Origin of the sequence: Aquibacillus halophilus (assembly GCF_009649745.1) — a bacterium.
Classification (GTDB): Bacteria; Bacillota; Bacilli; order Bacillales; family Amphibacillaceae; genus Aquibacillus; species Aquibacillus halophilus.
The window spans coordinates 115,343-173,013 of sequence record NZ_WJNG01000003.1 but is presented as its reverse complement, the minus strand read 5'-3'; the positions used below and the strand labels follow the sequence as shown (position 1 = coordinate 173,013).

The 57,671-nt window shown below is 35.6% G+C and carries 51 protein-coding genes, 1 other RNA gene, 3 pseudogenes and 1 riboswitch (2 of these 56 running past the window's edge); of the genes and pseudogenes, 12 read left to right on the top strand and 43 right to left on the bottom strand.

Annotated features, from left to right (window positions below; genetic code table 11):
* Positions 1-392 carry the 3' portion of a hypothetical protein gene (locus GH741_RS05230; RefSeq protein ID WP_153735725.1) on the top strand. It extends 199 nt beyond the left edge of the window, so 392 of the gene's 591 nt are visible here — the last part of the coding sequence; its start codon lies beyond the left edge, outside the window; it ends in the stop codon at positions 390-392.
* A gap of 234 nt (positions 393-626) precedes the next feature.
* On the opposite strand, the gene GH741_RS05225 is transcribed toward GH741_RS05230, so the two are convergent.
* From GH741_RS05225 to GH741_RS05215, 3 genes and pseudogenes are all read right to left on the bottom strand, one after another.
* Entirely contained in the window at positions 627-1,043 is a 417-nt protein-coding gene (locus GH741_RS05225) for a GGDEF domain-containing protein (RefSeq protein WP_153735724.1), read from the bottom strand.
* Between the two features lie 187 nt (positions 1,044-1,230).
* A pseudogene (ltrA, locus tag GH741_RS05220) lies at positions 1,231-2,904 on the bottom strand (group II intron reverse transcriptase/maturase); the annotation flags it as partial.
* A gap of 1,461 nt (positions 2,905-4,365) precedes the next feature.
* Positions 4,366-4,548 carry a DUF3231 family protein gene (locus GH741_RS05215; protein WP_338079255.1) on the bottom strand — a complete coding sequence of 61 codons (183 nt, stop codon included), beginning with the start codon at positions 4,546-4,548 and terminating at the stop codon, positions 4,366-4,368.
* A gap of 361 nt (positions 4,549-4,909) precedes the next feature.
* Here GH741_RS05215 and GH741_RS05210 point away from each other — a divergent pair, with 361 nt between their 5' ends.
* Together GH741_RS05210 and GH741_RS05205 are read left to right on the top strand one after the other, a co-directional pair.
* On the top strand, positions 4,910-6,331 hold the full coding sequence (locus tag GH741_RS05210; protein ID WP_170287566.1) for an ATPase domain-containing protein: 1,422 nt from the start codon (positions 4,910-4,912) through the stop codon (positions 6,329-6,331).
* A 14-nt stretch (positions 6,332-6,345) separates the two neighbouring features.
* Positions 6,346-6,813 (top strand): helix-turn-helix domain-containing protein, encoded by a 468-nt coding sequence (locus GH741_RS05205; RefSeq protein WP_153735720.1) that lies wholly within the window; start codon positions 6,346-6,348, stop codon positions 6,811-6,813.
* A gap of 92 nt (positions 6,814-6,905) precedes the next feature.
* Here the strand turns inward: GH741_RS05205 and GH741_RS05200 are convergent, their stop codons facing one another.
* The 8 genes from GH741_RS05200 to GH741_RS05165 all read right to left on the bottom strand — a co-directional run bounded on the left by GH741_RS05200 (position 6,906) and on the right by GH741_RS05165 (position 15,048).
* Positions 6,906-7,166 carry a UvrD-helicase domain-containing protein gene (locus GH741_RS05200; protein ID WP_153735719.1) on the bottom strand — a complete coding sequence of 87 codons (261 nt, stop codon included), beginning with the start codon at positions 7,164-7,166 and terminating at the stop codon, positions 6,906-6,908.
* A 246-nt stretch (positions 7,167-7,412) separates the two neighbouring features.
* The gene (locus GH741_RS05195) at positions 7,413-8,222 is read right to left on the bottom strand and encodes a GNAT family N-acetyltransferase (protein WP_153735718.1); all 810 of its coding nucleotides are present in this window, start codon (positions 8,220-8,222) and stop codon (positions 7,413-7,415) included.
* A gap of 818 nt (positions 8,223-9,040) precedes the next feature.
* Entirely contained in the window at positions 9,041-9,754 is a 714-nt protein-coding gene (locus GH741_RS05190) for a diguanylate cyclase domain-containing protein (RefSeq protein ID WP_476693033.1), read from the bottom strand.
* Between the two features lie 33 nt (positions 9,755-9,787).
* Positions 9,788-9,994, bottom strand: coding sequence for a hypothetical protein (locus GH741_RS05185; RefSeq protein ID WP_153735717.1), 207 nt, complete (start codon positions 9,992-9,994; stop codon positions 9,788-9,790).
* A gap of 864 nt (positions 9,995-10,858) precedes the next feature.
* Positions 10,859-11,962, bottom strand: coding sequence for a GerAB/ArcD/ProY family transporter (locus tag GH741_RS05180; RefSeq protein WP_153735716.1), 1,104 nt, complete (start codon positions 11,960-11,962; stop codon positions 10,859-10,861).
* Position 11,963: 1 nt separating this feature from the next.
* On the bottom strand, positions 11,964-12,197 hold the full coding sequence (locus GH741_RS05175; protein WP_170287565.1) for a hypothetical protein: 234 nt from the start codon (positions 12,195-12,197) through the stop codon (positions 11,964-11,966).
* 11 nt (positions 12,198-12,208) lie between these two features.
* On the bottom strand, positions 12,209-13,399 hold the full coding sequence (locus GH741_RS05170) for a Ger(x)C family spore germination protein (protein ID WP_153735714.1): 1,191 nt from the start codon (positions 13,397-13,399) through the stop codon (positions 12,209-12,211).
* Positions 13,396-15,048, bottom strand: coding sequence for a spore germination protein (locus tag GH741_RS05165; protein ID WP_153735713.1), 1,653 nt, complete (start codon positions 15,046-15,048; stop codon positions 13,396-13,398). Before GH741_RS05165 ends, GH741_RS05170 begins: the two co-directional genes overlap by 4 nt.
* 1,046 nt (positions 15,049-16,094) lie before the next feature.
* Between GH741_RS05165 and GH741_RS05160 the strand changes: the two genes are divergently transcribed.
* Entirely contained in the window at positions 16,095-17,111 is a 1,017-nt protein-coding gene (locus GH741_RS05160; RefSeq protein ID WP_338079253.1) for a DUF3231 family protein, read from the top strand.
* 192 nt (positions 17,112-17,303) lie between these two features.
* Here GH741_RS05160 and GH741_RS05155 read toward each other — a convergent pair.
* The 8 genes and pseudogenes from GH741_RS05155 to smpB all read right to left on the bottom strand — a co-directional run bounded on the left by GH741_RS05155 (position 17,304) and on the right by smpB (position 23,493).
* Positions 17,304-17,781, bottom strand: a pseudogene (locus tag GH741_RS05155) (N-acetyltransferase family protein).
* Positions 17,782-18,095: 314 nt separating this feature from the next.
* Complete coding sequence (locus tag GH741_RS05150) at positions 18,096-18,815, bottom strand: sensor domain-containing diguanylate cyclase (protein WP_338079252.1); 720 nt, start codon at positions 18,813-18,815, stop codon at positions 18,096-18,098.
* 6 nt (positions 18,816-18,821) lie between these two features.
* A complete protein-coding gene (locus tag GH741_RS05145) occupies positions 18,822-19,001 on the bottom strand; it encodes a hypothetical protein (RefSeq protein ID WP_153735711.1) in 180 nt (59 codons plus the stop codon).
* Positions 19,002-19,331: 330 nt separating this feature from the next.
* The gene (locus GH741_RS05140) at positions 19,332-19,616 is read right to left on the bottom strand and encodes a hypothetical protein (protein ID WP_153735710.1); all 285 of its coding nucleotides are present in this window, start codon (positions 19,614-19,616) and stop codon (positions 19,332-19,334) included.
* A 311-nt stretch (positions 19,617-19,927) separates the two neighbouring features.
* On the bottom strand, positions 19,928-21,370 hold the full coding sequence (locus GH741_RS05135) for an SIR2 family protein (RefSeq protein ID WP_153735709.1): 1,443 nt from the start codon (positions 21,368-21,370) through the stop codon (positions 19,928-19,930).
* Between the two features lie 80 nt (positions 21,371-21,450).
* Positions 21,451-21,897 (bottom strand): TIR domain-containing protein, encoded by a 447-nt coding sequence (locus GH741_RS05130; RefSeq protein WP_153735708.1) that lies wholly within the window; start codon positions 21,895-21,897, stop codon positions 21,451-21,453.
* Positions 21,898-22,537: 640 nt separating this feature from the next.
* Positions 22,538-22,899, bottom strand: a transfer-messenger RNA (tmRNA) gene (gene ssrA, locus GH741_RS05125).
* A gap of 129 nt (positions 22,900-23,028) precedes the next feature.
* A complete protein-coding gene (smpB, locus tag GH741_RS05120) occupies positions 23,029-23,493 on the bottom strand; it encodes an SsrA-binding protein SmpB (RefSeq protein ID WP_153735707.1) in 465 nt (154 codons plus the stop codon).
* A gap of 150 nt (positions 23,494-23,643) precedes the next feature.
* Here smpB and GH741_RS05115 point away from each other — a divergent pair, with 150 nt between their 5' ends.
* Complete coding sequence (locus GH741_RS05115) at positions 23,644-24,504, top strand: GNAT family N-acetyltransferase (RefSeq protein WP_153735706.1); 861 nt, start codon at positions 23,644-23,646, stop codon at positions 24,502-24,504.
* A 33-nt stretch (positions 24,505-24,537) separates the two neighbouring features.
* Here the strand turns inward: GH741_RS05115 and rnr are convergent, their stop codons facing one another.
* From rnr to secG, 3 genes are all read right to left on the bottom strand, one after another.
* Positions 24,538-26,826 (bottom strand): ribonuclease R, encoded by a 2,289-nt coding sequence (rnr, locus tag GH741_RS05110; protein ID WP_153735705.1) that lies wholly within the window; start codon positions 26,824-26,826, stop codon positions 24,538-24,540.
* 97 nt (positions 26,827-26,923) lie between these two features.
* The gene (locus GH741_RS05105) at positions 26,924-27,667 is read right to left on the bottom strand and encodes an alpha/beta hydrolase (RefSeq protein WP_153735704.1); all 744 of its coding nucleotides are present in this window, start codon (positions 27,665-27,667) and stop codon (positions 26,924-26,926) included.
* Between the two features lie 166 nt (positions 27,668-27,833).
* Positions 27,834-28,064: a preprotein translocase subunit SecG gene (secG, locus tag GH741_RS05100; RefSeq protein ID WP_153735703.1), complete on the bottom strand. Its 231-nt coding sequence runs from the start codon at positions 28,062-28,064 to the stop codon at positions 27,834-27,836.
* 191 nt (positions 28,065-28,255) lie between these two features.
* Here secG and GH741_RS05095 point away from each other — a divergent pair, with 191 nt between their 5' ends.
* The 7 genes from GH741_RS05095 to GH741_RS05060 all read left to right on the top strand — a co-directional run bounded on the left by GH741_RS05095 (position 28,256) and on the right by GH741_RS05060 (position 36,315).
* On the top strand, positions 28,256-29,185 hold the full coding sequence (locus tag GH741_RS05095) for an alpha/beta hydrolase (RefSeq protein ID WP_153735702.1): 930 nt from the start codon (positions 28,256-28,258) through the stop codon (positions 29,183-29,185).
* A gap of 1,078 nt (positions 29,186-30,263) precedes the next feature.
* Positions 30,264-31,016 (top strand): DeoR/GlpR family DNA-binding transcription regulator, encoded by a 753-nt coding sequence (locus tag GH741_RS05085; RefSeq protein ID WP_153735700.1) that lies wholly within the window; start codon positions 30,264-30,266, stop codon positions 31,014-31,016.
* Entirely contained in the window at positions 31,013-31,924 is a 912-nt protein-coding gene (pfkB, locus tag GH741_RS05080) for a 1-phosphofructokinase (RefSeq protein ID WP_153735699.1), read from the top strand. The genes GH741_RS05085 and pfkB overlap by 4 nt, the downstream gene beginning before the upstream one ends.
* Before the next feature lie 37 nt (positions 31,925-31,961).
* The gene (locus GH741_RS05075) at positions 31,962-33,854 is read left to right on the top strand and encodes a PTS fructose transporter subunit IIABC (RefSeq protein ID WP_153735698.1); all 1,893 of its coding nucleotides are present in this window, start codon (positions 31,962-31,964) and stop codon (positions 33,852-33,854) included.
* 52 nt (positions 33,855-33,906) lie between these two features.
* Positions 33,907-34,176, top strand: coding sequence for a phosphocarrier protein HPr (locus GH741_RS05070; RefSeq protein WP_153735697.1), 270 nt, complete (start codon positions 33,907-33,909; stop codon positions 34,174-34,176).
* A 3-nt stretch (positions 34,177-34,179) separates the two neighbouring features.
* Positions 34,180-35,898: a phosphoenolpyruvate--protein phosphotransferase gene (gene ptsP, locus GH741_RS05065; protein WP_153735696.1), complete on the top strand. Its 1,719-nt coding sequence runs from the start codon at positions 34,180-34,182 to the stop codon at positions 35,896-35,898.
* Positions 35,899-36,039: 141 nt separating this feature from the next.
* Positions 36,040-36,315, top strand: a complete 276-nt coding sequence (locus GH741_RS05060) for a hypothetical protein (RefSeq protein ID WP_153735695.1) — start codon at positions 36,040-36,042, stop codon at positions 36,313-36,315.
* Positions 36,316-37,008: 693 nt separating this feature from the next.
* Here GH741_RS05060 and eno read toward each other — a convergent pair.
* The 21 genes and pseudogenes from eno to GH741_RS04960 form a co-directional block, all read right to left on the bottom strand.
* The gene (eno, locus tag GH741_RS05055; RefSeq protein ID WP_153735694.1) at positions 37,009-38,295 is read right to left on the bottom strand and encodes a phosphopyruvate hydratase; all 1,287 of its coding nucleotides are present in this window, start codon (positions 38,293-38,295) and stop codon (positions 37,009-37,011) included.
* Positions 38,296-38,322: 27 nt separating this feature from the next.
* Positions 38,323-39,861, bottom strand: a complete 1,539-nt coding sequence (gpmI, locus tag GH741_RS05050; RefSeq protein WP_153735693.1) for a 2,3-bisphosphoglycerate-independent phosphoglycerate mutase — start codon at positions 39,859-39,861, stop codon at positions 38,323-38,325.
* Positions 39,858-40,616 (bottom strand): triose-phosphate isomerase, encoded by a 759-nt coding sequence (tpiA, locus tag GH741_RS05045; RefSeq protein WP_153735692.1) that lies wholly within the window; start codon positions 40,614-40,616, stop codon positions 39,858-39,860. Before tpiA ends, gpmI begins: the two co-directional genes overlap by 4 nt.
* Before the next feature lie 23 nt (positions 40,617-40,639).
* Positions 40,640-41,821, bottom strand: coding sequence for a phosphoglycerate kinase (locus tag GH741_RS05040; protein ID WP_153735691.1), 1,182 nt, complete (start codon positions 41,819-41,821; stop codon positions 40,640-40,642).
* A gap of 171 nt (positions 41,822-41,992) precedes the next feature.
* On the bottom strand, positions 41,993-43,000 hold the full coding sequence (gene gap, locus GH741_RS05035) for a type I glyceraldehyde-3-phosphate dehydrogenase (protein ID WP_153735690.1): 1,008 nt from the start codon (positions 42,998-43,000) through the stop codon (positions 41,993-41,995).
* Positions 43,001-43,034: 34 nt separating this feature from the next.
* Positions 43,035-43,826 carry a sugar-binding transcriptional regulator gene (locus tag GH741_RS05030; protein WP_420809387.1) on the bottom strand — a complete coding sequence of 264 codons (792 nt, stop codon included), beginning with the start codon at positions 43,824-43,826 and terminating at the stop codon, positions 43,035-43,037.
* Positions 43,812-44,009: pseudogene (locus GH741_RS22410) on the bottom strand (hypothetical protein); the annotation flags it as partial. The pseudogene GH741_RS22410 and the gene GH741_RS05030, both read right to left, overlap by 15 nt.
* A 179-nt stretch (positions 44,010-44,188) precedes the next feature.
* Positions 44,189-44,440 (bottom strand): glutaredoxin family protein, encoded by a 252-nt coding sequence (locus GH741_RS05025; RefSeq protein ID WP_338079248.1) that lies wholly within the window; start codon positions 44,438-44,440, stop codon positions 44,189-44,191.
* An 86-nt stretch (positions 44,441-44,526) separates the two neighbouring features.
* Positions 44,527-45,480 (bottom strand): L-lactate dehydrogenase, encoded by a 954-nt coding sequence (locus tag GH741_RS05020; protein WP_153735688.1) that lies wholly within the window; start codon positions 45,478-45,480, stop codon positions 44,527-44,529.
* 173 nt (positions 45,481-45,653) lie between these two features.
* The gene (locus GH741_RS05015; RefSeq protein ID WP_153735687.1) at positions 45,654-46,838 is read right to left on the bottom strand and encodes a CaiB/BaiF CoA transferase family protein; all 1,185 of its coding nucleotides are present in this window, start codon (positions 46,836-46,838) and stop codon (positions 45,654-45,656) included.
* A 35-nt stretch (positions 46,839-46,873) separates the two neighbouring features.
* On the bottom strand, positions 46,874-47,653 hold the full coding sequence (locus GH741_RS05010; protein ID WP_153735686.1) for an enoyl-CoA hydratase/isomerase family protein: 780 nt from the start codon (positions 47,651-47,653) through the stop codon (positions 46,874-46,876).
* A 14-nt stretch (positions 47,654-47,667) separates the two neighbouring features.
* The gene (locus GH741_RS05005) at positions 47,668-48,474 is read right to left on the bottom strand and encodes a MetQ/NlpA family ABC transporter substrate-binding protein (protein ID WP_153735685.1); all 807 of its coding nucleotides are present in this window, start codon (positions 48,472-48,474) and stop codon (positions 47,668-47,670) included.
* A gap of 30 nt (positions 48,475-48,504) precedes the next feature.
* Positions 48,505-49,620, bottom strand: coding sequence for an alpha-hydroxy-acid oxidizing protein (locus tag GH741_RS05000; RefSeq protein WP_153735684.1), 1,116 nt, complete (start codon positions 49,618-49,620; stop codon positions 48,505-48,507).
* Positions 49,621-49,639: 19 nt separating this feature from the next.
* On the bottom strand, positions 49,640-50,314 hold the full coding sequence (locus GH741_RS04995; RefSeq protein WP_153735683.1) for a methionine ABC transporter permease: 675 nt from the start codon (positions 50,312-50,314) through the stop codon (positions 49,640-49,642).
* Positions 50,304-51,338 carry a methionine ABC transporter ATP-binding protein gene (locus GH741_RS04990; RefSeq protein ID WP_153735682.1) on the bottom strand — a complete coding sequence of 345 codons (1,035 nt, stop codon included), beginning with the start codon at positions 51,336-51,338 and terminating at the stop codon, positions 50,304-50,306. The genes GH741_RS04995 and GH741_RS04990 overlap by 11 nt, the downstream gene beginning before the upstream one ends.
* Before the next feature lie 87 nt (positions 51,339-51,425).
* Entirely contained in the window at positions 51,426-52,232 is an 807-nt protein-coding gene (locus GH741_RS04985) for a MetQ/NlpA family ABC transporter substrate-binding protein (protein WP_153735681.1), read from the bottom strand.
* Positions 52,233-52,416: 184 nt separating this feature from the next.
* A riboswitch (SAM riboswitch) is annotated at positions 52,417-52,524 on the bottom strand.
* 18 nt (positions 52,525-52,542) lie between these two features.
* The gene (locus GH741_RS04980; RefSeq protein ID WP_153735680.1) at positions 52,543-53,763 is read right to left on the bottom strand and encodes a homoserine dehydrogenase; all 1,221 of its coding nucleotides are present in this window, start codon (positions 53,761-53,763) and stop codon (positions 52,543-52,545) included.
* 15 nt (positions 53,764-53,778) lie between these two features.
* Complete coding sequence (gene acsA, locus GH741_RS04975; protein ID WP_338079247.1) at positions 53,779-55,464, bottom strand: acetate--CoA ligase; 1,686 nt, start codon at positions 55,462-55,464, stop codon at positions 53,779-53,781.
* 34 nt (positions 55,465-55,498) lie between these two features.
* A complete protein-coding gene (locus GH741_RS04970) occupies positions 55,499-56,242 on the bottom strand; it encodes an ABC transporter ATP-binding protein (protein WP_153735679.1) in 744 nt (247 codons plus the stop codon).
* A gap of 16 nt (positions 56,243-56,258) precedes the next feature.
* Positions 56,259-57,107, bottom strand: coding sequence for an ABC transporter permease (locus GH741_RS04965; protein ID WP_153735678.1), 849 nt, complete (start codon positions 57,105-57,107; stop codon positions 56,259-56,261).
* Positions 57,108-57,131: 24 nt separating this feature from the next.
* Positions 57,132-57,671, bottom strand: partial view of an aliphatic sulfonate ABC transporter substrate-binding protein gene (locus GH741_RS04960; RefSeq protein WP_153735677.1) — the 3' portion only. The gene runs 465 nt beyond the window's last position; only the last 540 of its 1,005 coding nucleotides appear in the window; its start codon lies off the right edge, out of view; its stop codon occupies positions 57,132-57,134.

The following is a 57,671-nucleotide window of genomic DNA, read 5'->3' as shown; positions in this document are numbered from 1 at the left end:
ACCAGAGAATTACAGAGGTTACAGCTTATGGATTATTTTATGCAGTTTCTGCTATTACTCTTGATTCCATTGGGAGTAATGCATTGGCATGGGTATATCCTGTGCGTTTAACACCTTACCTGAACCCACAATTATACCCTTACGATGTAGGTATTGTAATTATTCCGTTTATGTTGATTTATCAACGTTGGGGGGGGGAATTTAAAGATTTTTTTCTCATCTCAGGTCTTCAATCCGCATTCCTGGCATTTTTAGCTGAACGATTTATGGAATTTTTTAATATATATCAGGAGATTACTTGGAAGAACATTTATTCATTCCCTATCTATTGGCTATTAGCAATAATTTGTTGGTTCATAATAACGAGGTTTAAGAAGATAGAGCGAAGATGATTATTATCTTTGCTCTTTTTATTACAAATGTTTCTATTTCTTGTTGCGCGATAAGAGTCTACTACGCTGTACAGAATGATGATTTTCTTATTGTACATTACTGCTTCAATAGTTGAACAAGGAGTGCAATTCCTTATTCAAGGAAAGACCCTATAGTTGAAGAAAATAAATTTCACTTATCTAGAAAGACCTCAGAAAACGTCTGAATACAATACCGAAAAAAGGATAGATGTTTTAGACTCCCCGTTTAAATTCATGGGATTCTTCTTTAAAAACATTCTTTTTTTTATACATACTATGATCAGCAATATTTAATAAACTATCTAATGTTTTCGCGTCATTAGGGTACACAGAAGTTCCAATTGAAACAGAGATATCTATATTTAACTTTTCAGATAATCCCCTTAATTCTTCATTAATTTGCTTAATAATTATATCCTTCCCCTTTTCGTCGGTAAAAGGGGAAATAATAATAAATTCATCACCTGCATAACGAGCAACAATGTCACTTTTACTTGTATTAACTAATAGTAAATTTGAAAGATGTTTAAGAACATTATCTCCCGTCTCGTGTCCATAATTATCATTTACCATTTTAAAATTGTTCACATCAATAAGAAATAATATTAATTTCTCCTTTTTTTTATCCATTAGAAGTTAAGTTTAGGAAAGGTATCGATAACGTATCTCCTATTATATAGTTTTGTTAAGGTATCATTTCCTGAAAGAAATTTTATCATGTCATATTGTTTTCCTAGCAATAAACAAACAGGTAACATGATCAAAGCAAAAAAAGGGAATTTAAAAGGAGGATAATTGTAGTAAAGAATAAAATACGCAGTATAACTAGATTAGAGAATGAATCATCTTTTGAAAGATGATAAGGATTCTTATGGTGGCAATGCCAATCATTTAGACCTAGTTCTATTCCAGAAATGGCACACTTACCATACTGAGCGATAAATTTACTTATTCGATTGTCGTTATATTCAATTGTTCGATTAGGAATAAAACTTTTCATGATGTAAGATAAGACATCTTTACTTATGGCTTTTAGCCCTTTGTGTATCTTTTCTCTACCTTCGGTCGTGTAATTGCACGTATCCTGGGAAAAGCATAAATTCGTTTTATATTTTTGGGCATGGATGGGTACAAAAACCATGTTTTGTATCTTATACAGTTTGCAATTGTATCCTTTATACCTCTTTTGTAATGTCTTAGTCATTTCATGAAATTCTGCGTCTGTTCTAAGAATCTTTAGGCGATTATACATCGTTTTTCGTAGATAAGAGTTTAACTCATTAAGATTTATCGTAATTCTAGTGGCTGCTGAATAGTAATTTTGTATCCCCATAACGATAGTATTAAAATTCCAAACGGTTTGATTACCAGGATGTTTTTGAACAGCTTTGATTGCTTCTTTTATTTTGTTGGAAGCATTTAGCTTTGCTTTCTTAGACATATTTGACTTGGCTACATAGCCAAATCTCGTTTTGCCCTTTCTAACTGCCTTAATGGAAAATCCTAAAAATTCGGAAGAATTTTTCTTTAGGTTTATTACCTTAGACTTTTCTTCACTAGTTTCGAGGTGCAGTCTAGTCATCAGAAAATCTTTAATTGCGCAGTTCATTCTGATTGCTTGTGAACGTGTGCGACAAAGCACCTTGAAGTCGTCCGCATAGCGGACAATATAACATTCTTTTAGTTCAGACTTCTTTAGTGCTTGATATTTAATCCCATTTGTTTTGTATTGGAACTCAGTTGTGAAAGTTTCCCATTGATTACTTATCCACCAATCTAGTTCATTTAAAACGATATTTGAAAGTAGTGGAGATAGAATGCCACCTTGCGGTGTTCCTTTAGTTGGTACACCTTCACCATGAATTTCAGCTTTTAATAGTTTTGAAATAATGGCGATTAATGACCTATCTCTTATACCTAAATACCAAATTTGTTTTAAGAGTTTACTATGATTAACATTATCAAAGAAACCTTTAATATCAACATCAATACAATGGTGAAGCCCAGATTGGTTGATTAAAAATTCAAATCTTGCTTTCGCATGATGGGTACTTCTATTCGGTCTGAATCCATAATTATGCTTATGAAACTTCGCTTCACAAATGGGTTCTAATACTTGCAGAATGCACTGTTGAAAAGTCCTATCCCAAATAGTTGGGATTCCTAGAGGTCGATTCTTACCATTTGCTTTTGGAATCAAAACACGTCTAACTTTTTGTGGTTCATATAATTGAAACATCTCTTGAACCTTTACTATTACATCTTCCACTGACAAGTGACTAATATCTTTAATTGTTAATTTATCTGTGCCTGCCGTTTTACTTCCAGTGTTTCTCTTTATATTTCGATAGGCAAGACGTATATTCTCATTAGAACTCATCAATTCTATTAATCCATAAAACTTTTCACCATTGGTACTACGAGCATAAAGAGTGTCGAAACACTCTTGTAGATTGTAATACTCGTTATGCCTCAGTTTCTTCCGTTTCAATAAGTTGGCTACCCCTTTCGGAGTTAAACCTCTTTTAGTCTCACGAGAACCTTATTAACCGATAAAGATCTGCCTTACATGGTTGAATGATTCTTCATTAGTCTAGTGGCTATCCCTCTGTGTTAATTAGACACTTCATTGGTACCGTGCCACCACTTTCACTGATACAAAAATAAGTTATACCATAACTATTGTCATTATGGTTTTCCTTATTGCCGTTTCATCGGAAGTAAGACCTCCACGTCATCAGCTTACAACGTTGAATTATATTTATTATAAAATGAACTTAGGTGCTTCCTGTAAGCCTGTTAACTTTCATATGCCTTTAACATATCATGGATTTTCATATTAATTAGTTTTACTCACCCACAGTTAACCTCACATTTGGTGATATACACATTTCTATGTATTGCAGTTCTAGACCCGTACATTCAGAAGTTTGTCAGCTTAACCTTTTTCTTTTAGGTTTATTCGCATACTCACCATATTCATTCAACTCAAGCATCATGATTTACACCACCATCGCGGGTAGGCTTTCGTCAGCTAAACTTCACTGGTACGGTAAATTCTTACGCCTTTTCACCGAGCTCTTAACACTATCATCCTTACTGAATTCAGTGCTAATCGACTAAGAGAGAACCCTTCCGAGCGTTACCTCTTCATTTGATTCTTCGATATAATCCTTCAATTCCACAAGGAATTGCCTAGCCTTTACCAGAGAAATGTGACCATCCTCCATTTAAGCTAGGAACATTTCGCACAACTATACTGCTGCGTTAGTGGAACAAGGGTGGCAATTCTTTATTGAAGTAAAGCACCCGTCACTTTAAGTGTAATGATTCACAAGTGATCTTTTGATTGTTTATTTTTCATAGAACCCACATGACATTCCACAGGTTAACTTCCATTAGATTTTTTTGAAATCTTTCTACGGACCGCAGCCGTCGGAGGTTCTTCTAGCCATCAATTACCAATCATAAGATTCATTCCTTCATTTGCATATTTAACTATATCTCCTGTGAGTATAGTTAATTGACCAGGTTTGAAATGCCGATAGTGTTGGCAAGAGGTGTGTGATAAAGCATTAGCTTATTAGAAAATGGTGGAGTAGGAGAATCAAAAATTTCAGCATCCATGATATTTGGAGTAGTTAGATTATCAGTTATAAGGAATTTCCTAGTTGTTTAATTGTCTATCTGATACTTTGACTCCTTCGCGAAAATACTTTCTTAATTTTTCTGATGACGCAACTTGACTAAATCCCAAAATTAGTGATTTACCTAATATATTTGTGTTTATGTTAATTTGTAATTGTATTATCTCTATCCAGTTAAAGGTCTGAACTTACCCGCTATTACTGAGATAAATGATTCCGTCACAACAAAATCAACTTTATTTGGATATGGAATGGTTGGAGAAGTGATAAATGTAGTCCTTTTTCATAGGTGATTACCGAATTATTTAAACACACATCTTAAAATAATCAACAACATCTTGTCTTGATGAGGTGGAAAGCGCGTTGGAATAGATTGTAAGAGAATCTTTAGACATTTCTGTAATATAAAACAACATAAATTTATCACTAAATAAACGTGGTGTCTCTTTCATAATGTCTTGCTCTCCAAACCCGATAGGTATTGGTATTCCTTCTTTGCTTATGTCTGGCCCTTTTTCGAAATGTAGGATTGTATCAACTATCTTTTCAATGACACCTGAAGCAAATGATTCTTAGTACTACCATTACAAATCAAGCTTTATGGTAAGGAATAATTGGTTCTTCAAAAGTTTCTATCCAACAATAGTATTTTCCCAACACTAGTTACTTATAATCAAGTTTTATTGAAACTTCCTTTTGTTACTTATCATCGATATGTTACCCTTTATTTAAACCGAACTAAATTTGAACGAGCCCTGGATCATTATGGACACTAGATTTAGCCAATGCTAATGATTATCCACAATTGTTTGTGTTATAATGGATAATCATGGAAAGAGAGGTATATCGATGAAAGAGCTTATAAAAACTGGGATAAAAGGTTTAGATATGGTTCTTAGTGGCGGTATTCCTAAGGGCAACGGTGTTGTTATAACAGGGGCACCAGGGACAGGTAAAACTACAATAGGAGTTCAATTTTTACACCAAGGCACCATGATAGGTGAGCCTGGTTTATATATAACGTTTGAGGAATTACCGGAACAAATTTATAGTGATATGCTAAATTATGGAATTGATATTGAAAAACTGGAAGGTGAAAACCTCTTAAAAGTTGTTACTCTTTCACCTGAAATTTTACTTAGAGAAATGCTACAGCCATCTGGTTTATTTGAGGAACTGGTTCAATCGATAAACTGCCAAAGGGTTGTAATAGACAGTTTAAGTTTAATTAAGTATCTTGAGCAAGGTGATCAAGAAATGAGGAAATCAATATATTCCTTAAAAAACTCACTTGTAAGAAACCGGTTGACGTCTCTTTTGATTGTAGAACAATCTACTCGTCAAAGCGAAATTCCCTTTGAAAACTTTCTTTTTGATGGTGTGATTCAATTAGATTTTGTCGAAAAATTTGATGATTATAAGGAAAGAACGTTGGAAGTTGTAAAGATGAGAGGAACTAAAGTTTTTGAGGGAACACATACCTATCGATTTATAGACGAGGGAATTTACCTTGTTCCTCCTCACATACCTGTGAATAGGGTTACTTCTTCCTATGATTCATCTGTTACCACTGGCGATAAATTGCTCGATAAATCATTAGATGGTGGAATTCAAAAAGGGCTAATTTATTTATTAGAAGTAGATAGTATTGCTGGGTATAAGCGTATTCTTATGTCCATTGTGAGCGAACTCTTAAAGAAAGATAGAAAGTTTGCCTATCTTTTATCAAATACTATAACAATAGATGAATTACTTAAGCTTTTTAAAAGCTACAATATTGATTTAGAGGAATATATTTTAAATAAAAAGGGCGTTTTTACTGAACAATATAATAGGGTGATAAATCCTAAGATTGCTTCACATGTTTATAACATAGCGAACTTAGACAACGAGAGTTTTAAGGCATTTATATTTGAAGAACTAGTCGCATTTGTAAAAAATGACCTAGATAGTAGAGATGGAGAATGGTTTTGGGTATACAATATAAATTCGATTCTGGAAAAGAGAGGCATAGATTTTGTAAAAGATATTTACGTCGAGTTAGTAGCAGCAGAAAAAGAAATTGGAATTACTTCATTTGTAATTTGTAATGCTGATAAAACAGATAAGGAAACTTTGGCATTGCTTCAACAAAAGTCGGACGTTATTATAAAGACATGGGTGTATAACAGATACCAATACCTACAGGTCACAAAGTCTCAGTCAGGTGTAGTTTCAGCTCCATATATAGTTGAAACTATAAATGAAATACCTTTTTTTCGACTACTATAACAGGAGCCAATTGAATGGACGGATATAAAATTCAACTAGTAGAAACAGAATGTGTACAGTTTTTTTCTAAAAATAAAAATAGCTTTGAAACTCAACATAGTCTTGCTACGCGTTTAGGTAGAACAGAAGAACACATAAAGGAAACTTTGGAGCATCTTGTTAACACTTCTTTCTTAGAGGTACGTATAACCGGAAAACAGAAACTTTTTTACTTAAAAAAAGATGGAGACTATGTTCCTAATAACGTAAGTAGCCGTGATGAGATGGAGTTTCAAACCATAATACATGGGTTAGACAGCCTTACAAAAAGGGAAAAAGAAATTGCCTTTAACATAATTAACGGATTGGATAACCAAACCATCGCAGAAAATTTATCCATAAGCTTTCATACGGTCAAAAACCATATTACCAATATTTATGAGAAGTTAGAAGTTAAGGATCGGATACAATTTACAAAGAAGATCTACGACAAAAGAAGATGAATTTTACTATGTCCTTTACTATATATAAAACAATAAGAAAGTGAAGTGAGGAGAATCAACATTTTCAATTCCTTTAGCATTTAGTTGTTCTTTTATTTATCAACAGCAACGTTGGTATGAGTGATTATACAAATTCCTTTCTCCGAAGCATTAACTTGGCTTTTCATCTGACTTAAAGTCAATGCAATCTTAGCTATTAGAACTGTAGTTTTCCCACTACCTGGACCTGCTACTACATTAGCGCATGCATTTGAATATATTACTTCTCTTTGCTCATCAGAAAAATTACAATCCTTGGGAAGTAATTTACTTTCTAATATTTTTAATTCGTTATGAAGCATATCATCATTCATTTGTTACTCCCCCTAAAGGTGAGCAGTCTTCTCTGATCCATTTTTTTATTCAACATGAGCACCCGCTACTTTAAGTACATTGTTTCACAAAGTTGGTCCAAATAGATGTCGTTTGAATGCACAGTAGTTTTGTACTGTGCAATAGTTATCAGTTGTTATTTTTAAACATAAATTCCCGCTAGTTGAATAAGAACCTAACGTAATTATTCCAATTAAACACTCACTCTATCTTGAGACAATAGAATTTTAAGGTTCAAGCTTAAACGTTTCAACTCTGCTTAATACTTTAAAGCCCATTCTGTGATACACTTTTAATCCTTGTTCTGAGGATTGTAACATCATGTACTTATATCCGTTTTCCTTTGCTTCCATTAAGGGAAATAACGTAATCTCCGTCCCATATCCTTTCCTATTATAGCCTTCAATTGTACCTACATTATAGATTCCAACTACACCAGAATCATAGTAAACGGAAGAAATACATACTGGCTTTTCATCTTCATAACCAATATAATTTACCAATTTCGAGTTTATATCAAAGCCCGTACTAAGCACTGTATTTAAGAAACCATCCCGTGCAGGCTCAGGTACTCCGTAAATTTCTGAAAATAAATCTGCTAATATGATAGCCTCATCTTCATTATCTACTTTTTTTATATTTAATGAAATTGATTTATTTTCTGGTATCTGAGTATGTTCTAATACCATTGCAGGAAATTCACTATCATATTTAAAGCCATATTCCTGCAATATTTCTCTAATATTACTAGGCAAACTATTTGACCAAATTTCCCAATACATTGGTATATTTTTATCATGATACATCTTTTTAATATAATCAAACTTATCTTCTAAATTTTTAGCTGTTGTATTTGTCTTTATTATCCTATTAAGAATAGAGACAGGGATGAAACTGTTTAATCCTTCTATACCATTTTGGTCAAAATAATAAATACCTTTACTACTCTTACTAGTCATAAGGAAAAAGTTTAATAAATTTCTTTGATTAGCTTCTATCATTTCACTGGGGGTTGATTCAACTAAAATATCAGTCATATAAAAGCACCTCCAAAAAAATGGTCATAGATACACACTCATTATATCTAAGTATTCAGAAAATAACAATTAAATAAACAATACTACCCCGTTTACTCTTTAAAGAGAGGCATTTTTACTCTACCAGTTAATTTAATTACATCAGTTCACACACTCACCCAAAAATTAAACTATTGCTCTGCGTTAGTATTGGTCAAATAGGGCGAAACAAGCACCCTAAAAGAGGGATCGGCTTTAACGAATATTATTTAGTTTCCAGTATCGTTGTACTGTGCAATAAACTTTTATTTGTTAATTCTCACTATGATTATATGTTGGTTATTAAAATAACTTAATAAATTAAAAAAACAAATAAATACACCTGGAATTAAAAAGACCATAGGCAAAAAAACGTGTCTAAACAACAATCCAAATATCTTTAATTTCGATGAAATAAAGAGGGGTTTTTGGTGATTTATATTGTGGTGGTATCACTTTACGCATTCATAGTTCCCCTTTTCCGAGGATATTTTGAGTGCAAGTGAATACTCGATTAAAAACAAGAAATATTTAGATTGTGTGAAAGGATTTAAAGAACCTAAAAAGCTTGTAGCATTCGTTGAGTGTCTTTGAATCTAGTAAGTTTACTGCCAACAAGAACAGTATCACTAAAGGAGGTTCTAGTAGACTTAGACACTTTTAGTATGTGCCTGTTCGGTGTGCCATTCGTGATTGTCATAAAAAGAAAACAAAAGATGAAATCAACCATCGAATACTTTTTTCCAACGGTGTAAACCTGTCGTGCACATTGAAAAGAAGAATACTAGGGAGAAATCTATCTACTCTCCCAGTTCATAAAAATAAGAGTAGCGATCTTTCCCATTATTTTTTGAATAGTACATAGCCAGGTCAGCTTCTGCTACTAACTTTTCGATATTCCTGTCTTTATTTTCTCCAATACTAATACCTATACTTACGGATAACCCTAGTTCATCACCATTTATAATAAAAGGTCTTCTAAATTGACTAATAATCAAATCTGAAAGAGTACGAGTATATGCTTCATTAACGTCTTCTTGTAACATTATTATGAATTCATCTCCTGCATAACGGCAGAGTATATCTTTTGCTCTTACACACTCTCTTATCCGTTCTGCAACCTGAAACAAAATAGCGTCCCCTTCCTTGTGTCCATAACTATCATTAACTAACTTAAAACCATCTAAATCTATAAAAATAATGGCAACTTTAGATTCCATTGGTAGAGTATCAATATAATTTTGAAGGAAATACCTATTATTTAATCCTGTTAATGAGTCTTGATGTGCCAGAATATCTAATTCAATCGAATGTGCTAAAAAGACAGCCATTGTTTTTAAGAATTTTGTTTCCTTTTCTGTAAATGTATATGGTTCGGTATCCATAGAACATAAATTTCCAAATATAGTCCCATTACTTAAAACTATCGGTACGCCTAAAAAGCTCTTAATCCCGACGCTTAGTGTTGGCATCATGTTACATGTTATTGGGTGACTACTTGTATCATTTATAATAAGTGGGTCACGCCCACTTTGAAGGATAATATTTCAATAAGCATCTTCGAGAAATAAAGTGTCTCCTGCATCAAATAAAACTGTGTTCCGATTGAATACATGCGTGAGAATAGAATGTTGTTCATCCGTTGTTTGAGTTACACAAAAGGTATTTGTGCCTATATACTCACTAACTAATTCAAGCATACTTTGAGAAGCCTCATTTAATCTTTGATAACTTTGTCCCATTGAAAATTCCATGTAATTTGACCTCCATTAAGTAAGTCTCTAACAATTGAAAGCCGCCTAAAGTGAGTGATGGAATTTACTAATCCACATTCATTTTCTGTAGTGGCTCTGATGCCATGCCATGTACCATTGACCCATAGTTCTGTGTACCTACCTCTTGATAGGCGTTTCTACCTATTCTAATATTATAGCAATATAATCATAAAGAGACAATTTATTTATCTAAAACACTATTTTATTGATCCCTTAATCTCTTTTTTCCTTACCTTATACTACATTCCTTGAAATTTAGTTTTACAGTTCAACCCAATCTCCTCATTCATTTCACTTATTCCTTTTTTTCTAAATTCGAATGCGGAAAACCAATAATACCTTCTCTTTCACCTACCATAATAAAGTTACTACAAATAGATGTCGTTTGAATGCACAGTATCATGGTACTGCGCACCAAAGAACAACTTATTTAACATATCTTCTTTCACTAAAGTTACAATAAGAAAATTGGCTAAAGACTTGTTTTTAACGAATCACCCTGCGTTGCGTTCCATATTATACATAGAAATCATGAGCACGCAGGAGTATTGATGGTAATTTAAAATAAGGAGACCCCGACACTCCTATTCTTCATTGCAAAGTTAAAGTTCTCTAATAAATCTTCCTGCTTTTCTAAGCTATAAAGCACTTAAAACGCAATTCTTAGTATTTTAAGATAGTCAGTATTTAAAAAAGTTGGCTTCTTCGTAAATACATCATGTTCGTAGTGGCTCCATGTCAAATGACAATTGTTCCTAGCTCCTCACTTAATAGGCACCAACAATTTAAGTTGAGCCGGTAAACGAAACTGTTTCTGATTCAATGAGAAGACACTTTTCAACTCTATATACCTCTCTTTTTATGTTTTATCTTTCCAGCAATATAAACAATTAGAGGTAGGAAAAATCCCACAATATATGTTAAAGGAAAGAACACTTCTTTATCAAAACTAGCAACTTGCATTGTGCTCGTGAACATAATGGGTGACATTACAACTAACAACATACCTAAAGGTAATGTAATAGGTCTATAATCTTTTGCTTTTACAAAATCACTTAAGCTAGCTACTAAGACATAGAATACAATTGCTAATTTAAAGTAAATACTTAAAAACCATATGATGGCTATGATTATTTCCAGTCTTTCTAAAAATTCTCCTACACTTACCATTTTACCCAATACATATACAGGAAACGTATTTCTAGCCGTAACATCTGCACCCAATACGAGAATACAAAGAAACGTTGTGGTAATCAATAACCCCCCCGCTACAAGAGTACCTTGTAAAAATGATTTCTGTACTTTCGTTTCTTTATTAACGTAGGGTGTAATCATAAGAAATATGATTAATTCCAAATATGGGAATGATAACAGATAATAACTACCATGTAACACTGGCATTACACCTTTTTCTAAATAGGGGAGCAAATTCCCTTTTTCTAATGACCATATTAAAAATACACACATAAGAAGAAATAAACCTAATACCCATGGTAAAAAGACCTCAGATGTTCGTCCAACGTTCTCTATTCCAAGCCTTACCGTATAAATAACAGTCAACATAAATAGAATGAGTATAACTTGTATTGGTGTTTGAACCAAAACCTGAGTTTTTAAAAATTCTCCTAAATCCCAAAGAATTAGTGAGCTTAGTATAAAAAAGTAGATATAAGTGATTAAAATAACAGCACCACCAATCCATTTTCCCAGAATAAAGGTAGCACATTCAAAGTAACTTTTTTTAGGATACAACTTGTAAAGCTTAGAGTAGAAAAGAACCGTAAATAAGCCTAAAACTGTTGCAACAATCGCAGAGATCCATGCATCCTGTTTAGCTACATTTGCTAAGAAAGAAGGGATAAACAAAATTGCACTGCCAATCGTAAACAAAATAATCATACTGGTAAGTTGCTTTTGGCTAATCTTTTCCTTAGATGAGCCGATCATTTTATTGCCCCTTTTCCATAAAGAAATTCTCGATACCTAAACCTATTGGTGAAAAAATAGCTCTTAATCCACTAATAGGGTTAGAGATGGTTACACCATTCACATGCAAAGTTGCTATTGTAGATGCAAGGAAAAGTACACAAGAAAAAAGAATAAAGTCTCTTTTCATATTTTGTTTTTTCATTTTTGGAATTTCATAAATTGAAATTAATGTTGCTACGAGTAAAACACCCATTGTCTTCAAAGTTAATCACCACTAGCTTTCCATTGAAATGATTCCTTAATTGTCCCTGTTCTTCGAATATTGTAATGGGATTCAATTTGCACATCTAAATGAACGAATCCTTCTTCATTCCAGTTTTCCTTAACCTTATTCCAAAGTTTAGGGTTTTGTTTGCGAATCTGTTCACCAAAACCAAAGATATCTGTTTGTAACTCTTTCGCTGTAATAAGTCCTTCATTTAATACTTCTCTTGTTTGTTTGTCCAATTTTTCTGCCAGTTCTTTGAGTTTCTCTTCACCTAGTATGTTTTCTTTACAACGCACTTCTCCGATGGATACATCGGACTCCACTTTAACGGTTATCTTAGGCAAGCCATTATCCTCTACTACCTTTACTTCCGTATTGGTTTCATAAATTTCTAGAGTGACATTCCCTCCCTCGCATTTTTCAACTCCAACCGTATTTTTTACATTGTCCATGATATAATTAAATGCTTTACTTTCATTCTTGTTTAACCAGCCCACTAGTTTATCTTCCTTAAATATCCCTAAATAATCTAAACTAATGACCGACGGAGAATTAATCCTTTCAACATTTTCTACGCTACCGCCAAAATCAATATCACCTTCTACATATACCCCTGTTAAGACAGGATTATCACTCTCTGAGGATAACTTTGCGATCAAATCATGCAAATGAACACCTTTTGTCGGAGCCCAGTTTTCCTCAGATGATTCTATTGAATCAAAAATTTTACTTGTAGGGATTTTATCAATCGGTGTTAGGATTTTCAAAATACTCGAAGCATCGTTTTCTTTAGAAATTAGAATAAAAAAATCCGTACGTAGTTCGTGATCTCTAGACAAAAAATCAAGTGATTGTCCGATCCCTTGTGTCGCTAATTCCTCTCCTAAAACAACTAACTTAAGATGGGATAAGTACAATTTCCTGGGACTTGTTATTGTGAGGGCTCGCAAGGCTTCAAACACACTTTTTCCAGTTGCTTCATATGTTGAAACGGCAACTCTTGTAGATTGAGCTTTTCCGGCAATCTCCCCTGGATTTAACACTTGTGCAGTTACTTTATATTCATCATCTTCTTTATCTATCGCAAGTCCTGTTAGGATGGCTAATTCATTTAATTCTTTTCTGTCCCAACACCCTGACATGATTAGTAATGAAAATATTATAATTATCTTTAAAATTTTTTTCATTTAGACGACTCTCCACTTGGTGACTTTTCCGGCTCCTTTGTTGAATCATTAGGTTCAGGAGCAGGTGTTTCATCACGTATCATATTCTTCTGAGAAATGAGTCTAGGTCTAGAAATTAAAGCCCATATTGGTAGTCGAATAAGTGAATCCCTCTGACCTTCTTTGTTAGAAGGAGCTATTGGTGATAAGTATGGAACTCCAAATGAGCGCAAACTCGTTAAGTGGCTAACTAAAATGATTATTCCCAAAATAATTCCATACATTCCAAATGCTGCAGCTAATAACATAAACAAAAACCTTAGTAATCTAACAGCCATTCCTAAGTTGTATGATGGTATAACAAAACTGCTTATTGCAGTCAATGCAACAACGATCACCATGACATTTGAAATAATACCAGCCTCAACTGCAGCTTGTCCTAACACAAGTGCCCCCACAATAGATATAGCAGAACCTACAGCTCTAGGCATTCTGAGTCCAGCCTCACGTAGAATCTCAAAGGTTACTTCCATAAGAATTGCTTCCACAAAAGCAGGAAAAGGAACCCCTTCTCTTTGTGATGCCAGACTAACAAGTAAAGTTGTAGGTAACATTTCTTGATGAAAAGTCGTAACAGCAATATAAGCAGAAGGGACTAGTAATGCTAGCATAAAAGCAACATAACGTAATAAACGTATAGCACTAGCTATGTCAGAACGCTGATAATAATCCTCACTCGACTGCATGAACTGTACAAACACTGCAGGGGCAAGCAAAACAAAAGGGGTTCCATCTACAATGATGACAATTCTCCCTTCTAATAGGCCCGAAGCTGCAACATCTGGTCGCTCAGTGTTATAGAGAGTAGGAAATAAAGTGAATGTTTCATCTTGAATAAGTTCTTCAATCATTGCACTTTCTAATACACCATCGATGTCAATTTTTTTGAGTCTTTTTTTTACTTCTTTGATAATTTTGTCATTTGCAATACCCTTCATATAAAGAATAGCTACATCTGTTTGGGTCTCTTTTCCGATTAGCATCTGTTCAATCCAAAGGTTATCACTTTTAATTTTCCTTCGTATAAGGGCTGTGTTTGTTCGGAGTGACTCAGTAAACCCTTCTTTTGGACCTCTAACAACTGTTTGTGATGAAGGTTCTTCGACTCCCCGTTGCTTCCAGCCTTTTGTAGCAACAGAAAGTCCTACCGTTTCTCCATCAAACAATAAAACAGTATCACCAGATAAAATGTGTTGTTTTACATTTTTTAAATTGTAAACCTTTTTCAATTGTCCACCTGAAAGTGAATGCTTCTCTAGTAATTCCAAAGTAGTTGCTTCAAAATCTATATTTTCTAAGTGAGCACTTCTTATGTCAATCATCAAGGTTTTTAATACAAATTCTTGTACAGTAGTAGAATCAGCAAGACCATCTGTGTACATAACCCCGATTTTCCGTTGATCTGTTTCACCCAGCTCAAATTCTCGAATTATTACATCAGCACTTCCACCTAAATCTTTACTGATAGTATTTAAGTTATCCGTTAATGATTGTGAAATAGAATGAGCGCTATTAAATTGTTCATTCTGTTCTTTAGGATCCTTATTCTTTTCTTTCATGTTTTCTCGTTTTTTTTTAGTCTCATTTACCCAATCCGTTAACTTTTTCATATAAGGATACTCCTAAACAAATAGTATTGATGTTGACAAAGGGGATAATAAAAAAACTAAGAAAACAAACAACTATCCTATGGTGAAAAATGATTTATAACTTCAAGTATTATTCTTCACATATTATATAAGGATAAATAGTATGCTGAATAAATTAAATTCATTTAAATCTAATTAAATCATAGTATGATACAGAAAAATAAAATTATTTGCGAACGCAAAAATTACATCAAAAAATTTGAATTAGTTTAAGAAATATGAAGCAAGACAATATTTACACCTTGTGAATTCGTTTTTTTAAAAAAATCAAAGAATTTGCAAAGTCACCTTAGGTTTTGTTTAATAGATAGAAGAATACTACATACATAAAATGGTTATTCTAGATGGTTGACTCATGAAGATGGGATTATCGATTTCACATTACAATTTTTTTCCTACGCCAACTTAATCTATTAAAAAGTCCGTCATTTAACATAAGTTGTATAAAACCCTTTGGTTAAATTTCATGACATCTCTGCTACTATTTCACCTAAAACACATGTTTCCCTAATTTTGCATATTTTGACTTTAATTTCCTTAGAAAGAAAAGCTAGTCATACTTTCTTTACCTGAAGTTGGGCAAGTTGCCTATTTTTTTCAGCCAACCTAAGTTTATGTAAACCAATAAAACGTTAGAAATGGATCAGTTACGAATTGGTTCCAACACTATCTTTACTGATTAGGAAGAGTAATTAGGTTTCAATCTATTTAACTTCTGAAGTGGTTTTGGAGCTGGTCAAATAAGAAATACAACTATTAACTGGGTAGTTTGACTTGGAGAAACGAAAGGAACCTTTCTTTGAGTGGAACAAGAGGTGTAATCCTTCACATTCACTAAAAATTCGTTCTTTATTCTGTGATAACATTATTAAATCAATTTAAGTTTCTTGAAAGAATCATTTAAGAATCATTTAATGGGATATAGTTTTTTATAAGATATTATCCTACATATGACAGGTAACTATTGGACAATATAAAGAATATAATGTTTTATAGGGGGTCTAAATATATTGGAACAGGAAAAACAAATTAGGCTTACATCAACAGAAATAGCTCAACTATGGGCTCAATACATGAATGATAGTGCAAGTATTTGTATGTTAACTTACTTTTTAGAAAAGGCTGAGGATGCTGAGATTAAACCTGTAATTGCTCATGCTTTAGAGCTATCACAGGCTCACATACAAAAGTTAACCACAATATTCACTGAGGAAAAGAACAAAGTACCTCATGGATTTAAGGTAGAGGAAGATGTTGATTTAACTGCTCCTAGATTGTATTCAGATAGCTATGTATTAAATTATATTCATCAGATGGCTATGATGGGACTTACTACGTATGCCGCAAGTTTATCAGCATCTGTAAGAACAGATATAACAGACTACTACACGGAATGTCTTTCAAAGACAACGGAATTATATAAGATGTCGAAGGATTTATTATTGTCAAAAGGTCTGTACATAAGGTCTCCTTATCTACCAAACATAGAACAAGTGGACTTTGTAAAAAAGCAAGGTTTCTTATGGGATATACTTACAGACAAAAGACCCTTATTAGCAGCGGAGGTCGCTAATTTATATGCAAATCTTCAAAGGAATGCTTTAGGGTCATCTACCCTTACTGGTTTTAGTCAGGTTGCACAGGAAAAGGATGTTAAACAATTCTTTATAAGAGGTATAGAAATTGCAAAAAAGCATAGTAAATTATTTGGGACGAAATTAGAAGAAAGTAATCTCCCTATTCCTACTTCATGGGCAACAGAAATTACAAACAGCACAACTCAAACATTTTCTGATAAAATCATGATGTTTTATACTTCTGCTTTGATCTCTCTAAGTATTGGTTTTTATGGTACAAGTATTGCTCAAAGTCCCAGAGTAGATATAGGTGTAATGTATAATAGACTATCTTTAGAAATTCAGTTATATTCTGAGGATGGAGCAAATATCATGATAAAAAATAAATGGTTAGAACAACCTCCAATGGCATCAGACAGGGATGAGTTAGCTAAAAAGAATATATGAAATTAAATAGTATAGTTTCAGTTGGGGCAGGTCTTAGACCTGTTCATTTTTATATGCAATTGGTAAGCCTCCCAACTATAATAGTGCAAATTTCACTATGTCCCTTATAGCCAGTAACCTACTGCGTTAGTGGAACAAGGATGCAATTCCTTATTCAAGGAAAGCACTCGTTAGCACAACAAGAATAAAGTTTTAATCTATCCTCTTAACAAACAATACCCTATCTTGATTTGGACCATCGTAATCGAAAAAAACATACACCCCATTAACTACTTTGTCACCATTATCAATATTAAATCCCATCTTGGTATGATAAGCAATTGAGACCTTATTTACTGGTGAAGTTACAGCACGAACGACATTTCTATTATTCTTTATTACCTCATTAAAAAATTCATTATAAAGTTGCTTTCCAATTTGGTTTTTACGGTACTCAGGATTAACTCCAACAAAATGTATGTATGTATGCAACATCCGTATCAGATTGAGAGAGAAAGCCAATTAAAAAGCCAACAATTTCTCCATCTTTTTCAGCAATAAAACTTGTATTATTAAAATGAACAAAGAATAACTTAGGCAACATATCGGACATTTGCCTTCCACCCCACCATTCGTTAATTAAAGGTGAGATTACGTTACAGTCAGAACTTTTCACATTGCGTATTTCCACTTTTAAACATCCTTTCTTAATATAAATAGGACAATATTTCCTAAAAAAATCGTTCTTCTTGAACAAACCTGCTTTATAACAAAAGAAACGAGTGCTACTTGTTCAGCAATCGCACCCGTTACTTTAAGTACATTTTTTCACAAATCTGCAAAAATAGATTTCGTTTGAATGTGCAGTATCGTTGTACTGTATATCAAAAGATACTGATTGTTAGTTAGCTTATTTATAAAAAATAAAAAATGTCCCTTTACCGATGGGGATTTTCATTATTTTTAATAATGATTCAATAAGTAGATTTACTCCTGCAACAAATACTATTCACTAAAAGCATGAAAGCAATTTTCACCTTTTACTTTTGCTTGATACATTGCATTATCAGCTTTTTTTAACAGGTTTTCCAAACTAATCTCATCATAATAAGGAAATTTAATAATGCCAATAGAAGCAGATATATTTATATCAAAGTTTTTCCAGTCAGATAATACACCCAAAATGCGATTAGCTTTGTATTCTATTTCTAAATCATCTTGTAAGTTCGGAATAAGGATAACAAACTCATCTCCGCCTAACCGTACACCTAAACTATCAGCATCTAAGAATTCCTTAATACGTTTCCCCACTTCTTTTAGAACTTTATCACCTACATGATGACCATGGACATCATTTACTTCCTTAAATCCATCTAAATCAAGGAGCATTAAAGTCCCTTTATCTGATATATAATTAAAATTATCATATAAATAATTTCTACTATAAAGTTCTGTTAAAGAATCATAATGAACCTTCTTCTCTAGTTCTATTACATATGTAAATAAGTTAGAAAATTTTTGTAATATCTCTATGTCTTTCTTTGTAAAATTTGATATTTTACTGTCTATTGCACATAATGTTCCATACATATTTCCATTGTTATAAAAAATAGGAACACCCAAATATGCCCGTATATTAGCTTCGTGTGTTATAGGTAAATGTTTCGTAAATTCATGTTTATGAGTATCATTTATTAAAAGTGGTTCCCGACCACCAAAGAATATCTTCTGTCAGTATGATTCTTCTATTCCTAAAGTTTCACCTTCTTTAATGTTAACATCACTATTATTGTTCTCTAATGTTTTTATAATTGAAATATCATTCTCTGTTGTTTTAGATAAAAATAATGTTTTTCCTTGTATATATAAATTTACTAACTCTAATAAATCCTTTGCAGCTTTGTAAGTCATTAAAAAAACCTCTTTTAATAATTATTTTTAATATAAATTAATTATAACAAAAATAACTTATGATTTAAGGAAAACCCTTATTTCTTTTACTTTTTACCTTAGTAAGCTACCAATATAAAGTCATACTTTACCATAGAAAATCGGAGTAGTAAGTAAAATATTAGCTCGGATATAGAAAAGCTTATTGCGTAGTAAGAGTCTACTACGCAATACAAGAGTTAATCCACAATCTGGTCCGATAAGGAAAAGTGTGGGCTAGTCTTATTCCATAAATGCGCCCGATTGTTGAATACTAAACACAGACTTGGATTATATTGTTCTAATCCTTCACTAATCTGTACCTTTCAGCTCGATTTTCACATTATTCCAAGCAGTAGCTAGTAATTCGTTATACGGTCTAAAGCCTAATGGCTTCTGTAAAAGTTTATATAGAATTCGACTCATCATATTGTTACTCATTACTACATCTAAAAAATCCCTATATAAATGACCGTTATAGTCCCTCGACTGTTCAGAAAAAAGATTTTCAAAAATCTCGCTTACCTGTATATATAACCTGTCATAATCTGGTGTGTTATATAATTTTACTAAATGACTGTAAATATCAAATAACATATTATGATTAACACAGTTCCTATATTGCTTTTTAGTGGTTCTGATAATATTTGTTGGGGTTCAGATACAATTCTGAAAATAAAAATACACGCAACCTTTACATTCTTATATACTTGAATTGTCGAGAAACAAGTAGAATGGAGGTTGTGTGTATATGGATTTTATCATGAATATACCAGGATTAAAAGAATGCCAAGTAACAAATATTTGAAATCGTAGCTTGTATTTTTGGGATTTTTAATTTGTAATAATATTAAACAATCTCGCCTCTAAATGAAAGACTCGAGATTGAGATAATGGAGTTATGTTTTTTAGTAGTACTTTGTAAGTTCTTTAACTATGTTAATTACAATTTCTATCAATTCTGATTCAGTTTTGGTCTTATCGCCTAAGCTCTCGTACAGAGGTTTAAGTGCATCTACACCAACATAATTATTAAAGTTACTCATAACAATTTCCCATAACTCCTGAGCCGTAAAACCAGTAGCTCCTACAGGAATAGGAATAGCACCATTCCTTATTGAAATGTCAAATTCTTCCTTCATACCATTAGCACCTATTATTTCACCTGTTTTTTTGTCTTCTTTATTACCAAAGATAAAGATTGAAACACCTACACCTGAAAGCATCTCTTCACGATATTTAGTCCATAATTCTTTTAGCGGTATTCCACCAGTTGTAACTTGAGGAAAAGGTCTTGATTTTAGTCTGTTTTCTATTCTTTTTTCATTGTTTTTATAAAGCTCTTCCAAAGCTCCTGCAATTATACAACTGCCGATCCCAAGACCAAATCCTGATATAATATTATTTTTATTTGTTATAACCTCTTTACTTAAGTTGGTACTAAATTCATAAGTTTTGGTTTCTCCCCATTCACCAAAATCTGTTGCACTTCCTGATATAAATATATTCTTTCTAGTTACAATGTTGTGAATATGCTTTAGTATTTCTGTGATTTCATTATAACTGTCTACAAGAAGAACACTAATCTTATACCGTTTCAAATCTTTAATTTTTAACTCTTGCTTAATTTCAGCATAACGGAATTCATTGTCGGATCCATAATCATCTCTTCCAACTCTTTTCATAAAACAGTAATGGTTTCTAGAATTTTCACCCAACAAAATTCTAATACGACTTAATATATAAGAAAGATTTGGATCGTCAAAACTAAACCCTATAAATAGAAAGGTTTTAGATACTAGATCTCCCTGAAGTGCTGTGCTAAATAATTTGCGATTTAAATCATATCCTTCATAATCATCTTTAGTTAATACAGCTTGATGAGATAACGAACTATCCCCATGCATTTTATATAAGATAGCATCGGTATCAGGAACTGTATAACTTAAATTTTCAGGTACTATTTTAGTATCCACTTTTTTATTGTTAGCCTCTAAATTTGCTTCAATTAATTTATCATAGTTTGTTGTCCAATAAGTATTGATTGGTAAATCTGATAGTATCTTATGGTTGCCTGTAGTTTTCACATCTTTAGTAAACTCTTCCACAAGAATTTGATTAATTTTATTTCGCCCTTCATACTCATTTACATGATACTGAGCTAACCCTATTAAATCGGACTCCATATCTATATCTAGATTAAGATCTTCTGCAATCTCTCTCATTAGTTCCTTCCAATTAACGTAACCAGCAGGTTTAGATAGTCCGGCACCAGCAAAGATTGCTGCATTACCTTCATTTAATGCTTTTACATAAGTTCTAATAAATTCTTTTATCTTTGCGCTATACAATAGATCTACCTCCTTTATACTAAATCAAATTAAAGAGCGATACTTCTATAAATAGGCATCGCTCTTTAGAGTTATATAATTCAATTTGCAGCATTATAGGCATCATCAACCCACTTTGAAAATTTATCGCTATCAAATGGCCAATTGTAAACTTTATACCCACCATTAATAAGTTTTGTAGGAACTGCTCCTTTCTCGTCGGTTTCGCCATCTTTGTTTTTAATATTATGTACATGGATACCTAGTATCCCATTACCTCTTTTAATACTCTGTTCAATTTCATAATTAATGTATTTTCGACCCGCTGATTTTGCACCTATTAACACAACAGTTACTGAAGTATTCCTAAGTCCTTCATCAATCATTTTTTTAATTTCTACATCACCCTTTTTTTTAGCTTCCTCCCAAAGTGATGCATCATAAAAACCTGCTGCAGATGAACCTATTACTACTCCACTATTACGAACAACATTTGCCCTCCAAACATCCCGTTGATAATGAAAACTAAAAAAAGTTCTTCTTGCCATTACATATTCCCCCAATATAAGTTACTTAACAGTTATAATTATACCATAATTTGCCAAAATATTCTATTAAATTCAAATCTTCTGAGATAGTTTATCCCACAATCTGAACTGATTAACGAAGGTTTTAAATTTATAAGTTAGATAGCTAGAAACTTCTTTATGTGAATCTGATTCAATATGTTCGAAACTATTCCACAACTTAAGATACTGCCATTGAAAAAAGCCATCTTTGCCATTTCTTTTTAATTGCTCTCTAAAATAGACGCAATTTCTTAAGGCAAATGTGTCTTTCGCGGATAACGAAAAAATTGAATAGGTAAGAAACTATTTTCTGGTTTTCTAGTACTTCTTAGTATACTTTTTACTAATTTTTGAAGTATTTGATGTTATCTGGTGGGGAAATTTGAGGGTGAAAAATTTGGGGTGTTATCAGATCCTATAACTGAAAATGATATACTATTCTTAAACGGTATTCTTTTTAAAGATTAGACTGTGTTTATATATCTTTATCTTTAATTGAAATGACAATTTTTCATGAAATCAAGCATAAACTTTCCTAAGATAAAATAAAGCATAAGCTTTCCAAACGGAAATCTTATGCTTTACGTCACATAAAATTAAAAAACCACCAATTATGTATTGGTGGAGACGGTGGGAATCGAACCCACGTCCAGAGATATCGGCACTCAGGCATCTACGAGCGTAGTTGATATATTGGCAGTTCGCTCGCTTCTCGGCCTATCAACAGGCTTCCAAGGAGCTAGTCTGATTAATCTCTTCTATCCATCCTCAGACGGTGGACGATAGCGTATCCCGCTTCATTTGAGACCCTTCATCTACCACACGGGCGATGATAGGAAGGATCCTTTAGTGCTACTTACGCAGCTGCTAAAGAGTAATTTTGTTCTTTGCCAGTTATTATTGGCGTGTAACGTTTTACGAGACGTAACCTCGACGCGCAACCTGAGCTCAATCTACCCCTGTCGAATCCGTAACGTCCCCATATAAATAGGGTACAACGGAAAACAAGAATATTGAGCATTCTTATTTATTTAGTTGTCAATGTCTTTTACGACAATTTTAATTATAACAGATTTAATGATTTTTTCAAGCCTTCCTAACTGGTAATAACTAGTTCATATTGTCTTTAATTGCTCGGTCAATGTCACGTTTAGCTTGTTTTTGCTTCAAGTCTTCCCGTTTATCGTATTTCTTCTTCCCTTTACCCAAGCCAATTAGAATTTTTGCCACTCCATTTTTTATATACATTTTAAGTGGAACTAATGCGTAACCGGCCTGTTGTGTTTCACCGATTAACTTGTCAATTTCTTTCCGATGAAGCAATAACTTTCTTGTACGTGTTGGCTCGTGATTAAATTGATTCCCTTGTTCATAAGTAGCAATGTGCATATTGTAAATGATTGCTTCTCCCCTCTCAATCCGGGCGAAGCTATCTTTTAAATTGACTCGACCTGCACGGATGGACTTGATCTCAGTCCCTTTTAATACAAGGCCTGCTTCATATGTTTCTTCGATAAAAAATTCGTGAGTTGCTTTTTTATTTTGTGCAATGACTTTTCCTTGTCCTTTTGGCATAACAGTAACCTCCTATTGCTCCGTGAGCTTTATTTTAACAGAAACGAAGCTTGATTCCAATTTAAATATTGTCTCCAAATTTAATATTAGACAATCAAGCTTTTTTTGTGAGAATATAAGTTGAATAATCATAATAAAGGGGTATGGAAAGTGAATCAAGGACTACTACAAATGAGAAAACTTACTGAAGATGACATCACTTTGGTCCGGGAAATGCAAACAAATATAGATGACGATTACGTTATAAGAATTTTCCCTAAACTCGTACAGTCAGACTCTAATGCTGTATATGGACTATTTAGTCAAAATAACCTACTTGCTATCGGCGGGTACACTGTCTTTCCAGGTGGCTACGCAATGCTTGGCAGACTACGAAGTGACCATCGCTACCTTTCAAAAGGGCATGGAACAGAGATTTTATCCTACATAAAAAGGGAATTGGAGAAAGACCCTTCAATAAAATGGATCGGAGCAAATACCAATGTTGCGAACATTGGTGCGCGTCGAGTTATAGAGAAACTTGGCCTAATGCCAATAACTAAACTTCATTCCTTGCCTGTTATCAATAAGTGTCTAATTAGTGGAACGGAAGGTGAGGTATGGAATAGGGTAGAAGAACTTGAAAGGAAGAGAACATTAATTAATTCCATTCAAGAAAACACATTGGGCATCTATCCATATGAGTGCTACTATCCTTTCCCATTAACACCAGATTTACTAACAGACGAGCACTTAAATCAGTCTGCTTTTTTTGAAAACCATTCCAAAAATCGGTTTATGGTAATAAAAAATGACCAAAAGCATGATTGGTTTGCACAGGTCAAATACTTTTGGGACGACCACTTTGACCAACCTGGATTTTGGGAGACTATTTTTACTTATACAGAACAGCAGCCTGAGGAAATTAAAGCCTGGGTTGACTTCTCTCAGCAAGGATATGAGAAAATTCCAACAACCGAGGCTTTTGAGGTTACTGACGCTTGGATTCTTTATGGAAATTGGATAAATTAAAGTTTAAAGAAGTAGACGAGGGTTAACCTCCGTCTACTTCTTTTTTTTCTTCGGCTTGTTCTTTTTTTTCCCAGCACCTTTTGGTGGTTTTACTCGTCCACTTGATTTGGTTTTACCATTTCCGCCCTTGCGATCTTTAGATTCAGAACGATTTGCTTTTATCACTTTAGGTCGATCCGATGGACCTTTGTCTTTTCTTGGTTTCATCCCAACTACCTCAAAATCAACAGCACGTTCGTCTAAATTTACATTAGTGACCTTAATCGTAATTTCATCACCAATACGGAAAATATTACCTGTTCGCTCACCAATCATCGCATAAGAACGTTCATCAAAGTGATAGTAATCATCTGTTAAATAACTAACATGAACAAGTCCTTCTACTGTATTTGGCAGTTCCACAAATAAACCAAAGCTAGTAACTGAACTGATTACACCTTCAAATTCTTCACCGATTTTATCTTGCATGTACTCAGCTTTTTTCAAATCATCTGTTTCTCGTTCGGCATCAACTGCCCCGCGTTCTTTTTCAGATGAATGCTTTGCAATTTCTGGCATTTTATCTTTCCAGTGCCTCTGAGTTGCTTCATCTAATTGTTTATTTATTAAATACGTTCGAATTAGACGGTGAACAATTAAATCGGGATACCTTCTAATTGGTGAAGTAAAGTGTGTATAAAATTCTGTTGCTAACCCGAAGTGTCCAACACTTTGCGGATCATACTTTGCTTGTTTCATTGAACGAAGCATTAGTTTCGAAATAATCATTTCTTCTTGTGTACCTTTTACTTCATCCAATACCTTCTGTAATGCTTGTGGATGAATCTCATTAGATGTACCTTTGACCACATATCCTAATGTTGCAATAAACTCAAAGAACTTCTGTAATTTATCTTCACTTGGATCCTCATGAATACGGTGGATGAAGGGAACATCCATCCAATGGAAATGCTCTGCAACAGTTTCATTTGCCGCTAGCATAAACTCCTCAATTAATCTTTCTGCGACAGAACGCTCTCGTAAAGCAATATCGACTGCTTTCCCATCATTATCGACCAATACCTGAGCTTCTTTAAAATCAAAGTCAATTGCACCACGTCCAAAACGCTTCTTACGCAAAGCAGCAGCTAAATCTTCCATGTCTTTAAACATTGGGACTAGTTTTTTATATCGTTCGATTACACTTTCATCTTCGTCTACTAAAATTTTATTTACATCATTATAGGTCATGCGTTCTGTTGTATTGATTACACTCTGAAAGATTTCATGTCCTACAACTTCTCCATTTTGATTAATTTCCATTTCACAACCCAATGTTAAACGGTCAACCTGTGGGTTAAGTGAACAAATACCATTTGATAGACGGTGTGGAATCATTGGTATTACGCGGTCTACTAAATAAACACTAGTAGCACGGTCAGAAGCTTCATTGTCAATAGGGGAGTTCTCTTCTACATAATAAGTTACATCAGCAATATAAACTCCCAACTTATAATTTCCATTTTCCAGTTTTTTCACTGTTACCGCATCATCTAAATCTTTTGCGTCTGCGCCGTCAATTGTGACAATCATTTCGTCTCTCAAGTCACGTCTGTTTTTTATTTCCTCTTCATTAATTTTGTCTGGCGCCTCTGCTGCATGTTGTAATACCTCTTCTGGAAAGTCCACTTGAATGCCATGCTTATAGATGATTGATATAATATCCATGCCAGGATCATTTTTATGACCTAATATTTGTGTTATTTCACCTTCCGCACTCATTCTGGCTTCTGGGTACTTAGTGATTTTGACAATTACTTTATGACCATTAACAGCGCCTTTTGAGGCGTTCTTAGGTATAAAAATATCATTTGGAATCCGCTTATCATCAGCAATAACAAAGCCAAAGTTACCATTATCATCATAGGTACCAACAAGTTCCGTTGCTGCCCGTTCTAAAATTCTAATGACAACACCTTCTGGGCGTTTACCTTGCTCATCTCGCCCTTCAATTCGGGCCAACACCTTATCATTGTTCATCGCTGATTTAAGATCAGCATGATTAATATAGACATCATCTTGGGTCTCATCATCTGGGATTAAAAAGGCAAATCCTTTTGCGTGCATTTGGATTTTTCCGCGAATTAAATTCATTCTCTCTGGTGTTCCGTAACGGTTCTTTCTAGTTTGTACTAGTTCTCCTGATTCTTCTAATTCATTTAATATTTTCATCAGTATTGTGAACTGATCAGAGTCATTTAAATCTAATATTTCCTCAATCTCATTTACCGCTAACGGTTTTGAAGCATTTTCTTTGAAATATTCTAAAATTCTCTGTTTCATCTCATTGTTATTCAAACGCTCACCTTCCTTCCAATTTTCGTTTATTAAAACTATCTTAGAATAGTCACAAAATTATAAGTTTTACTATTATGATCCCCTAATTCCACTCCAATGATTCTAAAAACTGATAAATATCTTCATGTAACTGTTCTTTCTCGTCATCTAATGTAATAACGTGACCCGAATTTTCATACCATTTGATATCTTTTTTATCTGCTTCTACGTTTTCATAAATATAATCTGCGCTATCCGAATTAATCATCTGATCTTTTCTTGCTTGTACTACAAACGTCGGGGCATAAATATGATCAATATGCTCCTTTACTTCTTTAATAAGGTTACCAAGCGATTCAAACATTTCATCTGATTGATCCATCAATTTGTTTACTTCTTTTTCAATCGTTTCTTCTTCCTTCTGTTCCAATTGTTTATATTCTCTAGAAAATAGCTTAAATCCTTTAGTGAGTTGTGTTTTATTGTCGAAAAACATCGGAGCACACATTGGAATAATACCCTTTATTGGTTCCGAATAAGCTAATTTCAAACCAAGAACTCCACCTAATGACAGCCCAGCAACAGCAATCTCCTTATGCCCTAAGCTCTTCAAGTGATTTAATGCATTTTGAACATCTTCCCACCACTGCTCGGGAGTGGATTTAACTAACTCTTCAGGTGGCGCCCCATGTCCGCGATATATCGGTGCATGACAGGTGTATCCTTTTTTTTCTAAGAATCTTCCCAGCATTCTTACATCTGCAGTATGTCCAGTGAAGCCATGTAGTAGTAATACCGCACGTTCTCCTCCTTTAAACGTAAAGGCTTGAGGTTGCTTTATTTTCATGGTGATCCATTCATCCCCTTTTTTCTATGTATTAACTCTATTTTGGGTTAATAGTAACAAAGATATCCGAATGTTTCATAAACCCGGCTTATAAAAAACCTGATTTAAAATAAAGATCCCCTTACCACAACGTAGTAAAGGGATCTGTTTTTTTATTCAATTTACCTTATATGACGTAACCAACCATAAACGTAAGAATAAAAAGGAGCACTCCGGTAACTACTGTTGCACGGTGTAATACCGCGTCGATACCGCGAGCCTTTTGTTTACCAAATAATTGCTCTGCACCACCAGAAATCGCACCAGAAAGTCCAGCACTTTTTCCTGACTGTAATAATACTAAAACGATAAGAGCAATGGCATCAATTATTAATAACGTAATCGCAACTCCATACATGTTGCGTACACCTCCTAAGACACACTAATACATATTCTATAATGTAGCATAAATGATAGAGTTTTTGCAAGATAAATATCTAGTTTGAACTAACTACCGTGCGAAGTATAACGCTTCCCTAAAGAAGAATACTTTATTATAATTAATAAAGATAATTTCCTTATTCTACTACTAAAATTGGAGGCTAAATAATGGAACCTACCGTTGAATGGATAGAAACAATAGACAAAGAAAAAATTTACATGCAAAAGTGGACAAACCACTCAATATCTCCCAAGGCTATCATCCAAATTGCACATGGTATGGCAGAGCATATCAAGCGCTATCAGGAATTCTCCGACTTTCTTATAGATAATAAAATTTTTGTATATGGTAATGACCATCGAGGCCATGGTAAAACAGGTGAAAACAAGGGAATGATGGGATATTTTGCAGAGGAACAAGGCTTCGAAAAAGCAGTTGATGATTTATATCAAATTACAAAGCAAATAAAACAAGAGTTTCCTAATGTTCCAGTCATTTTATTTGGTCATAGTATGGGTTCTTTCCTTGCAAGAAGATATATTCAAAAATACAACGTATTGGATGGAGTAATTCTGTCTGGAACTGGTTATAATCCTTCTATTGTTACCACATTCGGTAAAAAAATTGCTAAACGAGAAGTACGTAAAAAAGGGAATTCAACTCCATCACTCTTATTAAATCGCCTTGCTTTTGGAGCCTTTAATAAAAAGTTTCCAAACACCGAAACAAAGTTTGATTGGCTTTCCAGAGACAAGGAACAGGTAAAGTTATATATCGATGATCCCCATAGTGGTTTTGTACCTTCAGCTTCCTTTTTTTATGATTTATTCGATGGGTTACAAATGATTATTGATGATCAATTAATAGAACAAATTTCCAAGGATTTACCTATCTTGTTTATTAGTGGAGACAAAGATCCAGTTGGAAACCAGACAACCGGAGTCAAAAAAGTTATTGCTCAATATAGTAAGCACGGAATCGATAATATGGAGAGTATCTTCTATAAAGATGGCAGGCACGAAATGTTAAATGAAACAAACAGAGAAGAAGTCTTTCAAGATATATTAAATTGGATTAACCAAACAATTGAAACATAAGGCAGTTTTTTAAAGGGTTATTGTTAATGGAGCAAAAACTATAGAATGCGACGTAGCTTTTTATTTATATTATTTCTCCACTTTTTCCATAATCGACTGCTATGTTGATTTCCGCTCCGGGCAGTCGCTTTCCGCCGGCACGGCATCAGCCTCCTCGTGGAAAACCACCATTGCGGGCTCTTCAGACGCGTGGGACTGCGATTACTCGCCCCATCCAAAACCTTTTGCTTTTCCTGCAGGACAAGGAAGGCTCTCCGGCAGCATTGCATCACACGAAGAAAATTGGTTTGTATTTTCGAGGAGTCGACTTCCCTCCGCTCCAATTATCCAACAGAAAAGATTAAATAGCTGTTGATTTATTGAAGCTATCAAATACAACATTATACTACGTAAGAGATACACAAAGACTTCTTAAAAATACAATCACTTTCTTCGTGAGAGTAGTGATATTTAGTGATATAAACATTCATGGAGGAAGTTCATCTCACTTGAACAGAAAGCTATTCTAAGCTGCGGATGAATACTCTTTTTCAATTTGAGTAATGTCCATGAAACATAGATTCACGGGTTTTATTCTCCGATAATCAGAACACTACCAGCGTAGTCAGAATGCGTAGACTCCTGTGGGAACAGCGCGTTCCGAAGACCCCGGAAGAAGTGCTCTTCTGCTTCTGAGGAGGCTGAGGTCGTGCCCACGGAAAGCGAAGCATTCTGACGAAGCGTTAGCATGGCATTGATTCAAAAAATGTGCAAACGGAGTAAATCCAAACAGAAGTTACGTCGCATTTTAGATCAACAGCAACAAGCTATGCGAAAGTGCAAATCTGTTTTTCTAGAATCATTCAGCCACAAATATTAGATAATATATCATACGGTGCAAAGCCTTAGAGTTATACTCTAAGGCTTTTGACTATTTTATGAACTAAATTGAATGATTTTGGTTGTTTATGATGTTTTATGATTGAAACGTGATGACTAATGCTTTATACTTCAATAATGTAATTATATGCACTCGACTATTCTAGTTATTGATGATGTTCATGTTTCATGTACTTAATTCACATGGGAGGGTTGGACCTTGCTTACAACTGAACGGTATCAAATCATATTACAGCAGCTTGATAGGAATAATACATTAAAAATACAAGAGCTTGTAGACTTAACTGCTTCGTCTGAATCAACAATTAGAAGAGATTTAAGTGAATTAGAAATACAAGGAAAACTAATACGTATTCATGGTGGCGCTACAAAAAAACAACCGATTAGCCAAGAACTTAGTTATCCAGAAAAAACAAATCAAAACATAGTAGAAAAAAAAGCAGTGGCATCTTATGCTGCTTCCCTTGTTAATAATGGTGATTGTATTTATCTAGATGCAGGAACAAGTACCTTTGAAATGATTCCTTTCTTAGCTGAAAAACAAGTGACAGTAGTGACCAATGGTCTCACACACTTAGACGCTTTATGTGATTATAAAATTAGTACGTATCTACTAGGTGGATTTGTAAAACATACAACAAGGGCCCTAGTTGGATACGGTGCCCAAACAAGCCTAAATAACTATCGATTCGATAAGTGTTTTCTTGGTGTGAACGGTATTCATCCTGTTTATGGTTTCACAACTCCAGATCCAGAAGAAGTAATGATAAAGAAAGCAGCATTACTGTTATCACAACAAGCATTTGTGCTGGCTGATTCCTCAAAGCTTAACCAGGTTTCCTTTGCTAAAATTGCTGAATTGGATGATGCCACAATTATTATTAATAAAATCGATCAGGCTTTTTTGAATTTGATTGAAAACAAAACAAGTATAAAGGTTGTGTCGTCTTGATTTATACATGTACATTAAACCCGTCAGTTGATTACATTATCCACGTCGCTCAGTTTAAGTCGGGTGGATTGAACCGTGGAGAAAAGTCATTTTATTATCCAGGCGGAAAGGGGATCAATGTATCCCGTGTGTTAACACGTCTAGATGTTAAAAATACGGCATTAGGATTTGTTGGTGGATTCACCGGTGAATTCATAAAGAGTGAGTTGATAAACGAGGGTATTCATACCGACTTTATCGAACTAACAGGAAAGACTAGGATTAATATGAAGCTTAAGTCTGATTCAGAAACTGAAATCAACGGGTCAGGTCCGGACATATCTGAAATTCAACTTCAGCAATTATTTAATAGAGTAAAAGGTCTTAGCAACGGAGATATTTTAGTAGCATCCGGTAGTATTCCTAATTCTGTCCCAGATGATATTTATTCCCAATTAGCAACGATATGCAATGAAAAAGGTATCAAAATGATAGCAGACACTTCTAGTAAAGCCTTAAAAGAAATTGTTGGTCACGACCTATTTTTAATTAAACCAAATCAACACGAACTTGAAGAGTTATTTAATACAACGATAACATCCCTTACGGATGCCTTAGATTATGGATTAAAACTAAATCAAAAAGGTGCGACTCATGTGATTGTTTCAATGGGTGGTCAAGGTGCAGTTTACACAAGCGAGGATAATCAGTTCATCGCTTCAGTTCCCACCGGTACCGTTCAGAATACTGTTGGCGCTGGTGACTCCATGGTAGCAGGGTTTTTGGCGGCATATTCAAAAAACAACGAGCCACTTGAGGCCTTCAAATACGCTGTAGCAGCTGGAAGCTCCACTGCATTTAGTGAAGACCTTTGTAAGAAGGAAGATGTAGAGGAACTGGTAAAAAAGATTGTTGTAAAAACAATGTAACTAACAATACACGTTAGAATTCATAGGAGGTTCTAGTATGAACATCACTGATTTATTAAAAAAAGATACAATCATCATCGAATTAGAATCAAAAACTAAGTCCTCTGTTATTGATGAGTTAATCAATAAACTAAATGAGGCTGGACGTCTCAATGATAAAGAAGTATTTAAAGAAGCTATCTTGGAACGTGAATCGCAAAGCACTACAGGAATTGGTGAAGGTATTGCAATCCCACATGCTAAAACAGCTGCCGTTAAAACACCGGCGATCGTATTTGGACGATCAACAAAGGGCATTGATTATGAATCTTTAGATGGTCAACCCTCACATTTATTTTTTATGATTGCCGCTTCAGAAGGAGCAAACCAAACACACCTTGAAACATTATCACGTTTGTCTTCTTTTTTAATGGATGATAAATTCCGTCAAAAACTTGAAGGAGCAACTAGTGATGATGAGATATTTAAAATAATTAATGATAAAGAGCAAGAAGATAGTGAAGAACAGCCAGAGCAAGAAGAAAAGGGTACTCAAACAATTCTCGCTGTTACTGGTTGTCCAACTGGAATTGCACATACCTATATGGCAGCAGACAAACTAAAGAATACTGCTCGCGACATGGGCATAAATATGAAAGTAGAAACTAATGGTTCAGGAGGTGTTAAAAACCGATTAACTGCAGAAGAAATTGAGAGCGCTGATGCAATTATTATTGCTGCAGACACAAAAATTGAAACAAATCGATTTAAAGGTAAACACGTTATTCAAGTACCTGTCGCAAAAGGAATTCATGAACCAAAGCAATTGATTGAAAGAGCTATGAAAAAAGATGCTCCCATATACCAAGGCGATGACTCTTCAAACAATGATTCAGCCGATCATAAAGGCAGAACTGGTTTTTACAAGCATTTAATGAATGGCGTATCCAATATGCTTCCATTCGTTGTCGGTGGTGGTATTTTAATTGCACTTTCCTTTTTATTTGGTGGAATTAATCCGACAGACCCAACAAGTGAAAACTATAATCTTTTCTCGGATATGCTTAACACTATTGGTGGAGCAAATGCATTCTATTTAATGGTTCCAGTACTTGCAGGTTTTATTGCGTCAAGTATTGCCGATCGACCTGGATTCGCACCTGGTATGGTAGCTGGTTTAATTGCAATTACTTCTGGTGTTGAAGGTGCTTCTGGAGGCTCAGGATTTTTAGGTGGGTTAATTGCTGGTTTCTTGGCGGGTTATCTTACAATTCTAGTTAAAAAAGCACTTGAAGTACTTCCAGCTGCATTTGACGGAATTAAAACAGTTTTACTCTATCCGGTATTCAGTATAGGTCTTACCGGTGTCATCATGCTTCTCATAAACCCACCTTTAACAACCATCTATACAGGACTTTCAAGCTGGTTACAGGGAATGGGAGATACAAATCTTCTTCTATTAGGGTTAATACTTGGTGGTATGATGGCTATTGATATGGGTGGTCCGATTAATAAAGCAGCCTATACATTTGGTATCGCCATGTTAGATGCAGGTAACCTGAACTTTATTGCTGCCATTATGGCGGGAGGAATGGTCCCACCACTAGCAGTTGCTTTATCTACAACAATCTTTAAAAATAAATTTACTAAAGAAGAAAAGGAAGCTGGTAAGTCAGCCTACGCCTTAGGTGCATTTTTCATAACAGAAGGAGCTATTCCGTTTGCAGCAGCAGACCCTGGACGAGTAATTCCTTCCTTAGTCATAGGTTCAGCAGTTGCTGGTACCTTAACGATGTTGTTTGATATTGGACTTAGAGCACCTCATGGTGGTATCGTAGTAGCTGGATTAGTAGAAGGAAATCCGTTACTATATTTGCTCGCAATAGTAACTGGTACCTTAGTTAGTGCATTTATATTAGGATTCTTGAAAAAGGACCTAGAAAAAGGGTAAAATTGATTTAAGAGTTATCCCAAAATTATAATTTTATATGGAGGTTTTTGATATGGCAGTAGAACAAACAGTTACAATTACTGATGCAACAGGAGTACACGCAAGACCAGCGACGGTATTAGTAAATAAGGCAGGTCAATTCTCATCAGAAATCAAGATGGAATATAACGGAAAATCTGTAAACTTGAAATCAATCATGGGCGTTATGTCACTTGGAATACCAAAAGATTCTGAAATAAAGATCGTTGCAGAAGGTGCAGATGAAGAAGAAGCTTTGCAAGCTATTATTGATGCGGTCAAACAAGAAGGATTAGGAGAATAATTAATGAGTAACATTTCCGGAATTGCAGCATCTAGTGGAATTGCCATTGCTAAGGTTTACAAATTGGCAGTTCCTGATTTATCTTTTGAAAAAAAGAAAGTTGATAGTCCAGAAGCAGAAGTTAAACGGTTGAAAGAAGCGTTAGAAGTTTCAAAACAAGAATTAGAAATAATTAAAGAAAATGCAAGAAAAAATCTTGGGGACGAGCATGCAGAGATCTTTTCTGCCCACTTATTAGTACTTAGTGATCCAGAATTGATTAAACCTATTGAAGACAAGATAAAATCTGACAATGCCAATGCTGAAGCGGCTCTTAAAGAAACAGCAGATATGTTCATCGACATGTTCAAAGCTATGGACAATGAATACATGAGAGAACGTGCTGCAGACATTCAGGACGTAACACAGCGAGTAATGGCACATTTATTAAATGTGACGTTCCCTGATCCTGCTTTAATTGATGAGGAAGTTGTTATAGTTGCAGAAGATTTAACCCCTTCTGACACAGCACAGTTAAACAAACAGTTTGTAAAAGGCTTTACTACAAACATTGGTGGACGCACATCCCACTCGGCTATTATGGCTAGGTCATTGGAAATTCCTGCTGTTGTTGGTACCAAAACGATCACAACAAGCGTAAATAAAGATGATTTGATTATAGTCGATGGAATTGATGGGGAAGTAATAATTAATCCAACTGAAGAAGAATTGAGCACTTATAAGAAAAAACAAGATGATTTTGAGAAGCAAAAGCAAGTGTGGGCCAAGCTCAAAGATGAACCCACAGTTACCGCCGATAACGAACACGTTGAACTAGTGGCTAACATTGGAACACCTGAAGATGTTGTTGGTGTGAAAAATAATGGTGGCGAAGGTGTTGGTCTATATCGAACTGAGTTCTTATATATGGGTAAAACTGAACTTCCTACAGAGGAAGAACAATTTGAAGCATATAAATCAGTTTTAGATCAAATGGGTAAAGATCAACCGGTTGTTGTTCGTACATTGGATATTGGCGGGGATAAAGAGCTAAGTTATTTGAAATTACCAGAAGAAATGAATCCTTTTCTAGGATTCCGTGCGATTCGATTATGCTTAGAACGCGATGACATTTTCCGTGTGCAATTACGTGCATTGCTTCGTGCAAGTGTCTACGGGAACTTAAAAATAATGTTTCCAATGATTGCAACCTTAGATGAGTTTCGTCAAGCTAAAGCACTACTATTAGAGGAAAAAGAGAATCTAAAGAGTGAAGGCAAAGACGTGTCAGAAACTATCGAAGTTGGAATTATGGTAGAAATACCTTCTACTGCAGTAATTGCTCGACAATTTGCTAAAGAAGTTGATTTCTTCAGCATAGGTACTAACGACTTAATCCAATACACAATGGCAGCAGATAGGATGAATGAGCGCGTTTCATATCTATACCAACCATATCATCCAGCAATATTAAACCTTGTTAGTAATGTTATAGACGCAGCTCATGCAGAAGGAAAATGGGCCGGCATGTGTGGAGAAATGGCAGGAGATTCAATTGCTATCCCAATTCTCCTTGGTTTAGGTTTAGATGAATTCAGTATGAGTGCCACATCAATTTTACCTGCACGTACTCAATTAAGAGATCTTTCAAAGAAAGAATTGTCTTCCTATAAGGAGCAGCTACTAGCAATGAGTACTGCCGAAGAAGTAGAAGCATTTATTAAAGAAAAAACAAATCAATAACATCAAGGGCTTGAGGGATTATATCCTTCAAGCCTTTTTTATGACTAATCAATTTCCATGTTTCTGTTCTCTACAAATGTATATTTAAGCGTTTTTAAAGCAAATTACTAACATGAATTCATTACTTAGGAGGACTAACAATTGAAACATAATAACATCTCAAGCTTTAAAGAGCAAAGTCAACTAGCACAAGCTCAACAGTCGATAATGCACTTGCAAAACACAATTACTCAGGCAAAAAGCCACCCAAATAAACAAGTTTTGGAACAGATAAAAAATTCATTAGAAACTGCCGAGCGGTCTCTTTCTCAGGCTGCTGTAGTGACTGACAATCAAGAAGCATTAGCTTTAGCACGTCGAAACTTAGACCAACAAAAACAAGCAATTCAAGAAGTGACCTCAGGTCAACTTGATTAGATACTACTTTTAAAAAGAATGTGATTTTGACACAAGATGTATAAACTACGATGTTACTGCTATGTTGATATCCGCTTCGGTCAGTCGCTTTCCGCGGGCAACGCTTCAACTTCCTCGGAAGAAAACCGCTTCCTGCGGGATTTTCAGCTGTTGCTTTTCCCGCAGGAGTCGACTGCCCTCCGCTCCAATCAACCAACTTATAAGTGTAGGTACAAGTACACCAAAATTTCATTGGAAGTAGACTCATGGAGATAATTCAAGTCCTGAGTATTATTAAACATCATTGGTATTTTCGCACTTGAATAGAAAGCTTTTCTAAGCTGCAGAAAACACTCCCTTTCAATTGGAGAAATGTACGTGAAACTTAGTGTTTATGGGTTTTACTATCGATAATCAGACTCTATTACTAGTGAAGGCAGAATACGTAGACTCCTGTGGGAACAGCGCGTTCCGAAGACCCCGCAAGAAGCGTACTTTGCTTCTGAGGAGGCTGAGGTCGTGCCCACGGAAAGCGAAGTATTCTGCCGAAACGGTTGTATAGCAGCTGATATAAAAAGAAGATAGAAAGCAAATTGCAAGCAAAAGTTACGTCGTAATTTTCATCAACTGTGAAGATTAAAAATTAATATAACAAAAAAAGCTGCTATTTAAGAGGTTATTCCTCTCAAATAGCAGCTTTGTTATTATAACTAATTACTTATTCAAATTGTAAAAAGCAGAAGCTCCAGCATATACGCCTGTTCCAACTAGCTCATCTTCAATACGAAGAAGCTGGTTGTATTTAGCAACACGGTCTGTACGAGATGGTGCACCTGTTTTAATTTGACCTGCGTTTGTAGCAACAGCAATATCAGCAATAGTTGCATCTTCAGTTTCACCTGAACGGTGAGAAATAACTGCAGTATAACCTGCACGCTTAGCCATTTCGATAGCTTCAAAAGTTTCAGTTAGTGTACCAATTTGGTTCACTTTTACAAGGATAGAATTACCGACGCCTTGCTCAATACCTTGTTTTAATTTCTTAGTGTTAGTAACGAATAAATCATCACCTACAAGTTGAACACGATCACCAAGTCGGTCTGTTAGAAGCTTGTGACCTTCCCAGTCATTCTCGTCTAGGCCATCTTCAATTGAAATGATTGGGTACTTGTTAACCATTTCTTCGTACCATGAAACCATTTCCTCAGAAGTGCGGACTACACCTTCACCTTTAAGGTTGTACTTACCATCTTCATAGAATTCAGAAGATGCTACATCCATTGCAAGCATAACTTCTTCTCCTGGCTTGTAACCAGCAGCTTCAATTGCTTCAATGATAGTTGATAATGCTTCCTCGTTTGATCCTAAGTTTGGAGCAAAACCACCTTCATCACCTACTGCAGTATTTAAACCTTTCGCACTTAATACTTTCTTAAGTGAGTGGAAAATTTCCGCTCCCATACGTAATGCTTCACGGAAAGATGGAGCACCAATTGGCATGATCATAAATTCTTGAATGTCTACGTTGTTATCAGCATGCTCTCCACCGTTAACAATGTTCATCATTGGTGTAGGTAAAGTTTTTGCGTTGAATCCACCAAGGTAAGTATATAGTGGTACTCCTAAATAATCTGCGGCAGCATGTGCTACAGCCATAGATACACCAAGAATTGCATTAGCACCTAGTTTGCTTTTGTTTTCTGTTCCATCAAGGTCGATTAGTAATTCATCGATGACTACCTGACGAGTAACATCTAGTCCTAATAATTCAGGCGCAATAATTTCATTCACGTTTTCAACTGCTTTAAGGACACCTTTGCCAAGATAGCGATTTTTGTCACCATCACGTAATTCAACTGCTTCGTGTTCACCAGTTGACGCACCACTTGGTACTAAAGCTGAACCGAATGCACCTGTTTCTGTAAATACTTCAACCTCTACTGTCGGATTACCACGTGAATCTAGTACTTCGCGAGCATAAACATCTGTAATATAAGGCATTTTAATATCTCTCCTTCACCATTTTACTTATTTTTTAATTAGTGTTTTTCCTGTCATTTCTTTAGGCTGCTCAACTTCCAACAAATCTAATAGTGTTGGTGACAAGTCTCCTAAAATCCCACCATCTCTTAACTCAATACCTTCTTTAGTAACAATAACTGGTACTGGGTTTGTTGTATGGGCGGTCATTGGATCACCATCTAACGAAACTACTTCATCAGAATTACCATGGTCTGCTGTTATTATAGCATGCCCACCTTTTTCAATAATCTTATCTACAATTCTCCCTAGACACTCATCAACAACCTCAATTGCTTTAATTGTTGGCTCTAGCATTCCAGAGTGACCAACCATGTCAGGGTTTGCGAAGTTTAATAAAATCGCATTTTGATTACCTTCATCTAACTCTTTTAATAGAGCGTCAGTGACTTCATATGCACTCATTTCAGGCTGTAAATCATAGGTTGCAACTTTTGGTGAGTCAATCAAAATTCTCTTTTCACCTGGAAATGCTTTTTCTCGACCACCACTCATGAAAAAGGTAACGTGTGGATACTTTTCGGTTTCAGCAATACGTAATTGATTTAAGTTATTTTGAGCTAGAACTTCACCAACAGTATTATCTAAATTAACCGGTTCATATGCAACAAATCCATCAACTGTTTCACTAAAGTTTGTTAATCCAACAAAGTGAAGATTTTTTGGGGCTTTATCGCCACGATCAAAATCGCGGAAATCTTCATTGGCAAATGTACGAGAAATTTGAATCGCACGATCTGGACGGAAGTTATAGAAAATAAGTGAATCATCATCCTCTATCGTTGCTTTAGGTTTTCCGTCTTCATCGGTAATTACTGATGGAATGACGAATTCATCAAAAATGCCATTCTCGTAAGAGTCTTCAACTATTTGAAGAGGATCCGTGTACTTAGGTCCTTCTCCATAAACCATTGCATCATATGCTTTTTTAACCCGATCCCAGCGTTTGTCTCTATCCATTGAATAGTAACGGCCTGAAATTGTTGCAAATTCACCTACACCATACTCTTTCATCGTATCAAGCCCAGCTTGAATATACTTCTTAGCTGATTTTTGTCCAACGTCTCTACCATCTAGAAATGCATGAACATAAACCTTTTCAAGATTGTATGCTGAAGCTAACTTAAGTAGTGCATAGAGATGTTCAATGTGACTATGAACTCCACCATCACTTAGTAAACCGAAAATGTGCAACGCTTTATCGTGTTCTTTAGCGTATTTCACGGCCTTTACAAGGGCTTTATTTTCATAAAAGTCCCCTTCACGAATAGATAAATTAACTCTTGTTAAACTCTGATAAACAATTCTACCAGCGCCAATGTTCAAATGTCCGACTTCAGAGTTCCCCATCTGTCCTTCAGGTAAGCCAACCGCTTCCCCACTAGCTTCTAGTTGATTATGTGGAAATTGGTTCCAGTAACGGTCAAAATTAGGAGTATTTGCTTGCTTAACTGCATTTCCAATTACCTCATCACGGATAGCATAGCCATCCAAGATGATAAGTGCAGCTAGTTTATCCTGACTCATTTTGCACCAGCCTCCACCAATTTTAAGAAAGAATCAGCTTCAAGACTAGCACCACCAACTAATGCACCATCAATATCAGATTGAGAAAGTAACTCATCAATATTTGCAGGTTTTACACTTCCGCCATATTGAATGCGTACAGCTTCAGCTGCATCAGGTGAGACAAATCCGTTCACAACACCACGAATATGTGTACAAACTTCATTTGCTTGTTCAGATGAAGCAGTTTTTCCAGTTCCAATAGCCCAGATAGGCTCATAAGCAATAATTGTATCATGTACTTGCTGTTCGCTTAAACCTTCTAGCGCTTTCTTTACTTGGTATTCTACGATAGACATTGTTTCATTACTTTCGCGCTGTTCCAATGTCTCACCAACACAAATGATCGGTGTTAAGGCATGATTGAAAGCTGCGTGAACTTTTTTATTAACTGTTTCATCTGTTTCATTAAAGTATTCTCGACGCTCAGAATGACCGATAACAACATAAGTAACACCAATATCTTTTAGCATTACTGGACTTACTTCACCAGTAAAAGCACCATTATCCTCAAAATGCATATTTTGAGCGGCAATTTGAACATCTGTTCCTTTTGCTTTTTCAACTAGTGCAGATAGATACGGGAACGGAGCACAAACAACAGATTCAACCTTGTCACCACTAGGAACGCTGTTTTTTGTTTCAACAATAAATCGTTCTGCCTCTGCAAGGTCCTTATTCATTTTCCAATTACCTGCTATTACTTTTTTACGCATGTAAACACCTCTCCTTTTTTACTTTATTTATCACTAAGCACATTAACACCAGGGAGAATCTTACCTTCCATAAACTCTAAAGAAGCTCCACCACCAGTAGAAATGTGATCCATTTTATCCGCATAATTGAACTTTTCAACAGCAGCTGCAGAATCTCCACCGCCAATTACAGTGTACCCCTCTGTTTCAGCAAGTGCGGCTGCAACAGCTTTTGTCCCATTTGAAAAAGCCTCTATTTCAAAAACTCCCATTGGTCCATTCCAAATCACAAGTTTAGAATCTTTTACAATCCCCTTAAATTTTTCACGGGTTTTTGGTCCAATATCTAGTGCTTCCCAATCCGCAGGGATACTATCAATCGCTACTTCTTTGATGTTAGCATCATTTGAAAAGTCATCTGCAACAACAGCGTCAACTGGTAAAACCAGATTCACGCCTTTATCTTTAGCTTTTTGCATAAATTCTTTTGCTAGCTCAATTTTATCCTCTTCAAGTAGGGATTTACCTATTTCATGACCTTGTGCTTTGATAAAAGTATAGGCAAGTCCACCACCAATTATTAGATTGTCTACTTTATCTAATAGGTGATCGATTACTCCAATTTTGTCTTTTACCTTCGCACCACCGATAATTGCAGTAAATGGACGATCTGGATTGGATAAAGCTTTACCTAAAACACTTAGTTCTTTCTCTAACAATAAGCCCGCAGCAGATGGTAAATGTTCTGCTATACCAGCTGTTGAAGCGTGAGCTCTATGAGCTGCACCAAACGCATCATTTACATAGAAATCAGCCATTTTTGCAAATTCTTTTGCTAATTCCGGATCATTTTTTGTTTCACCTGGATGGAAACGAACGTTTTCTATTAGCAAAACATCCCCGTCGGCCAATCCAGCTAGTGCTTGATTAACTTCATCTCCATAAACCTCATCGGTTTTCGTAACTGTTTTCCCTAATAAATCACTAAGACGTTTAGCTACAGCGTCTAATCGTAATTCTTCAACTACCTGACCATCAGGACGACCTAAGTGACTAGACAAAATAATCCGAGCACCTTGCTCAACTAAATACTGGATGGTTGGTAATGCTGCACGAATTCTTGTCTCATCCGTCACCTCACCATTTTTCATTGGAACGTTAAAATCGACTCTACAAAAAACTTTTTTACCGGCTACATCTATATCACGTAATGTTTTTTTGTTCATAATCGAAACCCTCCTGTCTATTATCTCTTATCTGTTTATTTCACCTATGTACTTCCTTTTAAACAGAAAATTACACATTTAATCAATTAATAATTATAAAAATGGAAGGAGGAATGATCCCCCTCCCATTTTAAGTTTCCTTAATTTACTATTTTTTATTCAAACTTTAAATTAAAGGCCTTTTTCTTTAAGAAATACAGCTAAATCTACACAACGTGCAGAATAACCCATTTCGTTATCATACCAAGATACTACTTTAACCATATTTCCTTCCATAACCATTGTGGAAAGGGCATCAATAGTAGAAGAATTTGGGTTACCAACATAGTCAGCAGATACTAATGGCTCTTCACTATATCCAAGAATACCTTTCAATTTACCTTCAGATGCTTCTTTAAATGCAGCATTGACCTCTTCTGCTGTTACATCTTTATCAAGCTCAGCAACTAAGTCAACTAATGAGCCGTCTGGAGTAGGTACACGCATTGCCATACCATTCAATTTACCGTCAAGTTCAGGTAAAACTAATGATACTGCTTTTGCAGCTCCAGTAGATGTTGGAATAATATTCTCAGCTGCCGCACGTGCACGACGGTAGTCCTTGTGCGGTAGATCAAGAATTGATTGGTCGTTTGTATAAGAGTGAATGGTTGTCATCATACCACGCTTAAGACCAAACGTATCGTTAAGTACTTTAGCAAACGGTGCAAGACAGTTTGTAGTACAAGATGCATTCGAAATTACGTGGTGGCTTCCAGCGTCATACTTATCTTCATTAACACCCATAACAATTGTAAGATCTTCATCATTTGCAGGAGCAGAAATAACTACTTTTTTCGCACCAGCATCTAAGTGTTTCTTCGCATCTGCACGGTTTGTAAAGCGACCAGTAGATTCAATAACAACTTCTACACCAAGATCACCCCAACCAAGATTTGCAGGATCACGCTCAGATAAAACTTTAATTTCTTTACCAGCTACAACAATATTTGAACCATTTACAGTAACTTCTGCATCAAGTTTTCCGTGTACAGAATCATATTTTAGTAAATGAGCAAGCATGTTAGCATCAGTTAAATCATTAACCGCTACCACTTCTACCTCATTATTATTTAAAGCTTGACGAAATACGTTACGACCAATACGGCCAAATCCATTAATACCTACTTTTACAGTCATTATTATTTCCTCCTTGGTTTTTAAAAATATATATTTAAAGGGATAATTCCCTTAAAAACTCTTTCGCAGCACCTTCATCAGTTATTAATACATTGCTTTTTCCTTGCTTAAAGTAAGATGAGATTGCTTTAGCTTTCGACTTACCGCCCGCAATAGCGATGACACAATTAGATTGAAATAAATCCTCTAATTGAATTCCTACTGTACGAACTTTATGAACCACTTCACCTGCATTGTTAAAGTAATATCCAAATGCTTCGCTTACTGCATTACCAGTTCGCAATTTATTTAATACTAAATCAGATGCTTTTCTTCGTTCAGCCATTGCAAGTGCATCACCAATTCCGTGAATAACAACCTCTGCATCTCGAATTAATTCAAGAATTTCTTTTACAGATGGTTCACCAATAATGGATTGGTATGATTCTTCACTCAATGGGTCAGGGACATATAGCAATCGATATTCTCCGTGAGCTTTTTTAGCCATTTCTGCACAGATGGTATTTGCTTGATTTTCTACCCTTTCACCAAGACCACCTCTAGCAGGAACAAACATACAATTTTTTGCACCAATGGAAGGTGTCATCATTTCAGCAACTGAAGCCATGGATGTTCCACCGGTTACCGCAATAGTTTGATTGGATTTTAAGATTGATTGAAGGAATTGAACACAGGCCTTACCCATCTCTTGTTTTACCCAATCTTGTTCATCACTATTGCCTGGAATAACGATTACATGGTCCAATAGTAATTTATCCTTTATATGCTGTTCTAAAACACTAAATCCAGAAACTTCATTGATAAATTCACTTAATTGCTCTAACACAGTTTTTCCTGACTTAGTTAAATGCATTCCTTTAGCAGTAATATCTATAAAGGAATACTTGTTTAAAAAGTCTATTTCACTTCTAACTAATCTTTCCGGCATTTCGATGTTATCGGCTAGGCCTCTTCGACCAATAGGACCCATCAATTGTATGTAGTGCATAATTTTGTACCTGCGTTGCATGACTTCGAGCAAATCAGGGAATAACTTCTTTTGTAAGTCTATAAGTGCCTTCATAATTTACTCCTTTTATTTCTCTGTGGTGGGTAGTATGCGTCCCAAGTAGTCAAATTATGTCCCACTGTTGGTAAAAAAAATCCACTTGCACTTTCAATTGTAACAGATGGCTGTTTTTACCACAACTATTTTTTTTGATATCTATTGACGAAATCTTGTCGAAGGAAGTCATAATTTATTTGACCATAATCAACATCTTGTCCATCAATAGACACGACAGGAATCATTAACTGGTATTGTTCTAATAATTGATCATTAGTATAAATATCTATTTCATCAAATTCGAAGTTAAACTCATCCTTTAATAAATAAAGCAATTGTTTCGCTTCATCACATAGTGGACAATTTTGTTTCGTATAAAAAGTCACAGTTTTCACGAAAGCACCTCCCCTGAGTCTTTGAATTCATACTACTAAAAAACTTCTCTAATATAATAGCATTGAGAAGTTTAAAAGTAATATTTTTAGCTTAATGCTTTTTCTGTCATTTCTTTTAGAATAGAGGCTGATTTTTCCAATTTTTGTTGTTCGGATTCATTAAGTTGTAATTCTAAAATTTGACGAACTCCATTCTCATTTACTACTGCAGGCACACCCAAAAATACATCATTAATACCATATTCACCTTCAAGGAGTGTCGAGATAGTAACAATCGAATTTTCGTTGTGTAATATTGCCTTCGTCAAGCGTACCAATCCCATACCAATCCCATAATAGGTGGCACCCTTACGTTCAATAATATGGTAAGCTGCATCACGAACATTTATAAAAATATCTTGCATTTCTTTGTCATTTTCAACATCATCAATCTTAGCGTAACGACTTAATGGTACTCCACCAATTTGAACGTGACTCCAGATTGGTAACTCTGAGTCACCGTGTTCACCCATAATATAGGCGTGAACGTTTCGGGAATCAACTTGAAAATGTTCACTTAATAAATAACGAAATCTTGCAGTATCCAAAATCGTACCTGATCCAATTACACGTTCTTTAGGTAATCCCGATACTTGCAATGTAACGTGACTCAACACGTCAACAGGATTAGTAGCCACTAAAAATAACCCATTAAATCCAGTATTCATAATACTAGTAACAATCGATTTAAATATTTTTGCATTTTTACTAACCAAGTCTAAGCGTGTTTCTCCTGGAGCTTGATTAGCCCCTGCAGTAATAACAACTAAGTCTGCATCACTGCATTCATCATATCCACCGGCTCTAATTTTCATCGGTGACCCAAAAGGCATCCCATGATTTAAGTCTCTCGCCTCACCTTCAGCCTTGTCACGATTTAAATCTACCAGTACTAACTCATTGACTACCCCTTGATTCAATAGAGAATACGCATAACTTGACCCAACAAAACCAGTGCCGATTATTACTACCTTTCGCGATTTAGACAAACTAAGTGTCATCCACATCACCCTCCTAAGACTTCATACTTTACAGAATAAAATATAAATAATGTTACTTACTACTATATCCTATTAAGGCATCAACAAACAAAGGGAATTTTCAGAAAACATAAATGAAATAAAAAAACTCCTAGGAGAAATTTTATTTATCTCCAGAGAGCTCTTTCACTACACTATATAACTCCTTTTGTTAATAATCTACTGTAGTCTAAGTTTAAACCTAATTCTTTCAACACTTCTTCTGTGTGTTCACCAAGCGTTGGTGCTGGTCGACTAATCTCTCCTGGAGTCTTGGAATACTTAGCAGGAAACCCTAGTGTCTTTACTTTTCCAGCTTTCGGGTGATCATATTCTATAATCATATCCCTCTCGTTTATATGAGGATCATTTAAAGTCTGATCGTAGCTATATATTGGTCCAGATGGAATATTAGCTTTTTCGAGTAGGTCTAACCAGTAAGTTGAAGACTGGTTCACAAGTATCTTTTCAATTTCCTCTTCTAGTATGCTTATATTAGCAATTCTATCATCGTTCGTACAAAACCTTGAGTCAGTAATCCATTCTTCTTTCTCTACTACTTCTGAACAAAATTTCATCCATAGTTTTTGATTTGCAGCTCCAACCAATATGTAACCATCTTTCGTTTTAAAACCTTGGTAAGGTGTTGCTAATCGATGAGCAGTACCATTTGGAGTTGGAACTTCTCCTTTACCAAAATAAGATGCTGCTTCCCACACTGTCCAAGCTAATCCTGAATCAACTAGGGAGAGATCAATGTATTGGCCAGATCCACCAGTTAACCGATGAATATATGCAGTTAAAATCGACTGCACGGCTGTATTACCAGCAGCGATGTCATGTAAAGCAATTCCAGTTTTTACTGGCCTACCACCTTTGTCACCTGTAAAGCTCATTATTCCTGATAACCCTTGGGCCATGATATCGTAACCACCCTTATCTTTATAGGGGCCTGTTTGACCATAACCGGAAATTGAACAATAGATTAATTCCTTATTTAACTTTGCTAAAGTGTCATAATCAATACCTAATTTAGCTGCAACTCCTGGACGGAAGTTTTCTATAAATACATCAGCATGCCGGACTAAATTATATAAGATTTCTTTACCCTCTTCTTCTTTTAAATTCAGACGAATACTGCGTTTATTACGATTCACCATCATGTACACGTAACTTTCCTCATTAATAAAAGGCCCTAGGGCTCTAGTGTCATCACCATTTGGGTATTTTTCTATTTTAATTACATCTGCACCCATATCGGCTAAACACATAGTACAATAGGGTCCAGCGAGCACCTGAGTCAAATCTAATACTCTCATTCCAGCCAGTGCTTTTTTCATTAGCTATTCCCCTTTTTTGGTTAGGATATTAATTATCATTTAAAGTTAGGTGCCCTTTTACTTAAAAATGCTTGAATTCCTTCTTTATAGTCATCTGACTCAAATGAATCAAGTATTAATTGTTCAAGCTCCTCTGTCTCCTCATTTTCCCCATCTAGTACAGCTTGAATTACTGTTTTAGTTCCACTAATTGCAACTGTGGAAGAGGTTACTAATCTTCTAGCCAAATTATAGGTGTTTTCCTCTAATTCCCTTTTAAGATAAACTTCATGAACTAATCCCATCGTTAATGCTTGTTCAGAGTTGATAAATTTTCCCGTATAAAGTAAATCCTTTGTTTTAGGAGCTCCGATTGTATCTATTAATCTTTTAGTGCTCGCTAGATTGTATACAATTCCAAGCTTTGATGGGGTAATACCGAAAATTCCATCATCTGCTGATAGTCGATAATCACAGGCCAATGCCAATTCAACGCCACCCCCGATTGCGTGGCCCTGTATCATTGCAATCGTAGGCTTGTTTAACCGGTATAGTTTATCAATTGCTCCCAGTGCTGAATCATTATATTTTTTTGCCTTTTCTTTTGTAGACCTAGATTCAATAAACTCAGATATGTCTGCTCCAGCAGCAAAAACAGAATCATTTACACTACGAATAACCACAGCTTTTATTGATTCATCTCTTTCGATAGTAGATAACAAATCTAACAAAAGTTGGTACATTGATAATGACATTGCATTTTTCTTTTCAGGTTTATTTAGAAACAATGTAGCTATTTTATTATCTATCTTTAAAATTATATCTTCTTTACTCAATAGTCTCTGACCTCCTACCAGGTTGGAATGATCGAACCCTTAAATTCGGTTTCAATAAATTCCTTCACTTCATCTGATTGATAGGCATTAACAAATTTAGCTACAACTTCTTCATCTTTATTCTCTGGTCTTGCTGCAATCAAGTTGGCATATGGAGAATCAGATGATTCCATGAATATAGCGTCTTCGGATGGCACAAAACCATGTGATATAGCGTAACTAGTATTAATTGCAGCGGCAGTTAGTTCACTTAATTGTTTTGGTAGCTGAGCTGCATCTAATTCGATAAATTCTAAATTTAACTTATTTTCAGCAATATCTCGTACCGTAGGTTCCTCATCTAAGTCTTCTTTTAATGTAATTAGACCAGCATCTTCGAAGATGAGCATTGCTCTTGAACCATTTGTTGGATCATTAGGCAATCCAATCTTTGCCCCTTCTTCTATTTCATCGATATTTGTTATTTTATCTGAATAGATACTCATCGGATTGATGATGGTTTTCCCAACAGAAACTAAATCTAAGCCTCTGTCTTCCTTAAACTCTTCAAAAAAAGGTGTGTGCTGAAAACTATTTAAATCTAATTCTCCTTCTGCTAACGCCACATTAGGCATTGCAAAATCCGAAAATACCTTTATTTCGATTTCTAGACCATCCTTCAAAGCAACTTCAGCTACTTTTTCAATGATTTGCTCGTGAGGGCCTCCAGTAACACCTACAATTAATTTGTCTTTATTAAGAGCTCCCGCTTCCTCTGAACCACAACCGCTAACAATTAACGTAACCACCAGGACACATATAACTAGTAAAAGTTTTTTCATAATTTTCTCCTTTTTTTATTTTTTAAAATTTCAGTTATTTTCCCATAATAGATCCTGATTGAGTTCAGATATAGCTGAAGCACCTGACAGTGCCATTGTAATCTCAAGATCCTGCATTAAATTATCGATGTTTTGCTCGACACCTTCTTTACCACCTAAAGCAAGACTATATAAATAGGGTCGACCGTAAAGTACAGCATCAGCACCCAAGGCTAATGCTTTAACAATGTCGGATCCTCTTCTAATCCCGCCATCCAGTAAAATAGTTAACTCATCTCCAACAACCTCTTTAATGGAAGGCAGAATGTCCAAAGACGCAACAGCCCCATCAAGCTGCCTGCCTCCATGGTTAGAGACAATAATTCCATTAATTCCGTTTTCTTTTGCCAATAAGGCATCTTTCGGGTGTAAAATCCCCTTCAGGTAAATAGGTAAGTCTGCACATTGTCTTATGTAGGCTATATCTTCCCAACTGATGTTTTGTCGGTAGAAAACCTTAATCATTTCTTCCATAAAATCATCGGGATTTTTTCCTTGAATCTTGCGAATAAATACCGGATCCACTGCATAATTTCCAATACCTTTTCCTAGCTTAAAGGGGGAATAACGATTGTCTCGGTCCCTTTCCCGGTATCCTAACATGTTCGTATCGACCGTTATGACAATTGCTTTATACCCTGCTGAGTGTGCTCGTTGAACTAAACTCTTAGCTAGTTCTAAATCATTTGGAAAATATAACTGGAACCAGTTAATTCCATTCTCATTTGCCTCAGCAATCTCTTCCAAACTATAAGAAGAAACCGTACTTGCGATATAAGGTAGTCCTTTATTACCTGCAGCTTTTGCTACTGCTAATTCTCCATCAGGGTGGGATATACCTTGCATGCCTATCGGTGCAAATAAGACTGGAGCAGCTATTTTTTCTCCTTCAATGATTGTCTCAATATTACGTTTGGACACATCTGTTAAATAACGAGGGATTATTTTCCACTTCTTAAAAGCATGATCATTTGCCTGAAGTGTTTCTTCTTTTCCAGAACCACTTTGAATATAATCAAATACCTTTTTATCTAACTTTTGTTTTGCTTGCTGCTGTAATTCTTCAAAAGATATCGGTAGACTTAACTCCTGCAAAACCTGAACCATTTGAATATCCCTCCTGTTGTTAATCTTTTTTTAGTCTCGCTGCAAGTGCATTACCTAATGATTGAAGTCCTTGAACCAGTACGATTAAAATAAATACAGTTACATACATGACATCAACCTCATATCGTAAGTGCCCATATCTATACGCTAAATCCCCTAAACCACCTGCACCAACTAAACCTGCCATCGCAGTTGCACCAATTAGGCCAATTGTTGCTATTGTTAAACCAAGAACGATAGAGGGTCTTGCTTCCCTTACAAGGACACTCCAGACAATGTGTCTAGTTTTAATCCCCATCGCTTCATAAGCTTCAATAACACCCTTATTAACTTCTAATAAAGCGGACTCCATTAACCTTGCTATATAGGGTGCCGTGTAAACGACTAATGGTACAATTACTCCTTGAACTCCAATGGAGGTGCCTACAATCAATTTAGTAAAAGGTAAGATGAAAAATAGTAAAATGATGAACGGGACCGATCGGATGATATTTATAATGGTGTTCAAAATCTGATAGATATACTTATTTTCTAATGCTTTGGTTGGCCTAGTTAGTACTAGTAAAACCCCTAGTGGGAGTCCAATTGAAATAGAGATGGTAAGTGAGATTCCAACCATTTGAAAGGTTTCTATTACCGATTGCCAAACATCAATTCCCCATTCATCGATAAATTCTTTTATGTTAGCTAGCATTTATATCCACCTCGTTATTGTAACCTTTGACAAGAATTCCCTTCTCCTTCAAATAATTAATGGATAACTCGACTTCTTCATCACTACCTTTTAGATGAACAACTAGACGACCATAAGGTTCACCTTTTAGTTGAGTAATTCTTCCACTTAAAATAGAAGGATACACATCAAACTTCTTACTCACTAGTGCAAGAGCAGGATCACCAGATGCGTCCCCTACGTAGGACATTGTGATGACTTTACCATCCAGCTTTAAGTCCTTAAGAATTGACTCCGGTACTTGTTCATTGAAAAGAGAATGAACAAATCGCTTTGTTGTTTCTGTTTTAGGCTCTGTAAAGATATTGAGAATTGAACCCTGTTCAATTACTTTTCCTTGTTCCATTACGGCAACTTCATGGCAAATTTTTTGTACAACATGCATCTCATGGGTTATTAGTAGGATAGTAATTCCAAAATCATTATTAATTTGCTCCAATAAATTCAAAATTGAATCCGTTGTGTCTGGATCTAATGCACTTGTAGCCTCATCACAAAGCAAAACAGAAGGTTCATGAGCAAGAGCACGCGCAATGGCAACTCGTTGTTTTTGTCCACCCGAGAGTTGGCTGGGATAAGCATGAAGCTTATCCTCAAGTCCAACGACATTGATGTATTTTTTTACTCTTTCTTTAATTTCTTTTTTTGGTATTCCAGTAAGTTTTAAAGGCAAAGCAATATTTTCATAGACGGTTCCAGTCTGAAGCAGATTAAATGATTGAAAAATCATACCAATATTGTTTCGTTTCTGACGTAGTTTCGTTTTAGATAGTGTAGTGAGGTCAACATCATCAATAAAGACCTTACCATCACTTGGTCGTTCTAACAGATTCGCTATCCGAACCAGAGTACTTTTTCCAGCTCCACTGTACCCAATAACCCCAAAAATTGTTCCCTTTTTAACTGTTAAAGACACATCATCGAGAGCTGTAATCGGTTGTTTTTTTGTTCCATACACCTTTGAGATATTTTCAAATGTAATCATATATCCTCCTATAAAGTGAAACCTTCTTCAGCGGAGATTTCCCCGACTGAAGATTAGTTGAGGTGTGGTAATCGGACAAACTCCAACTTACCAACCAGGTATTACTGACCCTTCAAATTCTGTTTCGATAAATTGTTTCACTTCATCTGTTTGATAGTATTCAACTAGCTTTTGAACATCGGCACTATCCTTATTTTCAGTCCTTGAGGCAATTACGTTTACCCAAGGTGAGTCTTTTGGTTCCATGTAAAGGGAATCTTCAGTTGGTACACGGCCACTTTCCATTGCATAATTCGTATTAATTGCTGCGATTGTTACTTCATCTAGTAATCTAGGTATTTGTGAAGCTTCTAATGGCACAAATTCTAAATTCAGAGGATTTTCGTCTATATCTTTTATTGTCGCTTCCACTCCGACACCCTCTTTTAGTGTGATCAGACCCGCTGCTTCGAACAGTACTAATGCTCGAGGCTCTCCAGTAGAGTGATTTGGCAATCCAACCTTACTTCCTTCTTCTAGCTCTGACAAATCTTCTAATTCATTTGAATAGATGCCCATTGGAAAATTAACGGCAGGAGCGATGTTGGCAAGATCAACACCCTTTTCATCGATAAAATTATCTAGAAACGGCTCGTGTTGGTAGATGTTTGCATCCAAATCACCCTCATCTAACGATTGGTTAGGAATAACATAATCTGTAAAAGAAACGACTTCAATTTCAAATCCATCCTCAGCAGCTATTTCCTTTACTTTGTTTAGGATATCTTCGTGCGGACCTGCTGTTACACCCACTTTAATTTGGTTATCAGCTGTCTGACCCGAAGCTTCTTCACTTCCACCACATCCTGCTAAGACAAAAATAATACTAGCAATTAAAAATAATACTTTTTTCATTTTCCATTTCCCCTTTTTAATATAATTAATTATCTATTGAAACCTAGGTAGTTCACTAGGGATCAGTCAATTTAATAATTCATAATACCTGAAAATTTCCCTTCATCTAAATGCTTCAATTCTTATTGATAAAATTAAAAACTCTCCCTGGATAGATACAGAGAGAGTTAATCTTTTGTCCTCTCTCTTATCTTTCAAACCTTTTACAGTTTGCTGGAATTAGCACCTGGCAGTTTTACCTGCTGGTTGCTGGGCATCATCGGGCCAGTCCCTCCACCTCTCTTGATAAGAGTCATTATTCAATTTTTGATTAGACAACCAAGGCCTCTTTACTTTTTGGTTCTACCCCTTCTATCCGATAGCCGGATAGATTCGATGAAGTTTCAATCAATTTTCTGATTTCATGCTCTTCACCTGAAACACGCGAGCTACATATACCATCGATTTCTTTTTGTTGATGGATAATAATTGAATCTGAGTCTAATAGATTTCCAATTAACAGCCATTCCTGAACTTCTTTACCAGTAGTAGTTTCAAATGTCACGTCTGGATGAAGTGTTTTTCTATCACTAACCTGAAATACATTTACTAAATCTTCAATAATAGCACTAGCGGTTGGTAATGCACCTGCACCAGGTCCTTGCAAGCTCAACTTACCTATTAAGTCACCCGTAATGATGACGGCATTATCAACACCTTCTACAGAGTATAACGGATGAGAACTAGGTACAAATTTCGGTTCAATAGCCGCTTTCACAACACCATCTTGATACTCTATTGAAGCCACATGCTTCAATCGATAACCAAAAGAGTCAGCTGCAACGATATGTGTTAGATCAACATCTCTAATACCTCGATGTGCTACTTGATTCCAAGCAGGTTGCGCACCATAGACAAACTCACTTAGTACCATTAACTTATAAAAAGCATCCCATCCATCAATATCGTTACTAGGATTTGCTTCTGCGTACCCTTTTTCCTGTGCTTGTATGAGTGCATCACGGAACAGAGATTTATTTTCTCTAATATCCGATAAAATGTAATTTGACGTGCCATTTAAAATCGCTTCAATCCTAACAATCGAATTGACTTTTAACAAATGTTTTAATGTGCTGATAATTGGGATTCCACCAGCAACCGCAGCTTCATACTCTAATCGAACACCTTGCTCTTCTGCCTTTTGTCTTAATTCACGACCTTTATGGGCAAGAAGCTCTTTATTAGCAGTAATTACGTGGATGCCTTTATCCATTGCCCTAGATAAGTAGTCATACCCTGTATCAACACCAACAATCGCTTCGAGCACCACATCAAGATTTGGTATTTGCAGGATTTGTTCAATGTCAGAGCATACTAGTATGTTTGAATCAATATCCCGTTGTTTCATAACATCCTTAACCAATATACCGACGATTTCCACTCTTTTTCCGAGTATCGATTGAAGGCGACCTTGATGAGTTTCAACTGAATCATATACTCCTTTACCAACAGTACCAAAGCCTAATAATGCTACTTTAATGGTACTACTCATGGCTGCCCCTCCTACTCACACGTGAAGCTTTTCGCTTTTTTCAATTTCCGCTTGTTTTAATTTTCTACGAAGAATTTTTCCACTGATTTTTGTTTTTGGTAGTTCTTTCACTACTTCAATTTCTCTAGGAGCTGCATGAGCTGATAAGTTCTTTCTGACGAAAATTCTTATCTCCTCTAATAATTCTTTTGTTTCAGGGTAATTATTGCCTAGTGTAATAAATGCTTTTACTAATTCGCCTCGAATAGGATCAGGCTTCCCAACCACAGCTGCTTCAACAACAGCAGGGTGCTCAATCAGCTTGCTTTCCACCTCAAAAGGTCCAATTCTTTCTCCAGCCGAATTGATCATATCGTCATCTCGTCCCTGGAAAAACACATATCCCTCTTGGTCCTGCACTGCCAAATCTCCAGATATATACCAACCCTCATATTGGAAATACGAATCGAATTTATCTTTATTACCCCAGATTTCTTTCATTAGTCCTGGCCATGGTGCACGAATCGCCAGTTGGCCAACAGAGCCATGTGGAAGTTCATTTCCTTCTGCGTCCAATATTCCAACTTCAATTCCTGGAAATGGTCTTCCCATTGATCCCGGTTTAATTGGTTCCGTTGGGAGGTTTACAATTAAATGACCACCAGTTTCTGTCATCCACCATGTATCGTGAATTCGGAAACCAAGTTTGTTCCAAGCCCAGTTAATTACTTCAGGATTTAACGGCTCCCCAACACTTAACACATGGCGTATTGAAGAAAGATCATAGGACTTATATAAATCACCTTGAGACATTAACATCCGAAACGCAGTAGGTGCACTGTACCAAGTAGTTACCTTCAAATCCTCAATCAATTGGTACCATTTTTCAGCACTAAAGCGTCCACCTTGAATAACAATGGTAGCCCTGTTTAGCCACGGAGCAAATAAACCATAAACACTGCCCGTTACCCAACCTGGATGCGAGGTACACCAATAAACATCCTCTTCTTTTATATCTAGCACCCATTTACCAGACTGATAATGGTGTGTAACTGCACGATGAGCATGGAGGACACCTTTTGGTTTTCCAGTCGATCCACTTGTGTAATGGATAATTAATCCATCATCTTCGTCTACCCACTCAACCAAATCCTCTTGCCTAGAGCTATCATATGGAGTAGCTTCGATTTCTTCAGTGAACAAAATTGTCTCAAGTGACGGAATATCCTTTTTCGGGACACGCTTAACGAGTTCATTGTCCGTTATTAGGACTGTCCCCTGACAATCATTAATTCGATCCTTGACAGCATCTTCCATGAAAGCTTCAAATAACGGTCCTGCAATTGCTCCAATTTTGATTACAGCCAAGATAGAAATATAGCATTCTGGTGTTTTTGGAAGAAAAATAAAAACGCGATCACCTTTAGTTACACCGTTGTTTAGCAATATTCTGGCATAGTGGTCTGTTTTATCCTTTACTTCTTTAAAAGTTAGTGTACGATGTTCATCATCATTAACGTAATGAAGTGCAATTTTATCACCGTATCCTTCATCCACATGCCGGTCTACTGTTTCATATGCAGCATTTAATTTTCCAGTCTTGTGGAAGCTTAGTTCTTGCGCTGTATCTTCCCAAGTAAACGATGCTTTAGTCTCTTGATAGTTTGCCAGGTTGTATGATCCTGGTACAGGTGAAATAATTTTCGTTTCTAAGTCGGACACGGTAAAGCTCCCCCTTTATAGATGTGATAAACGACTATGATGTATAAGAATGTGCATTGTTCAAATCGAGTCGATCAAGAATTTTTCTTTTATATTCAGCCATTTCCTGGCTTCCTCTTGCACGTGGTCGTTCTTCTTTAATAACAAGTTCCGTGTCAATCACTCCTGGTTGACCACGAAGGACGATTATTCGATCACACAAATATAATGCCTCATCAATATCATGGGTGACCAACACAACAGTAGATTGATAGGTGTTCCAAACATCTAACAGTAAATCTTGTAATTGCATTTTAGTGAATGCATCAAGTGCACTAAATGGTTCGTCTAACAGTAGTATTTCCGGCGACGTTACTAACGCTCTAGCAATTGCTACTCGTTGTGCCATTCCACCAGATAATTGTCTTGGATACAATTGTTCTTTTCCGCTAAGACCAACACTTTCGAGGTATTCCTTAGCACGTTGAACCTTCTCTGCTCTACTTCCTTTTAAGCCGAACGTCACATTATCTAGCACAGGAAGCCAAGGTAGGAGCCTTGGTTCTTGAAAAATAAAACCTGTGGTATCATGTACTTCTTTTTTCGTATTGCCGTTAATAGATATTTCTCCATCGTAGTCATTATCTAAACCTGAGATTGCACGTAGTACTGTACTTTTACCACAACCACTTGTACCCAGTAGTCCAATAATTTCTCCCGGTTCCGCAGTAATTGAAATATTTTTGACAGCCGTTATACCGTTGAAGGTGCGGCTTACATTTTTTAATTCCAAGCTCATTTTTCAAACCTCCATTCTATTTAACTAGTCGATCCTGCCAATGTAAGGAACGAGTTTCAACCTTCTTCAATACCCAATCGGAAAGCTTACCGATGATTGCAAATAGAATAATACTCGCAATGATTGTTTCAGGTTGAGACATATTTTGACCAACTACTAATAGAAATCCTAATCCTTGACTTGCACCCATTAACTCAGCAGCTACAACGAACATCCACCCAAGACCTAAGCCACTTCTCAATCCTACTAAGAACGAAGGCAACGATGCTGGTAAAATAATTCTTCTAACTAATTGAAAAGTACTCAATCCATACATTTTTCCAACTTCAATTAATTTACGATCCACACCTAAAATTCCACTAACAATATTTAAATAGATAGGGAAAAACACCCCTACTGCAATCATAGTAACCTTGGATGGTTCACCAATACCCATCCATAGGATGAATAATGGTACCCAAGCAAGAGATGGTATCGAACGAAATGCTTGAATCATTGGATCAAATAATTGTTCGGCTTTTTTATAAAAACCTACTAGAGAACCAAGGATTACTGCTGCAATCGTACCCAGTACGAAACCAGCAAAGACTCGGTAGGTTGTAATCCCGATATGTCCCCATAAAGTACCATCTTGAGCCATTCCGACAATCGTTTGAAAGATTACTGTTGGTGCGGGAAGTTGATAGGAAGGAAAGAATCCGATTCTACTAAGCAACTCCCACACTGTAATTAAAACAATAGGTAGAATACTGCCCAACATGATTGATTGCAGTCCCTTATATTGCTTTTTCACACGTACTGATTTTTGTTTTACACCTCTTGATGTTACTAGTACTGATGCGAGTTCGCTTTGATTTTTCGCCATCGTTAATTCCCTCCTATCAAAAAATTACTCTCCGATTACTTCTTCTGCAAAGGAAGGATCAATTAAGGCATTTGTAGTTTCTTCAATATCTACATCTGCTTTGATCACTTCTCCTGCTTGTAATACCTTGCCAGCTTCTACGATTGCATTGATGTGTGTCTCACCTGGAACGGGATTTGAAAAATCATTCCGTTCTAATTGTTTCTTAGCTACTTCTACATCAATACCAGCTTCTTCCGCTAGAAGTGCTGCAGCTTCTTCAGGATTCTCAAGGATCCATGTTCTAGCTTTTTCATATAATTCAATTACTTTATTTACATATTCAGGATTATTTTCAGCAAATTCTTCTCTTACGTTAAGAAAGCCATACGTGTTAAAATCTGCGTTACGATAAAATAGTTCGGCTCCAGACTCAAGCTCTAATCGAGCCATATGAGGATCGAGTCCTGCCCACGCATCTACATCACCAGAAACTAGTGCAGAGCCTCCATCAGCATGTTGTAGGTTTATGATTTCTACTTCGTCAGCAGCCACACCTTCAGCAGCTAAAGAACGAAGTAAAAA

Excerpts from the sequence above, each read along its gene's own strand:
- rnr (WP_153735705.1), bottom strand. The coding sequence starts at position 26,826 with ATGAAACAGAGAATTTTAGAATATTTCAAAGAAAATGCTTCAAAACCG.
- GH741_RS05165 (WP_153735713.1), bottom strand. The coding sequence starts at position 15,048 with ATGAAAAAGTTAACGGATTGGGTAAATGAGACTAAAAAAAAACGAGAA.
- secG (WP_153735703.1), bottom strand. The coding sequence starts at position 28,064 with ATGTATGGAGTTGCGATTACGTTATTAATAATTGATGCCATTGCTCTT.
- GH741_RS05185 (WP_153735717.1), bottom strand. The coding sequence starts at position 9,994 with ATGGAATTTTCAATGGGACAAAGTTATCAAAGATTAAATGAGGCTTCT.
- GH741_RS05180 (WP_153735716.1), bottom strand. The coding sequence starts at position 11,962 with ATGATCGGCTCATCTAAGGAAAAGATTAGCCAAAAGCAACTTACCAGT.
- GH741_RS04995 (WP_153735683.1), bottom strand. The coding sequence starts at position 50,314 with ATGCTAGCTAACATAAAAGAATTTATCGATGAATGGGGAATTGATGTT.
- GH741_RS05145 (WP_153735711.1), bottom strand. The coding sequence starts at position 19,001 with ATGACTTACAAAGCTGCAAAGGATTTATTAGAGTTAGTAAATTTATAT.
- GH741_RS04965 (WP_153735678.1), bottom strand. The coding sequence starts at position 57,107 with ATGGCGAAAAATCAAAGCGAACTCGCATCAGTACTAGTAACATCAAGA.
- ptsP (WP_153735696.1), top strand. The coding sequence starts at position 34,180 with ATGAGTAACATTTCCGGAATTGCAGCATCTAGTGGAATTGCCATTGCT.
- GH741_RS05130 (WP_153735708.1), bottom strand. The coding sequence starts at position 21,897 with ATGGCAAGAAGAACTTTTTTTAGTTTTCATTATCAACGGGATGTTTGG.
- GH741_RS05015 (WP_153735687.1), bottom strand. The coding sequence starts at position 46,838 with ATGAAAAAAGCACTGGCTGGAATGAGAGTATTAGATTTGACTCAGGTG.
- GH741_RS05140 (WP_153735710.1), bottom strand. The coding sequence starts at position 19,616 with ATGTTATTTGATATTTACAGTCATTTAGTAAAATTATATAACACACCA.
- GH741_RS05195 (WP_153735718.1), bottom strand. The coding sequence starts at position 8,222 with ATGACTGATATTTTAGTTGAATCAACCCCCAGTGAAATGATAGAAGCT.
- GH741_RS05040 (WP_153735691.1), bottom strand. The coding sequence starts at position 41,821 with ATGAACAAAAAAACATTACGTGATATAGATGTAGCCGGTAAAAAAGTT.
- GH741_RS05225 (WP_153735724.1), bottom strand. The coding sequence starts at position 1,043 with ATGGATAAAAAAAAGGAGAAATTAATATTATTTCTTATTGATGTGAAC.
- GH741_RS05020 (WP_153735688.1), bottom strand. The coding sequence starts at position 45,480 with ATGACACTTAGTTTGTCTAAATCGCGAAAGGTAGTAATAATCGGCACT.
- tpiA (WP_153735692.1), bottom strand. The coding sequence starts at position 40,616 with ATGCGTAAAAAAGTAATAGCAGGTAATTGGAAAATGAATAAGGACCTT.
- GH741_RS05005 (WP_153735685.1), bottom strand. The coding sequence starts at position 48,474 with ATGAAAAAACTTTTACTAGTTATATGTGTCCTGGTGGTTACGTTAATT.
- gpmI (WP_153735693.1), bottom strand. The coding sequence starts at position 39,861 with ATGAGTCAGGATAAACTAGCTGCACTTATCATCTTGGATGGCTATGCT.
- GH741_RS05200 (WP_153735719.1), bottom strand. The coding sequence starts at position 7,166 with ATGAATGATGATATGCTTCATAACGAATTAAAAATATTAGAAAGTAAA.
- GH741_RS04970 (WP_153735679.1), bottom strand. The coding sequence starts at position 56,242 with ATGAGCTTGGAATTAAAAAATGTAAGCCGCACCTTCAACGGTATAACG.
- GH741_RS05175 (WP_170287565.1), bottom strand. The coding sequence starts at position 12,197 with ATGGGTGTTTTACTCGTAGCAACATTAATTTCAATTTATGAAATTCCA.
- GH741_RS05070 (WP_153735697.1), top strand. The coding sequence starts at position 33,907 with ATGGCAGTAGAACAAACAGTTACAATTACTGATGCAACAGGAGTACAC.
- gap (WP_153735690.1), bottom strand. The coding sequence starts at position 43,000 with ATGACTGTAAAAGTAGGTATTAATGGATTTGGCCGTATTGGTCGTAAC.
- GH741_RS05075 (WP_153735698.1), top strand. The coding sequence starts at position 31,962 with ATGAACATCACTGATTTATTAAAAAAAGATACAATCATCATCGAATTA.
- GH741_RS05205 (WP_153735720.1), top strand. The coding sequence starts at position 6,346 with ATGGACGGATATAAAATTCAACTAGTAGAAACAGAATGTGTACAGTTT.
- smpB (WP_153735707.1), bottom strand. The coding sequence starts at position 23,493 with ATGCCAAAAGGACAAGGAAAAGTCATTGCACAAAATAAAAAAGCAACT.
- GH741_RS05000 (WP_153735684.1), bottom strand. The coding sequence starts at position 49,620 with ATGGTTCAGGTTTTGCAGGAGTTAAGTCTACCGATATCTTTTGAAGAA.
- eno (WP_153735694.1), bottom strand. The coding sequence starts at position 38,295 with ATGCCTTATATTACAGATGTTTATGCTCGCGAAGTACTAGATTCACGT.
- GH741_RS05170 (WP_153735714.1), bottom strand. The coding sequence starts at position 13,399 with ATGAAAAAAATTTTAAAGATAATTATAATATTTTCATTACTAATCATG.
- GH741_RS05210 (WP_170287566.1), top strand. The coding sequence starts at position 4,910 with ATGAAAGAGCTTATAAAAACTGGGATAAAAGGTTTAGATATGGTTCTT.
- GH741_RS04980 (WP_153735680.1), bottom strand. The coding sequence starts at position 53,763 with ATGAGTAGTACCATTAAAGTAGCATTATTAGGCTTTGGTACTGTTGGT.
- GH741_RS04990 (WP_153735682.1), bottom strand. The coding sequence starts at position 51,338 with ATGATTACATTTGAAAATATCTCAAAGGTGTATGGAACAAAAAAACAA.
- GH741_RS05095 (WP_153735702.1), top strand. The coding sequence starts at position 28,256 with ATGGAACCTACCGTTGAATGGATAGAAACAATAGACAAAGAAAAAATT.
- GH741_RS04985 (WP_153735681.1), bottom strand. The coding sequence starts at position 52,232 with ATGAAAAAAGTATTATTTTTAATTGCTAGTATTATTTTTGTCTTAGCA.
- GH741_RS05105 (WP_153735704.1), bottom strand. The coding sequence starts at position 27,667 with ATGAAAATAAAGCAACCTCAAGCCTTTACGTTTAAAGGAGGAGAACGT.